49 protein-coding genes and 1 pseudogene (2 of these 50 only partly in view) are annotated in these 57671 nt (G+C 64.8%); 25 read left to right on the top strand and 25 right to left on the bottom strand.

The window, feature by feature from the left end; translation table 11 throughout:
* From ACFFU4_RS04580 to ACFFU4_RS04565, 4 genes are all read left to right on the top strand, one after another.
* A protein-coding gene (locus tag ACFFU4_RS04580) for a CsgG/HfaB family protein (RefSeq protein WP_377067507.1) crosses the window boundary here: on the top strand, nt 1–979 show its 3' portion. 23 nt of this gene lie to the left of the window's left edge; only the last 979 of its 1002 coding nucleotides appear in the window; the start codon falls outside the window, past its left edge; it ends in the stop codon at nt 977–979.
* 145 nt (nt 980–1124) lie between these two features.
* Nucleotides 1125–6467 carry a beta strand repeat-containing protein gene (locus ACFFU4_RS04575; RefSeq protein ID WP_377067505.1) on the top strand — a complete coding sequence of 1781 codons (5343 nt, stop codon included), beginning with the start codon at nt 1125–1127 and terminating at the stop codon, nt 6465–6467.
* An 88-nt stretch (nt 6468–6555) separates the two neighbouring features.
* On the top strand, nt 6556–7161 hold the full coding sequence (locus ACFFU4_RS04570; RefSeq protein ID WP_377067503.1) for a peptidoglycan-binding domain-containing protein: 606 nt from the start codon (nt 6556–6558) through the stop codon (nt 7159–7161).
* A 127-nt stretch (nt 7162–7288) separates the two neighbouring features.
* A complete protein-coding gene (locus tag ACFFU4_RS04565) occupies nt 7289–7996 on the top strand; it encodes a SapC family protein (RefSeq protein WP_377067501.1) in 708 nt (235 codons plus the stop codon).
* A 37-nt stretch (nt 7997–8033) separates the two neighbouring features.
* On the opposite strand, the gene ACFFU4_RS04560 is transcribed toward ACFFU4_RS04565, so the two are convergent.
* A complete protein-coding gene (locus ACFFU4_RS04560) occupies nt 8034–8981 on the bottom strand; it encodes a LysR substrate-binding domain-containing protein (RefSeq protein WP_377067499.1) in 948 nt (315 codons plus the stop codon).
* Between the two features lie 113 nt (nt 8982–9094).
* Here ACFFU4_RS04560 and ACFFU4_RS04555 point away from each other — a divergent pair, with 113 nt between their 5' ends.
* The 6 genes from ACFFU4_RS04555 to ACFFU4_RS04530 all read left to right on the top strand — a co-directional run bounded on the left by ACFFU4_RS04555 (nt 9095) and on the right by ACFFU4_RS04530 (nt 14762).
* Nucleotides 9095–9568 (top strand): TRAP transporter small permease, encoded by a 474-nt coding sequence (locus tag ACFFU4_RS04555; RefSeq protein WP_377067497.1) that lies wholly within the window; start codon nt 9095–9097, stop codon nt 9566–9568.
* Nucleotides 9565–10863: a TRAP transporter large permease gene (locus ACFFU4_RS04550; protein ID WP_377067494.1), complete on the top strand. Its 1299-nt coding sequence runs from the start codon at nt 9565–9567 to the stop codon at nt 10861–10863. The genes ACFFU4_RS04555 and ACFFU4_RS04550 overlap by 4 nt, the downstream gene beginning before the upstream one ends.
* A 57-nt stretch (nt 10864–10920) precedes the next feature.
* Complete coding sequence (gene dctP, locus ACFFU4_RS04545; RefSeq protein WP_377067492.1) at nt 10921–11898, top strand: TRAP transporter substrate-binding protein DctP; 978 nt, start codon at nt 10921–10923, stop codon at nt 11896–11898.
* A gap of 72 nt (nt 11899–11970) precedes the next feature.
* Entirely contained in the window at nt 11971–13071 is a 1101-nt protein-coding gene (locus ACFFU4_RS04540) for an NAD(P)/FAD-dependent oxidoreductase (RefSeq protein WP_377067491.1), read from the top strand.
* Entirely contained in the window at nt 13046–13363 is a 318-nt protein-coding gene (locus tag ACFFU4_RS04535) for a (2Fe-2S)-binding protein (RefSeq protein ID WP_377067489.1), read from the top strand. Before ACFFU4_RS04540 ends, ACFFU4_RS04535 begins: the two co-directional genes overlap by 26 nt.
* Nucleotides 13350–14762, top strand: coding sequence for an FAD/NAD(P)-dependent oxidoreductase (locus ACFFU4_RS04530; RefSeq protein ID WP_377067487.1), 1413 nt, complete (start codon nt 13350–13352; stop codon nt 14760–14762). Before ACFFU4_RS04535 ends, ACFFU4_RS04530 begins: the two co-directional genes overlap by 14 nt.
* A gap of 19 nt (nt 14763–14781) precedes the next feature.
* Here ACFFU4_RS04530 and polA read toward each other — a convergent pair whose 3' ends face one another.
* Both polA and ACFFU4_RS04520 read right to left on the bottom strand, forming a co-directional pair.
* Nucleotides 14782–17580, bottom strand: a complete 2799-nt coding sequence (gene polA, locus ACFFU4_RS04525) for a DNA polymerase I (protein WP_377067485.1) — start codon at nt 17578–17580, stop codon at nt 14782–14784.
* A 78-nt stretch (nt 17581–17658) separates the two neighbouring features.
* Entirely contained in the window at nt 17659–17838 is a 180-nt protein-coding gene (locus ACFFU4_RS04520) for a zinc-finger domain-containing protein (protein ID WP_377067483.1), read from the bottom strand.
* Nucleotides 17839–17912: 74 nt separating this feature from the next.
* Here ACFFU4_RS04520 and ACFFU4_RS04515 point away from each other — a divergent pair, with 74 nt between their 5' ends.
* The 3 genes from ACFFU4_RS04515 (at nt 17913) to fghA (ending at nt 20712) form a co-directional block, all read left to right on the top strand.
* Nucleotides 17913–18848, top strand: coding sequence for an ABC transporter ATP-binding protein (locus ACFFU4_RS04515; protein ID WP_377067819.1), 936 nt, complete (start codon nt 17913–17915; stop codon nt 18846–18848).
* 68 nt (nt 18849–18916) lie between these two features.
* Complete coding sequence (locus tag ACFFU4_RS04510) at nt 18917–19849, top strand: AEC family transporter (protein WP_377067481.1); 933 nt, start codon at nt 18917–18919, stop codon at nt 19847–19849.
* Nucleotides 19850–19878: 29 nt separating this feature from the next.
* The gene (gene fghA, locus ACFFU4_RS04505; RefSeq protein ID WP_377067479.1) at nt 19879–20712 is read left to right on the top strand and encodes an S-formylglutathione hydrolase; all 834 of its coding nucleotides are present in this window, start codon (nt 19879–19881) and stop codon (nt 20710–20712) included.
* Between the two features lie 73 nt (nt 20713–20785).
* Here fghA and ACFFU4_RS04500 read toward each other — a convergent pair whose 3' ends face one another.
* From ACFFU4_RS04500 to ACFFU4_RS04450, 11 genes are all read right to left on the bottom strand, one after another.
* The gene (locus ACFFU4_RS04500) at nt 20786–21166 is read right to left on the bottom strand and encodes a YncE family protein (protein WP_377067477.1); all 381 of its coding nucleotides are present in this window, start codon (nt 21164–21166) and stop codon (nt 20786–20788) included.
* 78 nt (nt 21167–21244) lie between these two features.
* Complete coding sequence (locus ACFFU4_RS04495; RefSeq protein WP_377067475.1) at nt 21245–22507, bottom strand: glycerate kinase type-2 family protein; 1263 nt, start codon at nt 22505–22507, stop codon at nt 21245–21247.
* Between the two features lie 37 nt (nt 22508–22544).
* Nucleotides 22545–23417, bottom strand: coding sequence for a glucose-1-phosphate thymidylyltransferase RfbA (gene rfbA, locus ACFFU4_RS04490; protein WP_377067473.1), 873 nt, complete (start codon nt 23415–23417; stop codon nt 22545–22547).
* Complete coding sequence (rfbD, locus tag ACFFU4_RS04485) at nt 23414–24280, bottom strand: dTDP-4-dehydrorhamnose reductase (RefSeq protein WP_377067471.1); 867 nt, start codon at nt 24278–24280, stop codon at nt 23414–23416. Before rfbD ends, rfbA begins: the two co-directional genes overlap by 4 nt.
* Nucleotides 24277–25320, bottom strand: coding sequence for a dTDP-glucose 4,6-dehydratase (gene rfbB, locus ACFFU4_RS04480; RefSeq protein ID WP_377067469.1), 1044 nt, complete (start codon nt 25318–25320; stop codon nt 24277–24279). The genes rfbD and rfbB overlap by 4 nt, the downstream gene beginning before the upstream one ends.
* Before the next feature lie 3 nt (nt 25321–25323).
* Nucleotides 25324–25887, bottom strand: coding sequence for a dTDP-4-dehydrorhamnose 3,5-epimerase (gene rfbC / locus ACFFU4_RS04475; RefSeq protein WP_377067467.1), 564 nt, complete (start codon nt 25885–25887; stop codon nt 25324–25326).
* 144 nt (nt 25888–26031) lie between these two features.
* On the bottom strand, nt 26032–26811 hold the full coding sequence (locus ACFFU4_RS04470) for a succinate dehydrogenase iron-sulfur subunit (RefSeq protein WP_377067465.1): 780 nt from the start codon (nt 26809–26811) through the stop codon (nt 26032–26034).
* Between the two features lie 11 nt (nt 26812–26822).
* Nucleotides 26823–28625, bottom strand: a complete 1803-nt coding sequence (gene sdhA / locus ACFFU4_RS04465) for a succinate dehydrogenase flavoprotein subunit (protein ID WP_377067463.1) — start codon at nt 28623–28625, stop codon at nt 26823–26825.
* A gap of 12 nt (nt 28626–28637) precedes the next feature.
* Nucleotides 28638–29009: a succinate dehydrogenase, hydrophobic membrane anchor protein gene (gene sdhD / locus ACFFU4_RS04460; RefSeq protein ID WP_377067461.1), complete on the bottom strand. Its 372-nt coding sequence runs from the start codon at nt 29007–29009 to the stop codon at nt 28638–28640.
* A gap of 10 nt (nt 29010–29019) precedes the next feature.
* Nucleotides 29020–29403 carry a succinate dehydrogenase, cytochrome b556 subunit gene (sdhC, locus tag ACFFU4_RS04455; RefSeq protein WP_377067459.1) on the bottom strand — a complete coding sequence of 128 codons (384 nt, stop codon included), beginning with the start codon at nt 29401–29403 and terminating at the stop codon, nt 29020–29022.
* 281 nt (nt 29404–29684) lie between these two features.
* Nucleotides 29685–29930, bottom strand: coding sequence for an accessory factor UbiK family protein (locus ACFFU4_RS04450; RefSeq protein WP_377067457.1), 246 nt, complete (start codon nt 29928–29930; stop codon nt 29685–29687).
* Nucleotides 29931–30028: 98 nt separating this feature from the next.
* Between ACFFU4_RS04450 and lgt the strand changes: the two genes are divergently transcribed.
* The 4 genes from lgt to ACFFU4_RS04430 all read left to right on the top strand — a co-directional run bounded on the left by lgt (nt 30029) and on the right by ACFFU4_RS04430 (nt 34265).
* Nucleotides 30029–30925, top strand: coding sequence for a prolipoprotein diacylglyceryl transferase (lgt, locus tag ACFFU4_RS04445; protein ID WP_377067455.1), 897 nt, complete (start codon nt 30029–30031; stop codon nt 30923–30925).
* On the top strand, nt 30922–31986 hold the full coding sequence (locus tag ACFFU4_RS04440) for a class I SAM-dependent methyltransferase (protein ID WP_377067453.1): 1065 nt from the start codon (nt 30922–30924) through the stop codon (nt 31984–31986). Before lgt ends, ACFFU4_RS04440 begins: the two co-directional genes overlap by 4 nt.
* Nucleotides 31983–32738, top strand: coding sequence for a peptidoglycan editing factor PgeF (gene pgeF, locus ACFFU4_RS04435; RefSeq protein WP_377067451.1), 756 nt, complete (start codon nt 31983–31985; stop codon nt 32736–32738). Before ACFFU4_RS04440 ends, pgeF begins: the two co-directional genes overlap by 4 nt.
* Before the next feature lie 1125 nt (nt 32739–33863).
* A complete protein-coding gene (locus ACFFU4_RS04430; RefSeq protein WP_377067449.1) occupies nt 33864–34265 on the top strand; it encodes a helix-turn-helix domain-containing protein in 402 nt (133 codons plus the stop codon).
* Nucleotides 34266–34648: 383 nt separating this feature from the next.
* Here ACFFU4_RS04430 and ACFFU4_RS04425 read toward each other — a convergent pair whose 3' ends face one another.
* From ACFFU4_RS04425 to ACFFU4_RS04405, 5 genes are all read right to left on the bottom strand, one after another.
* Nucleotides 34649–35611 carry a Hint domain-containing protein gene (locus tag ACFFU4_RS04425; RefSeq protein WP_377067447.1) on the bottom strand — a complete coding sequence of 321 codons (963 nt, stop codon included), beginning with the start codon at nt 35609–35611 and terminating at the stop codon, nt 34649–34651.
* A 590-nt stretch (nt 35612–36201) separates the two neighbouring features.
* Entirely contained in the window at nt 36202–37467 is a 1266-nt protein-coding gene (locus ACFFU4_RS04420) for a TrkH family potassium uptake protein (RefSeq protein WP_377067445.1), read from the bottom strand.
* A gap of 81 nt (nt 37468–37548) precedes the next feature.
* Nucleotides 37549–38214 (bottom strand): potassium channel family protein, encoded by a 666-nt coding sequence (locus ACFFU4_RS04415; RefSeq protein WP_377067443.1) that lies wholly within the window; start codon nt 38212–38214, stop codon nt 37549–37551.
* 1024 nt (nt 38215–39238) lie between these two features.
* Nucleotides 39239–40027, bottom strand: a complete 789-nt coding sequence (locus ACFFU4_RS04410) for a nucleoside phosphorylase (RefSeq protein ID WP_377067441.1) — start codon at nt 40025–40027, stop codon at nt 39239–39241.
* The gene (locus ACFFU4_RS04405) at nt 40024–40377 is read right to left on the bottom strand and encodes a MerC family mercury resistance protein (protein WP_377067439.1); all 354 of its coding nucleotides are present in this window, start codon (nt 40375–40377) and stop codon (nt 40024–40026) included. The genes ACFFU4_RS04410 and ACFFU4_RS04405 overlap by 4 nt, the downstream gene beginning before the upstream one ends.
* A gap of 178 nt (nt 40378–40555) precedes the next feature.
* On the opposite strand from ACFFU4_RS04405, the gene ACFFU4_RS04400 reads away from it, so the two are divergent.
* Nucleotides 40556–41458 (top strand): haloalkane dehalogenase, encoded by a 903-nt coding sequence (locus ACFFU4_RS04400; protein ID WP_377067437.1) that lies wholly within the window; start codon nt 40556–40558, stop codon nt 41456–41458.
* Between the two features lie 11 nt (nt 41459–41469).
* On the opposite strand, the gene ACFFU4_RS04395 is transcribed toward ACFFU4_RS04400, so the two are convergent.
* Both ACFFU4_RS04395 and ACFFU4_RS04390 read right to left on the bottom strand, forming a co-directional pair.
* The gene (locus ACFFU4_RS04395; protein ID WP_377067435.1) at nt 41470–41823 is read right to left on the bottom strand and encodes a DsrE/DsrF/TusD sulfur relay family protein; all 354 of its coding nucleotides are present in this window, start codon (nt 41821–41823) and stop codon (nt 41470–41472) included.
* Nucleotides 41820–42674 (bottom strand): sterol desaturase family protein, encoded by an 855-nt coding sequence (locus ACFFU4_RS04390; RefSeq protein WP_377067433.1) that lies wholly within the window; start codon nt 42672–42674, stop codon nt 41820–41822. The genes ACFFU4_RS04395 and ACFFU4_RS04390 overlap by 4 nt, the downstream gene beginning before the upstream one ends.
* An 86-nt stretch (nt 42675–42760) precedes the next feature.
* Here ACFFU4_RS04390 and ACFFU4_RS04385 point away from each other — a divergent pair, with 86 nt between their 5' ends.
* Entirely contained in the window at nt 42761–43426 is a 666-nt protein-coding gene (locus ACFFU4_RS04385; protein ID WP_377067431.1) for an ArsR/SmtB family transcription factor, read from the top strand.
* Between the two features lie 285 nt (nt 43427–43711).
* Here ACFFU4_RS04385 and ACFFU4_RS04380 read toward each other — a convergent pair whose 3' ends face one another.
* The 3 genes from ACFFU4_RS04380 to ACFFU4_RS04370 all read right to left on the bottom strand — a co-directional run bounded on the left by ACFFU4_RS04380 (nt 43712) and on the right by ACFFU4_RS04370 (nt 46037).
* Nucleotides 43712–43909, bottom strand: coding sequence for a hypothetical protein (locus ACFFU4_RS04380; RefSeq protein ID WP_377067429.1), 198 nt, complete (start codon nt 43907–43909; stop codon nt 43712–43714).
* A gap of 653 nt (nt 43910–44562) precedes the next feature.
* Nucleotides 44563–45279, bottom strand: a complete 717-nt coding sequence (locus tag ACFFU4_RS04375) for a response regulator transcription factor (protein WP_377067427.1) — start codon at nt 45277–45279, stop codon at nt 44563–44565.
* Between the two features lie 152 nt (nt 45280–45431).
* Complete coding sequence (locus ACFFU4_RS04370; protein WP_377067425.1) at nt 45432–46037, bottom strand: hypothetical protein; 606 nt, start codon at nt 46035–46037, stop codon at nt 45432–45434.
* A gap of 421 nt (nt 46038–46458) precedes the next feature.
* Between ACFFU4_RS04370 and ACFFU4_RS04365 the strand changes: the two genes are divergently transcribed.
* The 3 genes from ACFFU4_RS04365 (at nt 46459) to ACFFU4_RS04355 (ending at nt 49949) form a co-directional block, all read left to right on the top strand.
* The gene (locus tag ACFFU4_RS04365; RefSeq protein ID WP_377067423.1) at nt 46459–47547 is read left to right on the top strand and encodes a Fic family protein; all 1089 of its coding nucleotides are present in this window, start codon (nt 46459–46461) and stop codon (nt 47545–47547) included.
* 772 nt (nt 47548–48319) lie between these two features.
* Nucleotides 48320–48997 carry an SDR family oxidoreductase gene (locus ACFFU4_RS04360; RefSeq protein WP_377067421.1) on the top strand — a complete coding sequence of 226 codons (678 nt, stop codon included), beginning with the start codon at nt 48320–48322 and terminating at the stop codon, nt 48995–48997.
* Between the two features lie 448 nt (nt 48998–49445).
* On the top strand, nt 49446–49949 hold the full coding sequence (locus tag ACFFU4_RS04355) for a hypothetical protein (RefSeq protein ID WP_377067419.1): 504 nt from the start codon (nt 49446–49448) through the stop codon (nt 49947–49949).
* Nucleotides 49950–50444: 495 nt separating this feature from the next.
* Here the strand turns inward: ACFFU4_RS04355 and ACFFU4_RS04350 are convergent.
* Nucleotides 50445–50552, bottom strand: a pseudogene (locus ACFFU4_RS04350) (IS5/IS1182 family transposase); the annotation flags it as partial.
* Nucleotides 50553–51138: 586 nt separating this feature from the next.
* Here ACFFU4_RS04350 and ACFFU4_RS04345 point away from each other — a divergent pair.
* The 3 genes from ACFFU4_RS04345 to ACFFU4_RS04335 form a co-directional block, all read left to right on the top strand.
* Nucleotides 51139–56403, top strand: a complete 5265-nt coding sequence (locus ACFFU4_RS04345) for a PDDEXK-like endonuclease domain-containing protein (RefSeq protein WP_377067417.1) — start codon at nt 51139–51141, stop codon at nt 56401–56403.
* A 185-nt stretch (nt 56404–56588) separates the two neighbouring features.
* Nucleotides 56589–56792, top strand: a complete 204-nt coding sequence (locus ACFFU4_RS04340) for a hypothetical protein (protein WP_377067415.1) — start codon at nt 56589–56591, stop codon at nt 56790–56792.
* A gap of 211 nt (nt 56793–57003) precedes the next feature.
* Nucleotides 57004–57671: the start of a type I restriction-modification system subunit M gene (locus ACFFU4_RS04335; RefSeq protein WP_377067413.1), read on the top strand. Its footprint extends 1354 nt past the window's final position; the window shows 668 of its 2022 coding nt (coding positions 1–668); it begins with the start codon at nt 57004–57006; its stop codon lies beyond the right edge, outside the window.

Genomic DNA, 57671 nt, shown 5'->3' with positions numbered 1-57671 from the left:
TTTGCTTATGGTGCCGTTCCTCGCGACGGCCTGTGCCATTCCGCCTGAGATGCGGCGCGAAGTGATCAACGAAGGGGACGTTCCCGTCGTGTTGTCGAGCGAGCCGACGCGAAACCGGACGCCGCTGACAGCCAAGCTGGAATGCTACGGCGACCGGCTCTACGCGCACGGCGATGGCAACACGTCCATCGCGGTGGGCAACATTCGTGACTACACCGGCAAGGCCTCCGATCTCGAGGGGCTCCTGATCACGCAGGGCGGTGCGCTCATGGCCTATACGGCGCTCGGCAACATGACGCCGGGCCTGACCATCTACGAGCGCTTCGACACCTCGGTCGCGGATGCCGAGCTCAACTATCTCAGCAAGCGGCAGCTCGGCGACGGGCGGATGCACGAGGCACCGGACGCGCAGGGCGGCAACTCCGAGCGGGTGCCGTGGAAGCCGTATTACGGCGGCAGCGTGCTGCAATCCGACTACTACATCGTCGGCGGCATCACCGAGGTGAACTACAATATCCAGTCCGGCGGTGCCGAGCTGTTCGTCGATCAGGTCGGCGGCAAGGGTCGTATCTTCACCATGAACGTGGGCATCGATCTGCGGATCGTGGGCACCCAGACGCTGAAGGTCTACGACACCGTTTCGATCCAGAAGCAGGTCAGCGGCTACGAAGTAGAGGCGAGCGTGTTCCGCTTCTTCGACAGCGACCTGTGGGATGTGAACGCCGGTGCCAAGAATCAGGAGCCGCTGCAACTCGCCGTGCGCATGGCCATCGAGGAAGCGGTCCTCGATCTGGTGCAGACGGTGACGGGCGTCTCCGAAGGGGATTGCCAGCCGTCGGTCCCGCTGGTCGAGGCGGACGAATATGTCGGCGGCAAGGGCGACAAGGTGGGCAAATCACCTGTCGCACCGGCAGGCGCGGTGCCGACGGCGGCACCTGCAGAGGGGGAACTGGGGGCAAAGGGAGACTCGGACGTGTGATGGACAAAGGATTTCCGGACCAACCGGCGCACAGCGCATTCGCAGCAAGCGACGCAGCGCGACGACGGTTTGAACCACAGGTGCGGCTTTGGGGCCTCATCGGCATGACAGAACTTTTCGACAGTATTTCACAAGGAGAACGGGCATGACCCTCAAGAACAATCTTCTCGGTACAGCAGCAGCAGTCGCCGTCTCGACGGCATTCGGCGCGGCGGTTGTCCACGCACAGGCCACGGCCGTCACCAATGTCGGGCCCACGCAGAACATGACGCTCACCGGTGACGTGGTCGGCGACAACACCCAGCTTGTGACCGCCAACCCGACGGCCACCACCACGGGCAGCACCGTCACGATCAACATGATCAACCTCGGCGCCGCCCCCGACACGCTGACCGGCGCGCTCTCGGGCACCGACAACCTGTTCTCGGCCTCGGCCACCGGCAACTCGGGGTCGACCTCGGCGATCCTCGCCTTCGCGCCCTCGACGCTGGGCGACACGGCGGTCGTCGGCAACCTTCAGTCGGTCGAGACCGATACCATCTCGGCCACCGCGTCGGGTGACACGCACTCGATCCTGATCGAGAATCCCAATGCAAGCGTGCGCACCTTCACCGGCACCGCGCTGCTCGACAACAACGACACCACGGCCTCGGCCACCGGCAATTCCGGCACCTCGGCGATCAATATCGATCCCGGCGTGAACGTGGCCGAGGAGGCTGCGGGTCAGGCCAGCGCCGACATCGACGCGACGCTCGCCGGGTCGCCGGACAATGATGCCTCGGGCGATCTCGTGGTCAGCTCGTCGCAGGAGATCGAATCCACCCCTGCGGCAACGACGATCAACATCACCGGCACCGTGACCAGTGCGGATACCACCGCCACCATCGAGGATCTCGCCAGCGGCACCGTCACCGTGTCGGACAGCGATCAGGCATCGACGGCCACCGGCAACGCGGCGTCGAACAGCATCGCCTCGAACGGCACCACCGCCTCGATCACCGGCTCCGCCGTGGTCTCGAACCTGCAGAGCATCGACCCGATCGAAGCGGTGATCATCACCGCCGACACCATCGACTCGACCGTCTCGGCAAGCGCCGGGGACGACTCGAACGGCAACCTCAGCGGTGCCGTGCTCGACAGCACCATCACGGTCTCGGGCAACGCCCAGAGCTCGGATGCCACCGGCAACGACAGCACGCAGACGATCGCGCTCGACGCCAGCAACATCACCGGCGAACCGGGTGGTGCCGCAACCAGCAGCGACAGCGACACCGTCACCGGCGGCGTGCAACTGAACGCCGAAGGCGACGCGGTCATCGCCAACGTCCAGCGTGAGGCCGACGGAACGACGGTTCGCGGTCGGACGACGAACAACTCGATTACCGGCTTCTCCGAAACCACCACCGACACCTCGACCATCGCGGTGGACGGCAACAGCCAGACCGCCTCGGCCACCGGCGCGACCACCAGCAACAGCCTGTCGCTGACCTCGGGCGCCGATCAGAGCGCGGCGGGCGTGGTTGCTTCGGTGCAGAACGCGGGCGCAGGTGCAGGCGTGCAAGCGTCGGCCACTGGCAACAGCACCACCGTTACCACTCCGCTGGCCGTGACCGACAGTTCGCTGCTGAACACCGGCAACGACATCGGCAGCACCGCCACCGGGGGTGACGCGACCAATGATCTGTCGGTGACCAACGGCACCAACAACCTGTCGGCGGGCACCAATTCCGGCGGCACCAACATCAACACCGGAGGTACCGGCGATCAGCCCACCGTGACCGCTGCGCAGGTCGTGACCAACGACCAATCGCGTGCCGGCGGTGTCTCTGCCACGTCCACCGATAACCAGGTCGCGACAGTGTTCGGAAGTGACAACTCAGCGGGCAGTACCACCGGTTCGACCATCGTTACCGACGGTAACAGCCTGTCGGCCTCGGCCACCGGGCAGACTGCCGATAATGGCATCAGCCTCGCGTTCAACGCGCTGAACGGCACCCTCTCGGGCACCGGCACCGGCACCGTCGCCTCGGTCGCCAACGAGCAGGACATGACCGACACCAGCACCGTCACGGCGCGCAATGTCGGAACGGATGGGAACCCGATCCTGACAGAGCAGACCGGGTTCGCTCCCGACGTACTCGACTCCAGTCTCTCGACCTCGGACAACACCGTGTCGGTGATTGCACGCGGCAACGTGACCACCGGCAATGATGTGTCCGCCGATGGCACCAACATCACCTCCGGCAGCGCGGCATCGCCGTTTGTCACCACGGGTGGCAGCGTTAGTGCGGGCGGAAGCTTTGTCTCGGCCTCGTCGCAGGTCTCGGGGGCCACGATCCTCGCGACCCAGAACAGTGACGAAACGGGGAGTGCGTTTTCCAACACCATCGAAACGGGCGTGGCCAACAGCCTGAGTGACTCGACGCTGGTGTCAGATGACAACCTGCTCAGCTCTTCGGCAACGGCCAACACCGCCGCCAACAGCGTCTCGCTCGGCGGCGCCGCCAGCGCCACCATCGGCGCCTCCGGCACCGTGGCCAACTACCAGGGCACGACCGGTCAGGGCAGCGTCACGGCGACCTTGGGTGTCGTGGGTCAAGACCCGACGGCTGGGTTTAACTCGAACAATTCTGGTCAGAGCAACCAAGGGTTCTTGGAGCAATTCGGTGACGACATCGTCAATTCAGACGCCAATCCGGTTGTTGTCACCTTCGGCACTCCGCTCACAACTGAAGAGCAGGCTATTCTCGCCGCAGCAGGGTTCGACAATGCTACTGTCGGAGACACTACTGCGGAGATTCCGGGGAATGGCACCGTCGACACTTCGCAGTTGGCGATCATTTTCCAGTCCAACGCCAGTGGCAATCCGGGGCAGTTTGGCTCTGACAACGGCGATGAAGTGCTCCAAATCAATGGCTTCTTCACACCGCCGTCCCAAGGCTCCTTCAACGGCGCGGGCGTGATCGCCCGGATCGACGCCGATGGGGCCGGTTTCGGTCAGATCAGCGGTTCCACCGTGTCCGTCTCCGACAACACCGTGGTCGGCGAGGCCACCGGCAACACCGCCACCAACGCCGCCTCAGCCGAGGCGACCTCGGTGACCGGCCCGGCGGCGGATGCGTCCACCGACCCGAGCGATGCGGATGTCGCGCCCGCCGATGCCGAACTGGCCACCGCCAACGTGCAGGTCAACGGCTCGGCGCTGCAAACCGACGTCGCGGCGACCTTCGGCATCATCGACGACGGCGACGATATCGAACCGACCCTGAACTCGAGCCAGACGCTGGACAGCAACCTGCAGCAGTCCTTCGCGACCGCGAACCGGGCCACCAACAGCGTTGACGTGACGGCCACCAACTCCGACGCGGCCACGGCGCTGGAAAGCAGCCAGCTCTCGAACGCCACGGTGGATACGACCTCGGATGTGCAGGTTCTGGCGAATGTCGGCTCGACGAACTCGTCGCTCGACATGACCAACAACCGCAACGAATCGGTCGCCAACGGCAACGTCGTCACCAACTCGGTCGATGCCTCCGCCACCAACCTCGACGCCGGAACCGGCGCCGATGCCACGGTTGATGTGGGCAACGTCTCGGCGGGCAACGTGCTGGCCTCGCGTCAGAACGTCACGGCCAGCATCTCGGCCGATGCTGACACCGATGTGTTCAACCAGGACGAGACGGCTACCGGCGACCCGATCATCTCGGGCAGCGTCGAGCAGAGCGGCAACGTCACCATCGCCCAGGCCACCGGCAACCAGACCACTCCGGCCAGCAACAGCCTGACCCTCGACGGCTCTGCCAACAACGACCGGACCGGTGCCCTTGCCAACGTGCAGACGGCAACGGGAAGCGGCACGATCACGGCGACAGTCGATCAGTCGGTGCGGGTCGAACTTGACCAGACCGCGACCGTACCGGTGCAGCAGAGCAGCATCGTGCAGGACGGCAACGTCACCTCGGCGCTGGCGCGCAGCAACGTGGCCACCAACTCGGTCACCGTGGACGGCGCCAACATCAACGGTGGTGCGGGCGGCGATGCCACCTTCGACGTCACGACGGACACCCTGACCGGGGCTCACGTTCTTGCCTCCAGCCAGGACAACCAGTTCGGCGTGTCGGCCACGACCAACCAGTCGCAGGTGCGCCTGTCGTCCACCAACTCGGACGGCAACGCGATCGACGGCTCCAGCGTGTCGCAAAGCGGCAACTCCTCGCTGGCAACGGCGCTGGCCAACTCGGCGGTCAACACCCTGTCGTCGGGGTCCGGCGCGGCCAACGTCAACGCATCGACCCAACTGGGCAACACCCAGACCAACATCGGTGCGGTGGCTGCCACCGGCAGCTCGTCGGTCGGGGTGGTCGCCGCGGCGAACGCCGCAACTGTGACCGATGCAACCGGCATCAACCTCTCGTCGGTGGATGTCTCGGGCAACGTCAGCAGCGCAAGCGCAGTGGGCAACCAGGCGCAGAACACGCTGGGCGCGACCGGGGCCAACATCCTCTCGGGTGATCAGGGTGCCTCCGGACCCAGCGCTACCAACGCCACGGTCGATGCCTCCGGTTTTGCTGGTGACGTCAACGCCAACGCCGGCAACCTGCTCCTGAGCAATCAGGCGAACGCCGGCACCATCTCCTCGGCCAACAACAGCAACATCGTGACGATCGACGCCTCGGCGGCGACCGGTACCGGTGCGGCGGCCTCCGGCAGCACGCTGTCGGTGGGTGGCAACGCGGTCGAGGCGCGGGCAACCGCCAACCTGGCGCTCAACAACAGCGTCAACGTCGGCGACATGGCGACCGCGACGACCGGGGCCACCGGCATTGTCGGGAACTTCCAGTTCAACGACACGACCGGTGCGGTCACGGCCTCGGCCTCGACCACGACCTCGGTCACCCTCAACGGGGCCGGAACGGCTGGTGCACTGGCAAACGGCACGGCGGATGTTTCGGGCAACAGCGTCCTGGCGCTGGCACGCGGCAACGTCTCGCAGAACGTGCTCAACGCCGAGGGCTCGAATGTCGGGACCGGATCGACCAACGCCACGACCACGTCGGTTCTCCCGGACAGCGGCGTCCTGAATGCCTCCTTCGGGGTGTTCAACGAGCAGGTGCAGCAGGCGAGTGTCAATGCCAGTTCCACCGGCGCGTCCTTCCGGGTCAACGCTACCTCGACGACCGGTCAGGCGCTCAACGGCGCATCGGCCAGCCTGTCGGGGAACTCGGTCCAGGCGTCCGGCTTCGGCAACGTCGCGACCAACAGCGTGACGCTGACGGCGCTCAACGGCACCGGGAACGACGCCACCGCGGCGATCTTCAACGGCCAGACCAACTCGGGGAACATCACCTCGACGGCCACCGGAGCGTCCATCGGGGTCTTCTCGACCGGTCTCGTCACCGCGTCCTCGGCCGCTGTCGGCGGCAACAGCATCGGCAGCACCGCGGTCGGGAACTTCTCGTCCAGCACCGTCACGCGCGCCAACCGCTAAGCGCGTAACAACAGGGGGGCCCTTGCCGAAAGGCGGGGGCCCTTCTTCCGTCAAGACCAATCACACCGAACGAGGGAATTCACTGGACATGCGTATTTTCCGCACCACCGCCGCAGCCCTTCTTCTCGGGGCCGGCACGGTTCCCGCGAACGCCGCCACAGAGAGCGGCGATTTTGCCGTCTATGGCTGGGGAGCGCGCGACTGCAACGCCATCGTCACGGTCCTCGGCGGAGAGCAGGCCGCACAGGCCCAGGGCCAGATGGCCGAATGGATCTCGGGCTATATCTCGGCCCGCAACCGCGTCGGGGACGGTATCTACGACCTGACCCCGATCAAGAGCCAGTATCCGCTCGTCGCCCTGGCACGCAATATCTGCACCAACAATCCCGATCAGCTTTTCGAGGCCGTGGTCGACGCGATGATGACCAGCTTCGAAAAGCTCGCGCTGTCCGCGGACAGCCCGATTTCGCAACTGTCGCGCAACGGCCGGTCGGCCACCGTCAACGAGTCCACCCTTCTGAAGGTTCAGCAGTTCCTTATCGGCGAGGGCATGCTCGAAGGGGGGTCGGCCGACGGCAAATACGGCCCGAAGACCGCCAGCGCCATCGAGGCATGGCAGGAACAGGCCGGCCTGACGACAACCGGCCTGCCGGATGTCGCGACGCTGTTCGTGATCGCGCAGCAGATCGAGTGATCCACACGGGTCCGGTGGCCCGCGCTTCCGGACCCGATTTTCCGGTCGCGCCGTCATCTCCCCTCACCGCCCGACCGCGCACGGGGAGCCAGGCAGCGGCAATTCTCATCATGATAGGGAAAGTTCCTTGTTCGAAAACGCCGTTATCCTCGACTCAAAAAAACACGCCGGGCTCGGGTATCACCCGGTCACCGATTTCAGCTACGCGCGCAATGTCCTGAGCGCGCCGCTCGCAGGCACCGAGATTCTGCTGGCCAGCCGCGAATTTCCCATCGTGTTCCCGACCACGGGACGCGGGGTGCCGGTGGCGCTGATGGGCTATGCCCCCGGCAACAACCTCTGGGTGGCCGAAGACGGAAGCTGGGCCGGGCGCTATGTCCCCGCGCATCTTCGCCGCTATCCGTTCGTCCTCGGCGAACAGTCCGAATCCGACCGGTTCGTGCTCATGGTTGAGCCGACCGCGATGAGCGATGACGGCACCGGCGAGCCGCTGTTCGAAAAGGACGAAGTCCCGGAAGGCGGCATTGTCGACCGTGCCCGCACTTTCCTGACGACGTTCCAGCGCGAGTTGACCGAGACCGAGGCCCTCTTCGAACCGCTGCGAAAGGCTGACGTTCTGGTGTCGCGCGTGTTCACCGTGCGCAAGGGCGAGGAGCAGATCGGGCAGGTTCGCGACTTGCAGATCGTTGATACCGACAAGCTTGCGGCGCTCGACGACGCCACGCTCGCCGCATGGGTGCGCAGCGGCCTCATGGCTATGGTGATGTCGCACCTGCACAGCCTGCAGCCCGATCTGTTCGCCAATGCCCCCGCGGCGCCGCGCCAGCAACCCTGAGCCGGATCGCACCGGCAGGGGACCGTCCCTGCCGGTGTCACCCACCCGGTGACGGCATCTCGGTCGCCGCCTCCATCGTCTCGCGCATCCGGTGGATCGACTGTTCCAGATGCCCGTACAGGGCCCGTGTCGTGAGCGACATCGTCGCGTATCCCGGCGTCAGGATCGACACGCTGTTGCGAATGACCGGGCGAAAGCGGCGGACCACGAGATGCCCTGCGGCGCGGTCCTGCACGATATAGCTGTAGGCCGTGAGCATGTCGCAGATCATGTAGCACATCCCCGCCGCGACAAACTGAAGACCGGGAAGCGACGTCCGCAACTCCACCCGCCTTGTCAGCGTGCAACCGGCCTCGTGAAAGACGGCAGCGGTCCGCCGCGTCGTCGTGTGATTATCGAACAGCACGGCCATGGGCCGGCCATCGAGCTGCTCCGGGCCGATCTCCTCCCGGGCCGCAAGTGGATCGTCGGCGCGCAGCACACAGACGCATTCGAGTTCGAAATCCGCCTGCTCGATCGACGCCCTCGGGGCCGGTGTCTCGGAGAAGCCGAGATCGTATTGCTGCGAGGCGATCAGGTCCTCGATGAGGCTCGAAGAGCGCATGATGAGCTCGACATCCAGCTCGTCCTTGTCGGCCAGAAACCCGGTCAGCAGCCGCGGCATGAATAGCCCCGACGCCGCCGGCAGGCAGGCGATGCGCAGCTTGCCCGCCTGAAGCGACCGGATCTGGTTGACGGTTCGCTCGGTCCGTTCGAGCCGGTCAAGGATCGCCTCGCATTCCTCAAGGAAGAACTGCGCCTCGGGCGTGGGGGACAGCTTGCCGTGCTCGCGCACGAACAGGCGAAACCCCAACTCGTCCTCCAGCGTCGCGACCATCGCGCTGACCGCGGGCTGCGTCCGCATCATCGTCCGCGCGGCCTGTGAAATCGACCCGCTGCGCATCACCTCCCGAAACGTCGTGATCTGGCGAAGCGAAATATTCATCCAGTCCATACACCCGATTTATCAACCCACAAGTATTTCTAAATTGATCTTATGACGTCCGTCCAGTGAAATGACGACCAACCGGCCGCGCAGCCCGCCGGATGGGAGGATACATGGACAGCTTCGCCAAATACCTGCTGACCGGGCTGATCATCCTCGTCGCCCTCGGCCAGTTCCTTCAGGTCATCACCCGCTACGTCCTGCAGGTTCCGGTCATGGGGCTTGAGGAGACGATGCTCTACCCCACCCTGTGGCTCTACATCCTCGGCGCGGTCAACGCCTCCCGCGAGGATACCCACATCCGCGCCAACGTCCTCGAAATCGCCATAAAAACCCGGCGGGGCCACACCATCCTCGCCATCGTCGGCGAGGTCATCAGCCTGTCCGTCGGCCTGTGGCTGATGAGCTGGGCATGGGACTATACCGGGTATGCGTGGCGTGTCTGGAAGGAAAGCCCGACCCTCTACATCCCCACCTTCTATTCCGACGTGGCGCTCGTCACCGGGCTCGGCCTGATGATGCTCTACACCGCCACGCACCTTGTGCGCCACGTCAACGCCCTGCGCGGCCACGGAGCCACCCGATGATCGAGATCGCCCTGCTTGCCATCGCCGTCCTCGTGGTCACGCTGACCCTCGGGGTGCCGCTGCCCTACTGCTTCGGCGGGGCGCTGATGGTGATGTATTTCCTCGGCGACGTGACCATGAAGGGCATGATGCTCTGGGGGTTCCAGCAGCTTGGCAACCCGGTGCTTCTGGCCATCCCGCTCTTCGTCCTCGCCGGCACGATCATGAGTGCGAGCGGCATCGCCGCGAGCCTCCTGCAATTCGTCAACGCCTTCATCGGCCACGTCCGCGGCGGGCTCGGCGTGGTCGCCGCCGTGAGCTGCGCCATCATCGGTGCGATCTCCGGCTCGGGGCTGACCGGGATCGCCGCCATCGGCCCGCTACTGATCCCCGAGATGGAAAAGCGCGGCTACCCGCGCGAATACGCCACCGCGCTGATCGCCAATTCCTCGATCCTCGGCCTGCTGATCCCGCCATCGGTCACCATGATCGTCTATGGCTGGGTGACCGATACCTCGATCCTCGCCTGTTTCCTCGCCACGCTGGGGCCGGGCCTGCTCATCATGGTGAATTTCTCGGCGATGAACCTGTGGATGAGCCGCAAGTTCGACCTCGTGCTCGACGACAAGCCCGACTTCCCGGAACTCGCCGCCAAGGTCGCGCGCAACGGCGTCCACGCGACCCCGGCGCTGCTGATGCCGATCATCATCCTCGGCGGCATATACGGCGGCATCATGACACCGACCGAGGCGGCGGCGATCTCGGTGATCTACGCGCTGCCCGTGGGGTTCTTCATCTATCGCGGGCTCAAGTGGGGCACGTTCCTCGACGCCGGCAAGGAGGCCGCCACCGCCGTCGGTGCGATCATGCTGATGATCCTGTTCTCGATGATCCTGAGCCAGATGTTCGTCTACGAGGCGATCCCGCAAAAGATGGTCAGCGCCATCTTCGAGGTGACAGAGAACAAGGTCCTGCTGCTGATCTTCATCAACATCCTGCTGTTTCTTGTCGGCATGGTCGTCAACGACGTCACCGCCATCATCCTGATCGCGCCGCTGCTGCTGCCCCTGATGAACGCGATCGGCGTCAGCCCGGTGCAATTCGCCGCCATCATGGGGGTCAACACGGCGATGGGGGGCGTGACGCCGCCCTATGCCTCGATCCTCTACCTCGGCGCGCGCATCGGCAACGTCAAGGTCACCAAGGTCATCCCGCCCGCGATGATGCTGATCGTGACCGGCTATGTGCCGGTGGTCTTTCTCACCTCGCTTTGGCCGGACCTGTCGCTCTTCCTGCCGCGGCTGTTCGGCTACTGATCCCGTCCACCCCGAAGCCAACCAATCCAACAGAGGAGTTCCAGAATGAAACGCTTCATGACAACCACCGCCGCAGTAGCGCTTGTCGCGCTCGGCACGATGGCCGGCGCCGCCGACCTCAAGATGAGCCATGTGCGCCCGCAGGGGGCCACCATCGACAAGGAGCTGCGCGCCTTCTCCGAACAGGTGGCCGAGGCCACCGGCGGCGACGTGAGCATCAACGTGTTCCCCGCCTCCGCGCTCGGCGATTATACCACCGTGCAGGAACGCATCAGCATCGGCGCGATCGAGATGGCAACGCAGCCCGCCGCCACCGGGGCCGAACGGCGGATGCAGATCAGCTCGTTCCCCTACCTTGCCAATAGCTGGGCCGACGCGCGCGCCATCTACGGCCCCGACGGGCCGGTGCGCGACGTGATGGCCGATCTCTACGCCGGCCAGGATATCACCATGCTCGCCGCCTACCCGGTCTATTTCGGGGGCATCTCGCTCAACACCGATCCGGTCAGCCCCGGCACCACCGCGGACAAGGGCATCAAGGTCCGCGTGCCGGGCATCAAGTCGTTCCAGCTCACCGGCGAGGCGCTCGGCTATATCCCGTCGCCGATCCCGTTCTCCGAGGCGTTCACCGCGATCCAGACCGGCGTGGTGGATGGCGTGATCGGCTCCGGGGCCGAGGGCTATTACGCCTCGTTCCGCGATGTGACCAGGACCTATATCCCGGCTAACACCCATTTCGAGGTCTGGTACATGATCATCTCGACCGAGTCGTTCAACGCGCTCGACGCCGGGGATCAGGCCGCGCTCAGGCAGGCGGCGCAGGAGTTCGAGGCAACCCGCTGGACCGTGGCCGAAGAGGACCAGGGCAAGTGGGAGCAGCGCCTCGCCGACGAGCTCGGCGCCAATGTCGTGGATCTGACCGACGATCAGCTCGCCGCCATGGCCGACAAGGTCCGGGCAGAGGTCTGGCCGGTCGTGCTCGAGGATGTCGGCGCCGACTGGGGCCAGGCGATTCTCGACCGCGTCGGCAAGTAAGCCGGCCGAGGCGGCAAGCGGCGCGCGCCGCCGCTTGCCGTGCCGACCGTTCCACGCAGGGAGACCGCAGGCATGGACGCAGATTATGCCATTATCGGTGGTGGCGTCGTCGGGCTGTCCATCGCCTGGGGCCTCCTGACGCGCGGCAAGCGTGTGATCGTGCTCGACGGCGATGACGGCGCGTTCCGCGCCAGCCGGGGCAATTTCGGGCTGGTCTGGGTGCAGTCCAAGGGGATGACACAGCCGCGCTACGCCCGCTGGTCGCAGCACTCGGCCGCCATCTGGGCCGATTTCGCCGCCACCCTCGGCGACGAGACGGGCCAGGCCGTGCCGCTGGAGCAAAAGGGCGGTTACGACTTTCACTTCTCCGAGCAAAGCCTCCACGCCAAGGTCGAGAAATACGAAAAGCTCAAGGCCGCGCTCGGCGGCGATTACCCCTATGATGTGCTGGGCCACAACGCCCTGCGCAAGGAAGAGCCGGGCATCGGGCCGCGGGTCGTCGGCGCGATCCTGCACCACCAGGATGGCCACGCCAACCCGCTGCGCCTGCTGATGGCGCTCGCCGCCGGGGTGCGTCAGCGTGGCGGCACCGTGCTCAACGGCAAGACGGTGGCCGAGGTGTCAAAGCCCGACAGCTTCCGCCTCCGCTGCACCGACGGGACCGAGGTGCGGGCGGACAAGATCGTCCTCGCCGCCGGGCTCGGTTCCGCGACGCTCGGGCCGAAACTGGGGTTTCGCGCCCCCGTGCGGCCGCAGCGCGGACAGGTCCTGATCACCGAGAAGCTGCCGAAGATGATCAACCGCCCGTCGCTCATCGCCCGTCAGGTGGACGAGGGCGGCGTGCAGATCGGCGTCACCAACGAGGAGGTCGGGCACGATGACGGCGTCACGCAGCCGGGCCTGTCGGGTCTCGCCGCCGAGGCGATCGCCACCTATCCAGGCCTCGCCCGCGCGCAGCTCGTGCGGAGCTGGGGCGCGTTGCGCGTGCTCACCCCCGACGGCCTGCCGATCTATCAGGAAAGCCCTGCGATGCCCGGTGCCTTCCTCGTCACCTGCCACAGCGGCATCACGCTTGCCGCGGCCCACGCCCGCCTCCTGCCCGACTGGCTGGAGCGGACCGGGGCCGCCCCCGATCTGGAGGTATTCAGTGAAGACCGCTTCGCCGTTTCTTGAGCTTGACGACGCGCCGCGCGTGCCGGTCACCTTCGATGGTCGGCGGCTCGACCTGCCCGACGGCGGCAACCTCGCCGCCGCCCTCCTCGCCGCCGGGGTCCACAGCTTTCGGCATACGCCGGTATCGGGCGCGCCGCGCGGCCCGTTCTGCATGATGGGGGCCTGCTTCGATTGCCTTGTCGAGATCGACGGCGTGGCGCGGCAGGCCTGCATGATCGAGGTCTCCCCCGGCCTCGAAATCGCGCGCCCCGGCACCCCGGCGGGGCAGGGGGCATCCGATGCGGCGGACTGACCTTCTGGTGATCGGGGCCGGGCCTGCCGGCATGGCCGCCGCCGCCACGGCGGCACGGCACGGGGCCGACGTCACCCTGCTCGACGAACAGCCCCGCCCCGGTGGGCAGATCTACCGCGATGTCGACCGCAGCGGCAAGCGGCGCGCCGCCATCCTCGGGGCCGATTACCTGCACGGCGCGCGGCTGACGGACGAGATGCGCGCCGCCGCCGTCACCCATATCGACGGGGCCGTGGTCTGGGCCATCGAGGACGGCTTTCGCGTCTCCTTCACCCGGCAGGGACGCGGCGCGCAGATCGGGGCGCGGATGGTGCTCCTCGCCACCGGCGCGCTGGAGCGTCCGATGCCGGTGCCGGGCTGGACGCTGCCGGGGGTGATGACCGCCGGGGCGGCGCAGATCCTGCTCAAGCAGTCGGGCGTGCTGCCGCGCCGCGCGGTGCTGGCGGGCTGCGGTCCGCTGCTCTACCTTATCGCGGCGCAGATGGTGCGCGCGGGCACCCCGCCCCTCGCGCTGGTCGAGACGCAGACCCGCGCCGACCTCGCGGGTGCGGCCCGGCACCTTCGCGGCGCGCTGCGCGGCTGGCGCTACCTTGTAAAGGGGGCCGGGCTCCTCAACGAGATCCGCCGCGCCCGCGTGCCCCGCTACACCGGCGCGACCGGGATCGCCATCGAGGGCGACACCCGCGCCGAGGCCGTCACCTTCGAGAGCGGCGGGGCATCGCACCGCATCGCCTGCGACACCGGCCTCCTACATCACGGCGTCGTCCCCAACACGCAGGCCGCGCGCTCCCTCGGCGTCGCGCATCGCTGGGATGCCGCGCAGCACTGTTTCTCTCCGGTGGTCGATGCCTGGGGCGCGACGGATGTCGATGGCGTCCTGATCGCGGGCGACGGGGCCGGGATCGGCGGTGCCGGGGTGGCCGAATATTCCGGCCGCCTCGCCGCGCTCCGGGCGGTGGAACAGCTTGGCCGGAACACAGCCGACGAGCGCGACCGCCTCGCCGCCCCGCTCATCCGCGCCCGCGACCGCGAGGCCGCCGTGCGCCCCTTCCTCGATGCCGCCTATCCGCCCTTCGCCGGGGCGCTGTCACCGGCGGACGGCACCATCATCTGCCGCTGCGAGGAGGTCACCGCCGGCGACATTCGCGGTTATGCAAGGCTCGGCTGCCTCGGGCCCAATCAGGCCAAGGCGTTCGGGCGGTCCGGCATGGGGCCGTGCCAGGGGCGGTATTGCGGCCTCACCGTCACCGCGCTTCTGGCGCAGGCCAACGCGCAGACCCCGGACCAGACCGGCTACTTTCGCATCCGCCCGCCGCTCAAGCCGGTGACGCTGGGCGAGTTGGCGGATATGGCGGATATGGCGGACGATGCCGCCAATGCCGCCGATACGCCCGCATAGCGGCCCGCCGGCACCCGGCTCAATGCGCCTCGGCCCAGTTCGCCCCCTGTCCCGCGTCCACCACAAGCGGCACATCCAGATGCACCGCCGGGTGCGCGGCCCCCTGCATGACCTCGCGGACCGCCCCGATCACGCGGTCCACGGCATCCTCCTGCACCTCGAAGATCAGTTCATCGTGCACCTGTAGCAGCATCCGGCACGGCAGGTCGGCGATGGCACCGGGCATGCGGATCATGGCGCGGCGGATGATGTCCGCCGCCGTCCCCTGAATCGGCGCGTTGATCGCGGCGCGGCGGGCAAACCCGGCGCGCGGGCCCTTGGCGGAAATCTCGGGCGTGTGGATCTTGCGCCCGAACAGCGTCTGCACATGCCCGTGTTCCCTGGCAAAGGCCACGGTCTCGTCCATGTAGCCCTTGATTCCCGGAAAGCGCTCGAAATACCGGTCGATAAATCCCTGCGCCTCGGACCGCGGGATCCGCAGGTTGCGCGCCAGGCCAAAGCCGGAAATGCCGTAGATCACGCCGAAATTGATCGCCTTGGCCTGCCGCCGCACCTCGGGCGTCATCTCGTCCATCGGCACGTTGAACATCTCGCTCGCGGTCATGGCGTGGATGTCGTGGCCGTCGCGGAACGCCTGTTTCAGCGCGTCGATCTGCGCCACATGCGCGAGGATACGCAGCTCGATCTGGGAATAATCGAGACTGACCAGCAGGTTGCCCTCCTCTGCGACGAACGCTTCGCGGATGCGGCGGCCCTCCTCGGTGCGCACGGGGATGTTTTGCAGGTTCGGATCGGTCGAGGCGAGCCGCCCCGTGTTGGCCCCGGTCTGCACATAGGAGGTGTGCACGCGTCCGGTCTCGGGGTCGATGTGATCCTGCAACGCGTCGGTATAGGTGGATTTGAGCTTCGATAGCTGCCGCCAGTCGAGCACGCGCGCCGGCAGCTCATGCTCGGTCGCCAGATCCTCCAGCACATCCGCGCCGGTGGCCCAGGCCCCGGTCTTGCCCTTCTTGCCGCCGTCCAGGCCCATCTCGTCGAACAGGATCTCACCCAGTTGCTTGGGGCTTCCGACGTTGAACGACCGCCCCGCCAGCGCGTGGATCTCCGCCTCCAACGCGCCCATCTTCTGCGCGAACTTGCCCGACATGGCGCGCAGCGTGGCGCGGTCCACCTTGACGCCGTGCCGCTCCATCCGCGCCAGCACCGGCACCAATGGCCGTTCCAGCGTCTCGTAGACGGTGGTGACGCGCGCGCGGTGCAGTTGCGGCTTGAAGACATGCCACAGCCGCAGCGTGATATCGGCATCCTCGGCGGCGTATTTCACCGCCTCCTCCACCGGCACCCGGTCGAAGGTGATCGCGGACTTGCCACTGCCCAGCAGCGTCTTGATCGGGATCGGCTCGTGGCTCAGGTAGCGCTCCGAGAGCGTGTCCATCCCGTGCCCGTGCTCGCCCGCATGGAGCGCGTAGGACATCAGCATCGTGTCGTCGATGGGCGCGATGGCGATATCATGGGCCGCGAGGATCTTGGCATCGTATTTCATGTTCTGCCCGATCTTGAGGATCGCATCGTCCTCCAGCACCGGCTTCAGCGCCGCCAGCGCGTTGGCCATCGGCACCTGCCCCTCTGCCAGGTCCTCCGAGCCAAAGAGATCGTCCGCCGCCCCTCCCTTGTGCGCCAGCGGGATGTAGCAGGCGGTGCCCGGCGCGGTCGCCAGCGAGATGCCCACCAGATCGGCCTGCATCTCGTTGAGCGAGGTGGTCTCGGTGTCGATAGCGACAAAGCCCTGCGCGCGAATCGCCGCGATCCACCGCTCCAGCGCCGCCATCTCGCCCACCCGCTCATAGCTCGCGGGGTCGATCGCGGGCCAGTCCGGCACCGCCGCCTCTGCCACCTCCTGCGCGGCGGGCTCGGGGATCACCGGCGCCTCGCGCCCCAGCGCCTCGGCGATCCGCTTCGACAGGGTGCGAAACTCCATCTCCGTCAGAAACCCAAGCAGTACCTCGGGATCGGGGTCGCGCACCTCCAGATCGTCGAGCGTGAACTCCAGCGGCGTGTCGCAGTCAAGCTGCACCAGCCGCTTCGACATCTCGATCTGCGCGCGCTTGCCGATCAGCGTCTCGCGGCGCTTGGGCTGCTTGATCTCTTCGGCGCGGTCCAGCAATTCGTCCAGCGAGCCGAACTCGTTGATCAGCAGCGCGGCGGTCTTGATCCCGATGCCGGGCGCGCCGGGGATGTTGTCCACGCTGTCCCCGGCCAGCGCCTGCACATCCACCACGCGGTCCGGGTCCACGCCGAATTTCTCGCGCACCCCGTCCACGTCGATGCGCCGGTTCTTCATCGCGTCTAGCATCTCGACACCGCCGCCGACAAGCTGCATCAGGTCCTTGTCGGAACTGATGATCGTCACCCGCCCGCCCAGATCGCGCGCCTGACAGGCCAGCGTCGCGATGATGTCGTCGGCCTCATAGCCCTCGATCTCCTCGCAGGCGATGTTGAACGCGCGGGTGGCATCGCGGGTGAGCGGGATCTGCGGGCGCATATCCTCGGGCATCGCCTCGCGGTTGGCCTTGTAGGCGTCATAGAGATCGTTGCGGAACGTGTGGCTGCCCTTGTCGAAGATCACCGCCACATGGGTGGGGGCGTCGGGGCCGTGATTGCCCTCGACATAGCGTTGCAGCATGTTGCAAAACCCCGCCACCGCCCCGATCGGCAGCCCGTCGGATTTCCGCGTCAGCGGCGGCAGCGCGTGATAGGCGCGGAATATGAACGACGACCCGTCGATCAGGTGCAGGTGACAGCCTTTTCCGAATGACATCGCGCGCCCTCCCGGTGAGGCTTCTTCTTGGCGGAAATACTCAAATCGCACCCGCCCCACGGGCGCAAGGCCGGTCGCTCAGACCTTGCCCTCGTAATCGCGATGGATCAGCTTGGCGTCGCAATAGGGGCATTCGACATAGCCCGTCTCGCGCGGGATCTGGAGCCACACGCGGGGGTGGCCAAGCGCCCCTTCGCCGCCGTCGCAGGCCACGCGATAGCTGTCGACGATACGGGTTTCCGGGGCCTGCGTTACCATCGGGGCGTTTCCTTTTGCGCTGCGTTGGACTAGGTCGGACTATGCTGGAACAAGAGCCGGGGGGCAAGAGCGGCATGGCGGCAGGTGCCATCGAAATCCGGGGTCTGGTCAAGACCTATGCGGGCGGGCGTCACGGCCCGGAGAAACATGCGCTCAAGGGCATCGACCTCGACATCCCGCAGGGCTCGGTCTTCGGCCTGCTCGGCCCCAACGGCGCGGGCAAGTCCACGCTCATCAACATCCTCGCCGGGCTGGTGGTCAAGACCGCCGGCCGGGTCACGATCTGGGGCTTCGACCAGGACCGCAACCCGAGGCAAAGCCGCGCCTCCATCGGCGTCATGCCGCAGGAATTGAACCTCGACCCGTTCTTCACCCCGCGCGAGGCGCTCGAAGTGCAGGCCGGGCTTTACGGCGTGCCGCGCGGCCAGCGCCGAAGCGACGAGATCCTCGCCCTCGTCGGGCTCGAGGACAAGGCCGGGGCCTACGCGCGCACCCTGTCGGGCGGCATGCGGCGCCGGCTCCTGCTGGCCAAGGCGCTGGTCCATCACCCCCATATCCTGGTGCTCGACGAGCCGACGGCGGGCGTCGATATCGAGCTGCGCGCGATGCTCTGGGAAAATGTCCGCCGCCTCAACCGGGCGGGGATGACCATCATCCTCACCACCCACTACCTCGAAGAGGCCGAGGAGATGTGCGACGAGATCGCCATCATCAACGAGGGCGCCGTGGTGGCGCGTGACAGCACCGCGCGGCTGCTCGACCGGCTCGACGGGCGGCGCATGATCCTCACCCCCGAGGCCCCGGGCACGACCCTGCCGCAGGGCAGCGGGATCGAGGCCGGGCAATGGGCCGACGGCACCATCGAGATCAGCTACCGCGCCCGCGAAACCCCCGCCGAGACGGTGCTCGAAGCGGTCCGCGCGGCAGGCATCCGCATCCGCGACCTGCGCATCGAACAGGCCGACCTCCAGGACGTGTTCCTCGACCTCACGCGCAGCAAGGCGGGCTGAGCCGCGCCCGCGCGCCGTGGCGCACCGCCGGTGATTGACGCCCCCCGCCAGCCTGCTACCAGTGCGCCATGCTCGGCGTATTCCTCCAGACCCTGCCCTTCTTTCTCGTCATCGGCCTCGGCTACGGGGCCGGGCGCAGCGGCTTTTTCTCCGCCGAGGGCACGCGCTGGCTCACCCGCTTCGTGTTCTACTTCGCGCTCTCGGCGATGCTGTTCCGGTTCTCCGCCAACCTGTCGCTCGCCGAGGTGCTCGACTGGCGTCTGGTGGCGGCCTACCTGTCGGCCACCTTCGTCGTCTACCTGCTGGCGACGCTGGTGGCGATGCTGCGCGGTCTCGGGGTCGAGACGGCGGCGATCGAGGCGCAATGCGCGGTGATCGGCAATGTCGGCTTTCTCGGCGTGCCGATGCTGGCGATGCTGATGGGCGAGGCGGCGATCGGCCCGGTGATGCTGGTGCTGGCGGTCGATCTCATGGTGTTCGGCTCGCTGGTGGTGATCCTCATCACCGGGGCGCGCGACGGGCGTATGTCGCCCGCGATCCTGCGCAGCATCGGCGGCGGCCTGATCCGCAACCCGATGATCGTTTCCATCGCCGCCGGGTTCGCGTGGTCGGCTTTGGGCCTGCCGATCCCCGACCCGATGAACGCCTTTCTCGCGCTGCTGGGCGGGGCGGCCACGCCCGGCGCGCTCTTCGCCATCGGCGCGTCGCTGGCGGAGAAATCCGCCGAGCGGCCGCATGTGGCGGGCTGGCTCAGCTTTTGCAAGCTGGTGCTGCACCCGGCGGCGGTGGCGGTCTCGGTGCTCTGGGTGTTCGGCCTGCCGGGCTTTCCGGCGGCGGTGGCGATCGCGGCGGCGGCCTTGCCGGTGGCGGGAAACGTGTTCATCATCGCGCAAAGCTACGGGGTGGCACCGCGCCGCGTCTCCTCGGCGATCTTCATCTCCACCGCCGCGGCGGTGGTCAGCGTCTCGGCGGTGATCGGCTGGACCGGCACGCTCTACTGACACGACATCGACGAAAGGACAGGATCAGAATGCAAACGGTTTCGGAAAACGCCTGCTTCGGCGGCACGCAAGGCGTCCATACCCACGCCTCCGATGTCTGCGGCTGCGACATGACCTTCGGGCTCTTCCTCCCCGAGGAGGCCCGGATCGGCCCGGTGCCGGTGCTGTGGTATCTCTCGGGGCTGACCTGCACCCACGAGAACGCGATGGTCAAGGCCGGCGCGCAGGGCTGGGCCGCCGAGCAGGGCATCGCGCTGGTGTTCCCCGACACCTCGCCGCGCGGCGACGGCGTGGCCAATGACGGGGCGTTCGACCTCGGTCAGGGGGCGGGCTTCTACGTCAACGCCACGCAGGCCCCATGGGCGCCACATTTCCGCATGTGGGATTACGTGGCCACCGAATTGCCCGCGCTCCTCGGGGCCGAATTCCCGCTCGACATGGACCGGCAGGCGATCACCGGACACTCGATGGGCGGGCACGGGGCGCTCACCCTCGCGATGTCGCTGCCGGGGCGGTTCCGCTCGGTCTCGGCCTTCTCGCCGATCTGCAACCCGACGGGCGGCGATTGGGGCCGCAAGCAGTTCGCCGCCTATCTCGGTCCCGACGAGAGCGCCTGGGAAGCCCATGATGCAAGCCTGCTGATGGCCGACCGCGGCTTCGACGGGCCGATGCTCGTCGATACCGGCACCTCCGATCAGTTCCTCGACCTGCTGCGCCCCGAGACGCTCGCCGCCGCCGCATTCGCCCGCCGTCAGCAGGGCAGCGTCCGGATGCAGCCGGGCTATGACCACAGCTACTTCTTCATCTCGACCTTCATGGAGGACCACGTCGCCTTCCACGCCGAGGCGCTCTGGCGGGATTGAAAGGGGGTAACCGGGCCGCGCGCCGCGCGGGGCCGAACCGTGCGGTTCGCGCCCTGAACCTACAGGTTCGGGGTCACTCGATCTGCCGTCCGGGCACCACGCGGAACGGCTCCAGCCGGTCGCCGTTGATCCACGCGTGATTGCCATCCGCGGTGCGCGCCAGCGCGTAGGGCGTCCAGCCGGTGCTGCGCCACCAGCTCTCGTATTCGTCCGTCTCGGCATTGACGCGCCACTGCCCCTCGTCCGCGCGCCCGTCCTGGGGCACATAGAGCGTGGTGCCGTCCGGCCCGTAATACTGGCGGTAGGGCGTGCCCGACCAGGTGCCGACGATGGTGTTGCCGCTGAGCAGCGCCTCGATCTCCGGGGCGGTCAGCGTTTCCTGTACGGTCTGCGCCGCGGCTGTCCCGAGCGCGGGCAGCGACAGCAGCAAGCCCATGAAAAGACGGCGTTTCATTGCGAAACCTCCTTTTGCGGGCCATCAGTATGCCAGAAAAATCCCGCCCGCGCGACCCGTGTGCGCGCCGACGCCGCGTCACGCAGGGGCAATCAGGATGGCGCGGAAATCGTTGACATTGGTCAGCGTCGGGCCGGTGATCACCTGATCGCCGATGGCGGCAAAGAAACCATGCGCATCGTTGCGCGCCAGCGCTTCCGCCGGGTCGACGCCCGCCGCCCGTGCCCGCGCCAGCGTGTCGGGCGCAACGGTCGCCCCGGCCACCTCAGCAGCTCCGTCCACCCCGTCGGTATCGCAAGCGACGGCATGAATCCCCGCCGCCCCCTCCAGATGTAGTGCCAGCGCCAACGCATATTCCGCGTTCGGCCCGCCCACCCCGTCGCCCCGCCGGGTGACGGTCAATTCCCCGCCCGACATCAGCAGCACCGGCGCAGCTCCGGGCGCCAGCCGTGCCTGCGTCTCGCGCGCCAATGCCGCATGCGCGCGCGCCACTTCGCGCGCCTCGCCTTCGAGGTCGTCGCCAAGTGTCTCCACCCGGATGCCCGCGTCCCGAGCCACCCCGGCAGCGGCGTCAAGTGATTGAGAAGGCGCGGCAAATACCACGTTCTCGACCCTCGAAAGGCGCGGATCGCCGGGCGGGATGACGCCGCTTTCCCCGTCCAGAACCGCCCGCGCCGAGGCGGGCAAGGCGATGCCGTAGCGTGCCACCAGCTCGCGCGCCTGTGCCGCCGTGCCCGGCTCGCCCACGGTCGGGCCCGAGCCGATCATCGCCGGATCGTCCCCCGGCACGTCCGAAATCATGAGCGCCCGCATCCGCGCCGGATACGCGGCGGCGGCAAGCTGCCCGCCCTTGACCGATGACAGGTGCTTGCGGATCAGGTTCATGTGTCCGATCGGCGCGCCCGAGGCCAGCAAGCCTTCGTTGACCGCCCGCTTGTCCGCCAGCGTCATCGCACCCGCCGGCTGCACCAGAAGCGACGACGCCCCGCCCGAGATGAGCGCCAGCACCGTGTCGTCCTCTCCCAGCCCTTCTAGCAGCCGCAGCATCCGCCCGGTGGCCGCGCGCCCCGCCTCGTCCGGCACCGGGTGCGCCGCCTCGACGATCTCGACACCGTCGCAGGGCCGTCCATAGCCGTAGCGCGTGATCACCAGCCCCTCGCAGGGGCCCCATTCCGCCTCGACCGCCTCGGCCATGCGCGCGCTCGCCTTGCCCGCGCCCACGACCACACAGCGCCCCCGGGGTCTTGGCGGCAGGTGCGCGGCAAGGCTGCGCATCGGGTCGGCGGCGGCGACGGCCTCATCAAAGAGGCGGCGCAGCAGTGGAAGGGGGAGGAGGGTCATCAGGCGGGCTCCTGCATGAGTGGGTGTGCGGACCGGATCATCCGGCGACGCCTGCGAGATAGCTGCCATAGGCATTCCTGGCAAATGCCTCGGCGCGCGCGCGCAGCGCCGCCGCATCAATCCAGCCCGCGCGAAAGGCGATCTCGTCGGGAGAGCCCACCTGAAGCCCCTGCCGCTCGGTCAGGGTGCGCACGAAATTGCCCGCGTCCAGCAGGCTGCCATGCGTCCCGGTATCGAGCCAGGCAAAGCCGCGTCCCATCTTTTGAACGTCGAGCGCCCCGTCCCGGAGGTAGCCCTGCAGGAGGGTGGTGATCTCGAGTTCACCACGATCCGACGGGGTGACGGCACGGGCGCGTTCCGGGGCGGTGCCGTCGAGGAAATAGAGCCCGGTTACCGCGTAATGCGACGGCGGCGTCTCGGGTTTTTCGATGATCGCGCGAACGACGCCCTCCGCGTCGAAATCCACCACGCCATAACGTTCGGGGTCGGCCACGCGATAGCCGAAGACGGTGCCGCCGGTATCTTGTGCCGTAGCGCGTGCCAACATCTCGGGCAGGCCATGACCGAAAAAGATGTTGTCGCCCAGCACCATGGCCGAAGGGTCGCCGTCCAGGAAATCTTCGGCCAGCAGGTAGGCCTGCGCCAGCCCATCGGGTGAGGGTTGTTCGATATACGTGAACGCGACACCCCATTGGCTGCCATCGCCCAGGAGCCGCGTGAACTGCTCGCGGTCCTGCGGCGTCGTGATGATCGCGATGTCGCGTATGCCCGCCAGCATCAGCACCGACAGCGGGTAATAGATCATTGGCTTGTCATAGAGCGGCAGGAGCTGCTTCGACACCGCGATGGTGATGGGAAAAAGCCGCGTGCCGGAACCGCCCGCGAGGATGATGCCCTTGCGTGTCGTCATCGTGAAATGTCTCCAAGCTCTGTCAGGATGTCGCGCAGCCCGTCTCGCCAGTCGGGCTGTTCGAGGCCAAAGGCGTCGCGCGTCGCGCGGCAATCGAGCCGCGAATTGAGTGGACGTCGCGCCGGGGTGGGGTAGTCGGCGGTCGGGATGTCCTCGACCGGGCAGGCGATGCACGCCATGTCGAAAATCGCGCGGGCGAACCCGGCGCGGGAGGTCTCGGGTGCGCCCGAGAAATGGTAGGTGCCGGTCTTGCCCGGCTCGGCGCGCAATGACGCGGCGATGCGCAGGCAGGCATCGGCCAGGGCGTTCGCGGGCGTCGGCCCGCCGACCTGATCGGCGACGACGCGCAGGCTGTCCCGCTCGCGCGCCAGCCGCAGCATGGTGCGCACGAAATTGCTGCCATGCGCCGAGACCACCCAGGACGTGCGCAGGATCGCGTGCGCCGCGCCGCTCTCGCGCACCGCCATCTCGCCCGTCAGTTTGCTGCGCCCGTAGGCCCCGAGCGGGGCGGGGATGTCGCCCGGCTGCCACGGTTCGCTGCCTGCCCCGTCAAAAACGTAATCGGTCGAGATGTGAACGAGCGGGATGCCGAGCACCGCACATTCGGCGGCCATCGCGCCGGGGGCGGCAGCATTGACGCGAGTGGCGCGGTCCTCTTCTTCCTCGGCGCGGTCGACGGCGGTGTAGGCGGCGGCGTTGATGACGGCGTCGGGGACGGTTTCACGGATGAGTGCGGCACAGGTCTCCGGCGCTTCGAGATCGGCCCGGTCGCGCCCGGACATGTCGAGCCTCACGCCGCGCGGCACCCGGCGCGCGATCCCGGTGCCAAGCTGCCCGGTGCGGCCAAGGACCAGGATCCTCATGCCGTCACGCCCAGCCGTGTGCCCACGCCCTCGCGATCCAGAAGCGCGCGCCACCACGGCTCGTTGTCGAGATACCACTGCACTGTGCGTTTCAGCCCCTCTTCAAGGGTTACCGAGGGCCGCCAGCCAAGCTCGTCGCGGATGCGGCTGGGGTCGATGGCATAGCGCGCGTCATGGCCCGGGCGGTCGGTGACGAAGGTGATCCGATCGGCGTGAGAGCCGCGCACCTTCGGCCGCAACGCATCGAGAATGCCGCAAAGCGTCCGCACCAGTTCGAGATTGCTGCGCTCGCTCTCGCCGCCGATATTGTAGCTGCGCCCGACGGTGCCCTTTTCCACCACCAGCAAAAGCGCGTCGGCGTGGTCCTCGACATAGAGCCAGTCGCGCACGTTGGCACCGTCCCCGTAGATCGGCAGCGGCGTGCCCGCCAGCGCGTTGAGGATCACCACCGGGATGAGCTTTTCGGGGAATTGGCAGGGGCCGTAATTGTTGGAACAGTTGCTGAGTACCACCGGCAGGCCATAGGTCTCGTGCCACGCGCGCACGAGGTGATCGGAGGCCGCCTTGGACGCCGCATAGGGGCTGTGCGGGTCATAGGGGGTGTCTTCGGTGAATTGCCCCTCGGCCCCGAGCGAGCCGTAGACCTCGTCGGTGGAGATATGGTGAAAGCGGAACGCCCCGGGTGTGCCCGCGTTCGTCCAATGCGCGCGCGCGGCCTCGAGCATGTTGTAGGTGCCGGTGATATTGGTCTCGACAAAGGTGCCGGGCCCGTCGATCGAGCGGTCGACATGGCTCTCGGCGGCGAGGTGCATCACCGCGTCCGGCGCGTGGGCGGCAAAGATGCGGTCGAGCGCCGCGCGGTCGCGGATATCGGCGTGCTCGAAGGTATAGAGCGGGCTCGCGGCGACTTCGGCAACGTTCTCGGGGCAGGCGGCATAGGTGAGCGCGTCCAGGTTGATCACCTCGTGCCCGCGCGCCACGGCCAGCCGCACCACCGCCGAGCCGATGAACCCGCAGCCGCCGGTGACCAGGATACGCATGGCCTACCCTTTCCACTCGAACGGCGAGTTGAGTTCGGCGAAGGCCGGGGCTGCGGCGTCCTTGTCCGACAGGATCGGGGTCACGTCATCCAAGCCCCAGTCGATCCCGATATCGGGATCGTCGAAGCGCACCGTGCCGTCGCACTCGGGCGCGTAGTGATCGCTGCACTTGTAGATGATCTCGGTCTCCGGCTCGCGCGTGACAAAGCCGTGCAGGAACCCCTCGGGGATCAGTATCTGCCGTCCGTTCCCGAAGCTAAGCTCCACCCCGAACCAGCGCCCGCAGGTCGGGCTGCCCCGACGGATATCCACCGCCACGTCGAATAGCCGCCCGCGCCCGCAGCGCACCAGCTTGGCCTGTGCGCGGGGCGGGGATTGGTAGTGCAGGCCCCGCATCGTGCCCATCCGTGGCGAGAACGAGTGGTTATCCTGCACGAAATCAATGTCGAACCCCGCCTCTGCCATGCGTCTGCGATTCCACGTCTCGGAAAAGAAGCCGCGGCTGTCGCCGAACCGCGCGGGGGTGAGCACCACCACACCGGAAAGCGGGGTCTGTTCGATTTTCATGCGGGGTCCATCACGCTCCTCACCGACGCGTGCAGCATTTCAGAAATGCCGCCAGACGACAATCGCGACGATGCGGGGGATACAACAAGACCCCGGCCTGGGAGCCGGGGTCTTTCCGTTGGTCAGCCTCGCGCGCGACGCCGGTTACACCACCCGCTCGACCATCATCTTCTTGATCTCTGCGATCGCCTTGGCGGGGTTGAGGCCCTTGGGGCAGGTTTTGGTGCAGTTCATGATCGTGTGGCAGCGATAGAGTTTGAACGGATCCTCAAGATCATCCAGGCGCTCGCCCGTCGCCTCGTCGCGTGAATCGATGATCCAGCGATAGGCGTGCAGCAGGGCGGCGGGCCCCAGATACTTGTCGCCATTCCACCAGTAGGACGGGCAGGAGGTCGAGCAGCAGGCGCACATCACGCATTCGTAAAGCCCGTCAAGCTTTTCGCGATCCTCGATGGACTGCTTCCACTCCTTCGCGGGCCGGTTGGTCTTGGTTTCAAGCCACGGCATGATGCTCTCGTGCTGCGCGTAGAAATGCGTGAGATCCGGGATCAGGTCCTTGACCACCGGCATATGCGGCAGCGGGTAGATCTTCACGTCACCCTTGATTTCGTCCATGCCGTAGATGCACGCGAGCGTGTTGATCCCGTCGATATTCATCGCGCACGACCCGCAAATCCCCTCGCGGCAGGACCGGCGGAAGGTCAGTGTCGGGTCGATCTTGTTCTTGATGTAAATCAGCGCATCCAGAACCATCGGACCACAATCGTCGAGATCGACGAAATAGGTATCCACCCGCGGGTTCTGCGCGTCATCCGGGTTCCAGCGGTAGATCGTGAATTTGCGCGGGTCGGAGGCCCCTTCGGGCTTGGGCCACGTCTTGCCGGTGGTGATCTTGGAATTCTTGGGCAGGGTGAATTGAACCATGATCCGTCTCCTTAGAACGTGCGCTCTTTGGGCGCGATCTTCTTGAGGCTGATGCCGCCGGCGTCCTCGGGGGTGATCGGGTCCTCTATGATCGGGCGATAGCTCAGATCGACATTCGTCTCGCCGATCCGTGCGATGGTGTGCACGCGCCATTTCTTGTCGTCGCGCTTGGGGTGATCCTCATGCGCGTGGGCACCGCGGCTTTCGTGCCGCGCCTCGGCGCCAAAGATCGTGGCGAGCGCGCAGGGCATAAGGTTGGTCAGCTCCAGCGTTTCCATAAGGTCCGAGTTCCAGACGAGGCTGCGGTCGGTGACCTTGAGATCGGCCACCTTGGCGGCCACGCCCTTCATCTTGTCGACGCCGTTGGCCAGCGTTTCGGAGGTGCGGAAGACGGCGGCGTCTTCCTGCATGGTCTTTTGCATCTCCAGCCGCAGGTCGGCGGTGGGCACCGCGCCATCCGCATGGCGCAGCTTGTCGAACCGGTCGAGCGCCTTGTCGACTTCGGCCTTGTTGGTTGCCGGAACGGCGCTTTCGGCATCCACCACCTTGCCCGCGCGAATCGCGGCGGCACGACCGAACACCACGAGGTCGATCAGAGAATTCGACCCAAGCCGGTTCGCGCCATGCACCGATGCACAGGCGGCCTCGCCCACGGCCATCAGGCCGGGGACCACGGCGTGCGGGTCGTCCTTGGCGGGGTTGATCACCTCGCCCCAGTAATTCGCCGGTATGCCACCCATGTTGTAGTGCACCGTGGGCAGCACCGGGATCGGCTCCTTGGTGACGTCGACGCCGGCAAAGATCTTGGCGGTTTCCGAAATTCCCGGCAGGCGCAGGTTCAGCGCTTCGGGCGGCAAGTGGCTCAGATTCAGGTGGATATGATCCCCGTCGCGACCAACGCCACGCCCTTCGCGGATTTCCATGGTCATGCAGCGACTGACATAGTCTCGTGGGGCCAGATCCTTGTAGTTGGGCGCATAACGCTCCATGAACCGTTCGCCCTCGGAATTTGTCAGATACCCGCCCTCGCCGCGCGCGCCCTCGGTGATCAGCATTCCGGGGCCAAACACACCCGTGGGATGGAACTGCACGAACTCCATGTCTTGTAGCGGCAGCCCGGCGCGGGCCACCATACCATTGCCGTCACCGGTACATGTATGCGCTGACGTGCAATTGAAAAACGCCCGGCCATAGCCGCCCGTCGCCAGAACCACCATCTTGGCGTTGAAAACATGCATCGTGCCATCATCCAGCTTCCAGCACACCACGCCGGTGCAGGCGCCATCGGTCATGATCAGGTCGATGGCGAAATACTCGATGTAGAACTCGGCTTTTTCCTTCAGGCTCTGCCCATAAAGCGTGTGCAGGATCGCGTGGCCGGTCCGGTCGGCGGCGGCGCAGGTGCGCTGCACCGGCGGCCCCTCACCGAATTCGGTGGTGTGGCCGCCAAAGGGACGCTGATAGATCTTGCCCTCCTCGGTCCGCGAGAACGGCACACCGTAATGCTCCAACTCGTAGACGGCCTTGGGGGCCTCGCGCGCGAGGTATTCCATCGCGTCGGTATCGCCCAGCCAATCCGACCCCTTGATGGTGTCATACATATGCCACTGCCAGCTATCGGGGCCCATGTTGCCCAGGCTCGCGGCAATGCCGCCTTGTGCGGCCACGGTGTGTGAGCGGGTCGGGAACACCTTGGTCACGCAGGCGGTGCGCAGCCCCTGTTCGGCCATGCCGAGTGTTGCGCGCAGCCCGGCTCCCCCGGCCCCCACAACCACGACATCGTAATCATGCGTCTCGTATTCGTATGCGGCCATAGTGTCAGTCCCTCACAGCGCGATCTTGGCAAGGGCAAAGAGCCCGGTGGCGATCAGCCCGTAACTTAGAATGGTGGTGAAGATAACAAGCGCGCGGCGGGTGCTGCCGTGGGCGTAATCCTCGATCATGGTCTGTGCCCCTGATGCGAAATGGCGCAGCCCGAAGAAGATCACGAGGCCGGTCAGGAGGGCCATTGCGGGATGCGCGAAGGTGGCGAGCACCTCCTCCCGGGTGCCGCCGACGGCACGCCCGAAGGCCACGAGGAAGACGGGGATGATCAGCGCTAGGCCCACGCCGCTCATCTTCATGTACCAGAAATGCTCGGTCCCGGTGCCGGCCGCGCCCTTGCCTTCGGCGCGTTTGCGTGCGGTGAGATAGCGCATGTTTCCCTCCTCAGACCAGAAGCAGAGTGATGACGGTGAGAACGACCGAGCCGATGATGCAGGCCCAGCCGAGCCGCTCCGCCGTCTCGATGTCGAGCCCCTTGCCCGCGTCGAAATAGAGATGCCGCAGCCCGGCAAGGTAGTGGTACCACACCGCCCAGAGCGACAGCGTCATCACCAGGTCGCCGAACCAGGAGGTCATAACCGCGTCGGCAGTGGTGAAATAGCTCTCGGATGTCGCCGCGGCGAGCAGCCACCAGACGATCAGCGCGGCGGCCACGATCAACGCGTTGCCGGTGATCCGCGTCAGGATCGAACTGATCGAGGTCATCTGAGGGCGGTAGATCTGCAAATGGGGGGAAAGCGGGCGTTCAACCTCTGTGGTCTCGGCCATGGAGAACCTCCTTGATGTTCGGCGGCGGCACAGGGCCTGCTCTGGCTGTCCCCGTTCTGACGGGTTTTGTCGCCCCTGTCACCTGTTACGAGGAGGAAATAGGCCGATACGGGCGATTCGCCGCAATAAACGCTCATTTGTGATCACGTAAAATTCCGTGTGATCACAATATATGATGCCAGCGGCCGCGACTCACGATGTGGGCAAGCCCTTGGAATCGCCTTGCCCTCCGCAGGTAATGCCTGCCAGGGCGCGCTTTTGTGATCACAAAAGGCCCGCCCTCAAACGTCGCGCTTTTCCAGCGCTTCGATGCGTGCCCTGAGCGCCTCGTTCTCCTCGCGCGCCTTCTGCGCCATCGCGCGCACCGCGTCAAATTCCTCGCGGGTTACAAAGTCCTGCTCGGCCAGCCACCGGTCGATCAGCGATTTCATCGCTGTCTCGGCCTCGGTACGCGCGCCCTGCGCCACGCCCATCGCGTTGGTCATCAATTGGCTCAGATCGTCGAGCACCTTGTTTCGCGTCTGCATCGCTTGTCTCCGGCATTTTCACTCTCCCGTGTATATGGCTCGCATACCCCTGATCACAAGGTTGACTTTCCCCGCGCGCGAGAGGCACAGACACGCTTATGCAGGCGTCAATCACCTTTCCCGAGATCAGCCCCGAGATCGTGTCGGTCACGCTTTTCGGCATGGAATTCGCCCTGCGCTGGTACGCGCTGGCGTATATCGCGGGGATTGTCATAGGCTGGCGCATCGTGGTGGCCGCCATGCGCCGCCCGGCGCTCTGGCCCGGTGATCGCGCGCCGATGGAACCCAAGGACGTGGAGGATCTGCTCTCATGGGTGATCCTCGGTGTGATCTTCGGCGGGCGGCTGGGCTATGTGCTGTTCTACCAGCCGGGCTATTATCTCGCCAATCCGGGCCAGGTCCTGCAGGTCTGGCAGGGGGGCATGGCGTTTCACGGCGGGCTTCTGGGTGTCGTGCTTGCGGTGATCCTGTTTTCGCGGGCGCGCGGGATCAACTGGATCTCGGTCGCCGACGCGCTCTGCATGGTGACGCCCGTGGGCCTCCTGCTGGGCCGGATCGCGAATTTCATCAATGCCGAGCTTTGGGGGCGGCCCACGGACCTGCCCTGGGGCGTGATCTTTCCGGGCGCGGCGGCGCAGGATTGCGCAGGCGTTGCGGGGCTCTGTGCGCGGCACCCCTCGCAGCTCTACGAGGCGGCGCTCGAGGGGTTGATCCTCGGGGCGGTGCTGCTGTGGCTGGGTTGGCGGCGCGGGGCGCTGCGCTTTCCCGGCACGCTCACGGGCGTGTTCTTCGCGGGCTACGGCGCCGCGCGCTTCGTCGTCGAGTTCGTGCGCCAGCCGGACGCACAGTTCGTCTCTCCGGGTAACCCGTTGGGGCTCGCCTTTCACGTGGAAGGTTATGGCCTGACCATGGGGCAGACGCTGTCGCTGCCGATGATCGCTTTCGGTCTCGGCATGGTGTTCTGGGCGCGGCACAGTGGTCGGACACTCGCATGACGCCGCTTGCCGAGAAGCTTGCCACCCGGATCGCCGCCACCGGCCCGATGAACCTCGGCGATTACATGTCCGCGTGCCTCATGCACCCCGAGCACGGCTATTACACCCGCCGCGATCCGCTCGGTGTCTCGGGCGATTTCACCACCGCGCCGGAAATGAGCCAGATGTTCGGCGAGCTTGTGGGCCTCAGCCTCGCGCAATGCTGGCTGGACCAGGGCGCGCCCACGCCCTTCGTGCTGGCCGAGCTTGGCCCTGGCCGCGGCACGCTGATGACCGACCTGCTGCGCGCCACCCGCGGCGTGCCGGGCTTTCACGGTGCGCTCCGCCTCCATCTAGTCGAGACGTCACCCGCCTTGCGTGAGGTGCAGGCGGTCACGCTGGCGCGCGATGACGTGACGTGGTGCGACCAGGTGACGGATCTGCCGGACTCTCCCCTCTACCTCGTCGCCAACGAGTTCTTCGACGCGCTGCCGATCCGGCAGTTCCAGCGTGCGGGCAATGGCTGGCGCGAGCGGGTGGTGGGGCTTGACGGTGACGCCCTGACGCTCGGCCTCGGCCCCGAGGGCAAGCGCCCGGAGCTCGCGCATCGGCTGGAGGATACACGCGAGGACGACGTCGTCGAGACCTGCGCGCCCGGCACCGTCATCGCCGCCGAAATCGGCGCGCGGATCGCCGCGCGCGGCGGCGCGGCGCTGATCGTGGATTACGGCGATTGGCGCTCGCTGGGCGACACGTTTCAGGCGGTGGCGTGCCATGCGCCCGCCGATCCGCTCGCCGCCCCAGGCGAGGCCGATCTCACGGCTCATGTGGATTTCGAGGCGCTTGCCCTTGCCGCCGCCCCCGCCGCACACGCCCGCCTCTGCCGGCAGGGCGCGTTCCTCGCCCGGCTAGGGATTGGCGCGCGGGCCGAGGCGCTGGCGAGTGGGCTGTCGGGGGCGGCGCTCGAGAGCCACATGTCCGCATTTCGCCGCTTGACCGGGGCAGGGGAAATGGGGACGCTCTTCAAGGTGCTGGGCCTCATGCCACCCGGCGCGGCACCGCCACCCGGACTGGAGCCATGACGCTGGAAATCATCACCGCTGACGCGCTCGCGCCGCTGAAGCACGGGTTCTTTACCCGGCGGGGCGGGGCGTCGTCGGGGATTTTCTCGGGGCTCAATTGTGGGCCGGGCTCGTCGGACCAGAGCGAGATCGTCAGCATCAACCGCAGCCGCGTTGCCTGCGCCATGCAGGTCGTGCCGGACCATCTCGTGACCGTCCACCAGGTGCATTCCGCAGACGTGGTGAGCGTTACCGCCCCGCTCGACACGCGCCCGCGCGCCGATGCCATCGTCACCGCCACCCCGGGCCTCGCGCTCGCGGTCCTGACCGCCGATTGCCAGCCGGTGCTGATTGCCGATGGAGAGGCGGGCGTGATCGGGGTCGCCCACGCGGGCTGGCGCGGGGCGCGCGATGGCGTTCTGGAGGCGACGCTCGACGCGATGGAGGCGTTGGGCGCGGAGCGCGCCCGCATCGTCGCGGTCATCGGGCCGTCGATCAGCCAGCGCAACTACGAGGTCGGCCCCGAACTTCTAGAGGATTTCCTCGCCGACGATCCCGATAGCGCGCGATTCTTCGCCAACGGCGAGGCAGATCGTTATCTGTTCGACCTGCCGGGATACGGGCTCTCGCGATTGCGGCGGGCGGGTGTGGGGCACGCGGAATGGACACGCCACTGCACATATGCCGACCCGGAACGGTTCTATTCCTTCCGCCGCGCCACCCATGCCGGCGAGGCGGATTACGGACGGCTCATCTCCGCGATCCGCCTGTAACGGTACCGGTAGCCCTGCATAGATCTGAAATCTGAAAATAATTATCTAGGTCAGTGCTTTAGAGAGCGCCTTGCAGCCATGAAACTTTCATCTGGATGGACAGGATCAACCGCCTGAATTCAGAGCAGACCACAGTTCCCGACGCATGGATCTGCAAACCAAGCTGGTCCAGCAATGACCTGATCTGCGAAACGCTCAGCGTGTGCTGCCGCGCGGACTACGCCTCAGGGGTGCGTAGGTCCCCTGACAGCTGCTTCGGCAAAGCGGCTTCCCTATTTCGCAACCCTACTACACGCCACGGCGAGTTTGATTCTACCTTGCGCCCGAGCGTCCCCAGACAAGCCGTTGCCGTGAACAAACCAAGCATCTGACGCGTTGTGAGGCAACCGACTGAAAAGGGGAAAACAAGCCGAGGCATTGCCCCACCGGGTGGTGTAGGAGGCCGCGCGGGTTTCGTCCGCCTCGTTCACGGGTTTTCGCAAAGGTAGGTAGAAGCGCGGGCACCACAGGTCGGGGTTGGAAATTACATGTTCAAAACATGCATTCAGGATGGAAATGGCGGAGACGAAGTCCGACAACCTGATAATCTTATGAACGTAAATATCTGATTTACAGTAACTTTCAATTTTATTGTCAAGCAAATTGTATAGCACAATGTATAGCAAAATTCAGCTAGGGTCGGCCTTGCTCGACTGACCTATGAGGCAACCTGGGTGCTTTCGGGGATGATCTGGCAATCAATCCCCGAACGCGCTGGACCAGGTGGACCACCTGGACCGCTCTTGACGCGCGGCGCATATGCGCGTCCCGTTGGTCCGGGTGGTCCGGGTGGTCCGGGTGGTCCGGGTGGTCCGGGTGGTCCGGGACCTTACGTTGACCCGGACTGTCCAACTGGTCCGACCGGTCCCCAATTGTTCGAGAAACATGCTCCAACAGGGAATAGGCGCCAGGCGCTCGTGCTGCCAGCAGCGCTTTCGTCCACGAACAGCATTTCCGTCATGTGCCCCAGAGAACTGTGGCGCTGTGGGATTAAATTTGTTTCCCGCCCGTTCCCCGTCAGACCGTTGCTATGAATAAAGCAAGCAGCTGATGCGCTGTGAGACAATTGACTGAAAAGGGGAGAAAATGCCGAAGAAACCTTACTCAAACACCAGGCTCGCGAAATACATCGAGAAGCGCGTATTGGAGCTCAAGCCCCGGAAGTCGCAGATCGAGATCGCCGTCGAGGCCGGGTTCGTCAGCGTCAACATGCTCTCGATGCTGAAGAACGGCTCCAGCAAGCTGCCGCTCGATCGCGTGCCCAGCCTGGCGCGCGCACTCGAATGCGATCCGGCCTATTTGTTGCGCCTGACGCTCGAGCAGATCGAAGGCGATACCGCCGCGCACGCGCTCGTGGAGATCATGGGCACGCCGGTCACCGGCAACGAGCTCGGCTGGCTGCAGGAGATCCGCGACGCCTCGGATCATAGCGATCCGCGCATGACCAGCCGCGGCCGCGCGGCGATCCGGGCGATCTTTGGACGGTAGACGCATGAAGGCATCCGTCAGCACGTCCACGAAGGAAGGACCGTCCTGCGCGCGTCGGCTTTCGGTCGGCCCCGAAGGCCTGACCGACAACGAGGTCGCTTGGGTGGAGTTCCCGCGGATGATCGGCAACAGGCGCGATCCGATAGTGCCCCAGGAAATGGTGTAGGAACTGGCGTCCACCCGGTGGGGCACTACCCGCGATCCGCGCCCGACGCTTCGTCGCGTGCAACTGCTCCGGCGCGTCTGCAGGAAGGTCTGACGGCATCGCGCGTGGCCCGTGATACATGATACAGATGGGCCGCGCGTGATGTCTTGCGGATGCCTGTTCCTGAACTCTTCTTCCTGCGAAGCTGCGAGACAATACGGGAATATGATGCCGTCGCTCACGCTGTGAGAAGCGATGCCTCATAGCTCCGGGCGACCCGCCGTGCGACAAGCTCGAGGTCGGTCCCATCGGCGAGTTCGGGAAACAGCGCCAGCAACTCCTGCATACTCTCGCGCGGAAGTGTGCTCAGACCCTCGCGTCCGAAATAGAGGCTTTCGGACAGCACACCATTGCCATCGATGATTTCATGCCGGTCAAACCTGAGATGGAAATAGCGCACACGCCCCCCGGGGACGCGTCGCGCCATACCGGCGTCGGCGAGGTGACAAGCCGCCACGAGGACCTGATCGGTTCCGAGAAGCAGTTCTGCCCGCCATCCTTGTATCAGGATGCGGTGCTGTGGCGACACGCACAGGCGTTCCGTGTTTCCAAGACTTCCAGGGGAGAACTCGATCGGCGCGAGCGTTCCAAGGGCGGCCACTTCAGCTCCTCCCACCCAGCGAACCGGCTGAAACCCATGATCGAGGGTCCAGACCTCGTCGCCCACCTCGATCTCTTCGACGGCCTTTGTGCCTTGACGCATCCGGATGCGCGTCCCCGCGACGAAACAGGGCACGCCCGGGAACTGTGTCGGTGACGTTCCGTCGAGGTCTGCCACCTGCAGCTTCGTGTTCCCGTTTTGCAGATTTGGATAGTCTGGATCGCCCGGCTGACCGGTGAGGTCGATGGCGAAGGTTTCGCCCACTGCGATCGGCGCACCGGCTTCCGTAGTCGTGACACGGATGAACGCCGCCGGCTGGCCCGGGTCTCCCCTGACATCACCCGACCCGAGATAGTCGTAGGAATAGGTGAACCCGCCAATGGTCACCGAGTCATTGAGAAGCACTGTATCCAGCGAAACCGACCCGGAGGTTTCGTTGAATACCGCACCGAGAGTGATCCCGGTGGTTATGTTGATATTGCCTCCGTCCGCGAACGGATCGCCGTTCACGTTCTGAAGCGTCAGAGAAATTGTCGCCATATGCCTGTTCCGGCCGCCTCAACCGACTTTTTAGTTTAGCCGCATTTGTGAAAGCGGCTTTCAGAAACGCTGAACTGGCACGTCTGCCAACTCTACCGGACGTGCTTCGGCAATCTATCAGCCCGGCACCGATCCATGTTCATCCTCAGAGAAAAAGCTTCGAGGTATGGTTGACCAAGGGTCCGCGATCTGGGCAAAGACCTGACTGGCTTTAAACCATTACGTATTTTCTACGAAATGACATTTACACTCAATGGTGTCAACTTCGACTTGATGCCGGCCCCTCTTGGTGGCTTTGTTGATGGTGTGCACAAATCATTTGAGGGATTCGCCTCGTGAATCCAGCGTGATAGCTGGACTGCATGACTAGACCGACGCTGTCGCGCAGGCGCAAGAGCGATCACGCGTTCGGAGCACCACCTCTTGGGCGAAAATAATCCGGCCCGGGGATAGGAATGGCTCACTCCTTACGGAGACGCATCGCGCCGGATCCCGATACGCACTCGAAGTCCTAGATTCTTTGCCAATTTTAATTGGGGATGCGTTTTGGTTCCAGTATTCATCCAATGCCTATCCTCCGATACACGACCCTATCCCAGATAGACCTTGCTTGACGGATAGCTAAGCCGCGGTTTCGACCGTGTGGCGAGGAAAAACCCCAGCGTCAGTGGGCCGACGCGACCGACGAACATCACTGCGATGATCACCGCGCGACCGAACCCGTCCAACTCGCTCGTCGCCCCGCGCGACAGGCCGACGGTGCCGAAGGCCGAGGTCACCTCAAAGGCCAAGTCCAGGAAATCCCCGTCATGCGAGATCGTGATCAGGAAAATCGCCATGAAGACAGTCAGCATACTGACCATGGTCAGGGCGAGCACCTTCATCACCTCGTCCGGCCCGAGGCTGCGGCCGAAGACGTGAAACTGCGTGCGCCGCCGGAAGAACGCGATCGTGGCCAGAAGCAGGACGATGAAGGTCGTCACCTTGATGCCCCCCGCCGTCGAGGTGCTGCCACCGCCGATCACCATCAGCGACATGAACATCATCGCCGTGCTGTCGTGAATCCCGCCGACATCCACCGTGTTGAACCCGGCGGTGCGCGTCGTCACCCCCTGGAACCAGCTCGCCCAGAGCCGCGCCCCGGTGCCATCGAGCCCGCCAAGCGTGGCCGGATTTGTCCATTCCAGGGCCGCGAATGCCATCACCGACCAGACGATCAGCGCGAGGGTGCCCACCACCATCAGCTTGGTGTGTAGCGAGAATCCGTGCCAGCTGCGCCTGCTGTAAAGTTCCGTGACGACGATGAAGCCAAGCCCGCCGAAGATGAAAAGCGCCGGCACGGTTAGGTTAATGATCGGGTCACCGACCCATTGCGACAGGCTGTCCGGAAAAAGCGCGAAGCCTGCGTTGTTGAAGGCCGAGACAGTATGAAACAGCGCCTGCCACAGACCCATCTGCCAGCCGAATTCCGGCACGAACACAAACGATAACAGGATGACTCCCACAAGCTCGCAGGCCAGCACCACTTTCAGGATGCCGCGCACCAGTTTCATCAGGTCGGTGATCGAGGTCTGGTTCAGATCCTCCCGCAAGAAAATACGGTGTGACATGCTCAGCGGCAGCCCCAGCATCGACAGCACAAGCACCGCAAACGTCATCAACCCGAGCCCGCCCAGCTGGATCAGCGCCATCACGACCGCCTGCCCAAAGATCGTCAGCTGGCTGCCGGTGTCGATCACCACCAGCCCGGTCACGGTCACAGCCGAGGTGGCGGTGAAGATCGCATCCGACCATGTGATCGGCTCAGGCGTCGCGACGGGCAGTTTCAGCAACACCGCGCCGGTGGTGATCAACACCGCGTAAAGCGCCGCGAGGATTGCGGGAGGCGGGATCCGAAGGCGGCCGCCCCGCCGGCTCCAGGTAACACGTGCCACGTCTCAGAGCCCGTCCGCGAAGCGACGCAGGTTCTCTCTCCGGCCAAGCAGCAGCAATTTGTCGTCGGTCTGAAGTTCGGCCGCGCCCGACTCGCAGGATATGAATTCGCTGCCCCGCATCAGGCCAAGCGACCGCAGCTCGAACCCATCCGCAAGCCCGACCGCATCGACACGTTTGCCGTCGAGGCCCTCCGGCACGCGGAAATCAACGACGTGAAAGCCGTTGCCGAGGCTGACGTAGTCTCGCACCAGCGGGTTGTGCAACATCTGCGCGATGTGCCGTCCGATCTCTTGCTCCGGCTGGATGACGCGGTCGGCCCCCAGCTTCGTGAGGATGCGATGATGCGTGCGGCTCATCGCCTTGACCCAGATCGTCGGCACGCCGAGCAGCTTGACGTTCATCGTGCACAGGATATTGGCCTCGAGCTCTTCGCCGATTGCCACGACGGCCACGTCGTAAGTGCCCACACCGGCCTCGCGCAACGCCTGCTCGTCACGCCCGTCGGCGATCACGGCTTCTGCCAGCGTGTCGGCGACACGTGACACATTGCGCTCGACGGTGTCGATGCCAAGCACGTGATTGCCGAAACGCGCCAGTTCCGAGGCCACGGTCGTGCCGAAGGTGCCAAGCCCGATCACGGCGACACTGCGATTTTTCTGTCTGGGCATGCAGGCCTCTTCTGCTGCTACTGGCCTAGTGCCTGGCGCTATGCAGTTCAACAAGACAGCTTTCACGCACCCTGTCACGCTGTTTATGGCGTATTCTTTCTGCTGCACAAATTTGGCTCACACGGTGCGAGCATAATGACAGACGAGTTCTCTAGTCTTCTCGCGCCAACTTCGCTATCTGAATAATAACGAACCGTGCCCTTCATTTCAGTGGCTGCAGATTGGTCTCAGCTGACGTCCCGCCACACACTCGCCTTAGTGCGATACAGGCGTGTAGATTCGCCCACTGTAGAAATGTTCAAAGTTGCCACCAAGTGGTGAGACCGGCGATCCATCATCCAGTGTGAATTGTCTCGCGCAGCATTGGCTGTGGATACTGGATGAGCCGATCTTCCACTCGACGACCGTTGCCGCTCGACCTGCGTCGTCTCTACAGGAAATTTCGTCAACTTTCGAACGCATCAGTTGATCTCCGCACAGATGAGTCTGATCCGGACCGTCTACTGACTTTCAACTGAGCAGTAAAGTCAATCTGGGTAGTGTCCCAACGCTTGGTGTAACAGGCCGTGCGCGGAGCCTCCGGCGTAGCGCAGCGCGCGGCCGGGCTGGCGGCCACCGCGCTTCTTCGTAGTCTTCCGTAATGGGGCGTTGTAGGTCAAGTGCCCGGCATTCACGCTTAGTCAGCGCGATCGAGTTATCTGATCGCGAAGGGCGCCCCACGTGCTCCAGCCGATCCGACCGGTCCACGCAGCCAAGACTGCATTGTGACTTTACACACGACGTTGGCCGCACCTCGCCAGAGTAGCCTTTCGCGCGCGCCTCTGGAGGTTCGGATACGAGCCCATTTGCAACGCCCGGCGAAATACTGGACGCAATGCCGGCGTAGCGCCTGAGCGTCTGAATCGTCGGCGCAGGCTGATGCTGGACGGAGCGAGTGTTGCAATGGCAGGTGTCGGCCTCGCAGCGCTCCGGCGAAGCGGCATCGGCCTATCGGACGCAAACGCGCTCGTGCGCTGAGCCCGTATCAGCAGAGCCGATCCGCGACCAGCACAACGACGGCCAGTGCATCCGCTGTTCCATTAGCTTCGCCCTTCTCAAAGTCGCCCTCGATGGTCCCCATCTGGTTGGTGACATGGGCGAGGCAGAGCACGTCGCGCCCGCGCGCCGCCGCGAAGGCGTAAAGCCCCGCCGCCTCCATCTCGACGGCGAGGATGCCGCGCGTGCGGGCCGCGGCAATCGCCGCCTCAGTCTCGCGGAACGGCGCGTCGGTGGTCCATGTCGGACCGGTAAACACGCGGGGGCCGCCGTCTTCCATACCCTCCAGCCTTGACAGGAGATGGTCGGGCGCGGCGCTCCAATCGCCGGGCGGCAGGTAGTGATAGCTGGTGCCCTCGTCGCGCCACGCCCGGTCGATCACGATGAAATAGGGCGGCGCGCCCTGCGGCGTGATCTGTCCGGACGAGGTGACGCTGATCAGCAACCGGCAGCCCGAGGCGAACATCTCTTCCGCCACCAGCACCGCGAAGGGCGCGCCCACGGCGCAGCCCACGACGCCGATCTCGTGGCCCTCCAGGTCGAACACCCACATCTCGGTGTGGTAGCAGACCCACCCCTCGTGCCTCCGGATGCGCCCCTGCGCACGGAGCGCACGAACGATATCGCCATCGGGATCGAGCAGGCATATTTCGGGCACCGCGACGGACTCCGCCCCTTTCTGCCGCCGCGCCTCGCGCAAGAGGCTCTCGGGTGTGAAGGCCGAGGGTGCGGCGCGATCCTTGTCGCGCAGGAGGGGCGGACGGTTATCTCCGCTCATGCCCGCCCGCCGCGCCAATCGGCCCAGGTTCCGAGGCACAGGAGCGCGAAGCCGCCCAACTCAGTGGGCAGAGAATAGCTGACATACATCGCAAAGGCGATCAGCGCCAATCCGGCAAAGGCCAGCACAACCGGCAGCACGCGCCCGTGCCGCCGCCACCGCAGCGCCAGTGCCGCCACCGCTAGCGCCGCAAAGAGCACGATGGCCCCGGCCCAGACCGCCTCATTGAGCGCGATACCCACCCCGAGCGCACCGAGGAGCGCCACCGCTGCCAGCGTGCCGTAGCAGGCGGCAAGGGACAGGGCGGTCGCCAGCGGAGCCAGGCCGCGTCTCGATGTCTTGTCGGTCATGGCCTTGTCCTTTCAAGCAGATGCGCCTTCCCTGTGGCAGGCGCGAGGCTGTGGCCAATCGACCGCCCTGACAAGCCCTGTTGCGATCAACCCGGCGTGAGCCACGCGCGCGACCGTTGACAGGGGCCACCGGCCGCGCACAGGCAGAGGCACGCCATCGCCAGAGGAGCCTTGCCCGATGACCGCCACCGACACGCCCGATCTGCCCTATCCGTCGCATTACGCCGAGGTCTTGGGGGCAAAGATGCACTACATGGCCCACGGCAAGGGCGACACGGTGCTGTTCCTGCATGGCCAGCCGACATGGTCCTACCTGTGGCGCAATATCATGCCCCGGCTGGAGGGCTGCGGGCGGCTGATCGCCGTCGATCTGATCGGCTACGGCCTGTCGGACAAGCCCGTTCTGGACTACGGGATCGAGGATCACATCCGCTACCTCGACGCCTTCATCGACACGCTGGGGCCAGACCCGATCACGCTTGTGACCCATGACTGGGGCTCGTTCCTGGGCTTTCACTATGCGCATCGTTTCCCTGACCGCATCAAGGGCCTCGCCTTCATGGAGGCGCTGCTCGATCCGGTGCCGGGCTATGAGGCGTTCGACCCGGCGACGCGCGACTTTTTCCAGACGCTGCGCGCCTCGCAGGAGAATGCCGAGCGGATGATGATCGAGGACAACCAGTTCGTCGAGGGTATCCTGCCCGCCATGATCCGGCGCGAGCTGAGCGCGGCGGAGATGGACGCCTACCGGATGCCATGGGCCGACAAGGCCACGCGCCACATCCTCTGCCGGTTCCCGCAGCTTCTGTGCATCGGCGGCGCGCCTGCGCATGTCCATGCGATGCAGACCGCCTATATGCGCTGGCTCGAGCAGAGCGACCTGCCCAAGCTCTTGTTGCAGGCCGAGCCGGGGCTGATGTTGCCGCGCGCGGTGGCCGAGGGCTATCGAGCACGGCTGCCCAATCTGGAAACGGCCGAGATTGGCGCGGGGCTGCATTACGTGCAGGAGGATCAGCCGCAGGCCATCGGCGACGCCATCGCGGCCTGGATACATCGGCACGGACTGGTGCCGGGCGGCTGAACCGGGGGCGCTCAGAACACCAGCACCTTGTCGGCGGCGAGCGTCGCCTCGGCCAATTCGTCCATGGTCGAGCGCGCGGCGCCCTCCGTCATCTCGGCCTCGGTCAGCCCCCGCGCATCCATGCAGGTGCCGCAGATCAGCACCCGGCCGCCCGCCGACAGCACCCGGCGCAGCATCCGCTCGATATTGTAGAAGCCTTCGGGCGTCGTCTGCCCCGCCTTGGCGCAGAGCGCGGCATCGGCCATCAGGAACACGGTGATCTCGGCCTCCGCGTCATGTTTGGCCAGCGCGTGCGCCATGCGCAGCCCGTTGAAGCTGCGCTCGGTGCCGTAGGGCGGATCATTGAGCAGGATCAGGTGTTTCATTTCGTTGCCTCCTTCGTCGTGATCCGGGGGTCGAGGGCACCGCCGCTCGCCGGGCCGCGCAGCGGCTGCACCAGCATCCGGTCAAGCCACAGATCGCGCCGCGTGCGGAACTGCTCGATCCCGATGTCCATGCCGCGATGCCCCTTGGCGGGCTGCGCCACATAGGTGCCGAGCAGCCGGTCCCACCACGACAGGTTGAAGCCATAGTTGGAATTGGTCTCGCGTGGATCGGTGGAATGATGCACCCGGTGCATGTCGGGCGTCACCACGATGAGGCGCAACCAGCGATCCACCCGACGCGGCAGGTCGATATTGGCGTGGTTGAACAGCGCCGTGCCGTTGAGCAGCACCTCGAAGATCAGCACCGCCACCGCAGGCGGCCCAAGCGCCGCCACCACTGCCAGCTTGATGCCCATCGACATCACGATCTCGACCGGGTGAAAGCGCAGACCGGTGGTGGCGTCGAATTCCAGATCGGCATGATGCATCCGGTGCAGCCGCCACAGCCCCGGCACCGCGTGGAACAAGACATGCTGCAGGTAGATTGCCAGGTCGAGCACCAGCACCGAGACGGCGATCGCCACCCAGCCGGGCGCGTCGATCGTGTTGAACAGACCCCAGCCCCGTTCCGCCCCGATCACCGCCAGCCCGACCGCGAGGACCGGAAAGGTCAGCCGCAGGATCACGGTATCCAGCACCACGAGCCCGAGATTGTTGGTCCAGCGGATCACGCGCGGGATGTCCTGCCGCCGGCGCGGCGCGGAGAGTTCCCAGAGCATCATGGCCATGAGAATGCCGAGAAAGGCCGCGAGGCGGATCGCAGCCTCTGCATTCAGGAGCATGTCGGACATGGGCGGGTCCTTCGGGGGGTTGCGCGGCGGCGCGGAAAGGGTATGATTCAAGAGATCACTTGAATGATTAGAGTCAGCCCACCCCCATGTCAACCAGCCCGAAACAGGCCCTGCTGAAGGAATACGCCCTCGTCGCGCAGGCGCTTGCCGCCCCCGCGCGCCTCATGCTGCTGGAGCAATTGGCGCAGGCGGAGGCGGCGGTCGAGGGGCTGGCGGGCAAGACCGGGCTCACGGTCGCCAACGCCTCGCAACATCTGCAACAGCTGCGCCGCGCCGGGCTCGTCACCAGCCGCCGCGCGGGCAAGGCGGTGATCTACCGCTTGCAGGACGCGCGCAGCATCGCGCTCATGGGGCTTCTGAGCGAGGTCGCCGAGGCCAATTTGGCGCAGGTCACGGATATTCTCGACGGGCTCTCCGGGGATGCCCCCGCGCCCGAGCCGATCACCCGCGCCGATCTTGCCGAACGTCTGGCGCAGGGCGCCGTCACGCTGCTCGACATCCGCCCCGGGGACGAGTTCGCCGCCGGCCACATCCCCGGCGCGCAGAACGCCACGCTGGCCGATCTCGACCGGCTCCTGCCCGCGCTCGACCCCGAGGCCGAGATCGTCGCCTATTGCCGGGGACCCTATTGCCTTTTCGCCCACCAGGCCGTCGCCCGCCTCCGCCACCACGGCTTCAACGCGCGACGAATGGCAGGCGGTTTGCCCGAATGGCGCGAGGACGGGCGTGAAGTCCGGAACTGCACCATGTGAACCTGATGTTGACTTCCATTCAACACCCCGCCGCATGTCAGGTTATGGGCAAATGGATCCGGCCATCGCGGAGCGCCGCTGCCTGATCCCGCCACCGCGTTCTGCGAGCCCAAGGGACACCAACTCGCCACCTACTACTGGTTCGCGCTCAAGGGCGACGAGGCACGACCACCCTTCGCCTTTGCCGATATCTGGCGGTCATAGTCCGGCGAATGCAAGGGGCACAGATCGAGCTCGAGACCTTCTCGATAGTCACGACCACGCCGAATGCCCTTATCAGGCTGATCACACCACGCGCATGTCGGTGATCTGCCTCTGGCGCACCACGAGACCGGGCTGACCGGGAACGTGCCCGAGGATCAGAATTGCCTGAAGGACTACCCAGCCGAGGATATGCGCATCGTGCGGCAGGCCACGGATGAAAAGCAGGATCCGCCACCGGAGACGTGAGACATCCTGGGCCGCCAAGGTGCCGATACCCAACCTCGGGCTCAGGAATGGCTCGATGTCCCGGCACAGGCACACCGACGGTTCCCAACGTGAGAGCGAAGTCCTAGGAAAATCCGGTTCGAGAGACGGGGATGCCATTTGTCGCCACCAACACCCCCGGCGCCGGAATCTCCCATATCGCACCATGCTCCCGATGATCTCATCAGAATCGCGACCACGCCAAGCGCGGTCGTCGTGGTTTACTTGAGGGTGAAATTTGTTTCCCTTTTGGTTTCCATAGCAGTGAAATGTGCCTCGAGAATCCCGGTTTCTGGTTTACATCAGCCGAAAATCCGGACGCGTCTGTTTCCCTATGTAAACTCGCCAAGTCAGTAAAATAAGGGATCTGCGCTCGATTCGGTTTACATGGAACGCCGAAATCGACGTTTTTTACCTGTAACGATGGCGATTCTGGCCCCGGTGCAGACAGGTGAGACGCTCACATCTTAAAAGAGGAAGGACGATTGGAATGGACCGGATCCCTGAACTGTCCGGAGAACCGGGACCACTTCAGTCTTGTCCTTGCCGCACACCGGTAACGAAGCTCCCCAAGATCGCGCTTTCGGTCTAGTCCGATGATATCTCGATCGTCCTGTTTGGAAGCGGTGCAAAGACGCATCCAGATACTTCAAGGATGCGTTGCCAGGTCACTCTGCACAAACTTCTACCGCAAGACTGTAGCCTGCGCCATGCACGGTGCGGATCGGTGTATTCCCGTTTGCAGGGCATAGGATCTTCTTGCGTAACCGGGCGATATGGGCGTCTATCGCGCGGTCAGTCACGGTGATGGCGTGGCCGTAGATCGTCTGCATGATCTTGTCGCGGCTGACCACGTCGCCAGCATTCTCCGCCAAGAGCTTCAGCAAACTGAATTCCATCCCCGTTAACGCCACCTCGCGTGCGTCAGGCCCAGAAAGTTGCCGTTTCGGCAAATCGAGCACGAACCCCATGAACCGCAACACGCGAATCTCCGGCAGCGCCTCATGCGCGGTGCCCATGGCCTTGGAGCGGCGCAGCACCGAACGCACCCTTGCCAGAAGCTCGCGTGGCTCGAATGGCTTGGAGACATAGTCGTCCGCACCAAGCTCCAGATCGATGATCTTGTCGAACACGTCCTCGCGCGCGGTGAGCAGGATGATCGGCAGGCGTGAGGAGCGGCGCAACTCGCGCGTCACCTCGAAACCGTCGATATCGGGCAGGCCGACGTCGAGCTGGACGAGGTCAAACTCGGCGTGCTCCATGGCAAGACCCATGCGTGTGGCCGACCCGACGCAATGCACGTCAAAGCCCTGCTTGGTCAGGAAACGATCCAGGAAACCCGTCATCTGACGGTCGTCATCCACGACAAGTATCCGCTCGGTCATCTCAGGTGCATCCCCGCACAAAATCTTGCCACGGCATGGCAATGGCGTGATTGTAGCGGGAGTCTGAAAGGGCCGACATGACCTCGATCAAACACACCTACAAGCTCGCCGTAGCCGCCGCGCTCCTGGTGTTGGTGACCGTCGCGACCGGCCTATACCTCGGCGCGCAGACCCGCGCACAATTCGACGATATCGCGGAGAGCTGGAAGGATTACGCCGAGGACCCCGAGAAGAAGGGCGTCTGGATAAGCTCCCTGCGCGGCTATCTCGGCTATGGCAGAATCATCCACAATTTCAAGAACTACGTCATCCGCAAGGACGAGAGCTATCGCATGCGGATGATGGATCAGCTCACGCAGTTCGACGCGGTTATGGCCAGTTACCTGTCCGAGCCGCTGCCCGAGGCCGAGCGCCGCGCGCTGGAAACCATAAAGGAAACCATCGAAGAATATCGCGGGAAAATCGAAATCGCGGATCGCGCGGTGGCGGGCAATTGGCCGGCCGAACGCACCGACCGTCTGGTCAAGGTGGATGACACCGAGGCGATCCTGGCGCTGCGCAACCTGGAAATACTGTGGATGGACAGCCGCGCACGCAGCACCGAGCGAATAATCGCGGCCGTGATGCGGGGCGAGACGCTGATCGGTTTCGGCTTTCTGGCGATGGTCCTGCTGGTGGCGGCGGCGCTGAGCATCGCATTCCTGATCGGGCTCTTGATCCGTGACATGCGCGGCACGAATACCCGGCTGGTGTGCCACGATCACGCCGCCCGCAGCGGGCCTATCCCACCGCTACCGTGGCCGAGTTTCGCACCGCCGTTCTCAGCCGGGGTTAGGAATGGCTCGCTTCCTGTCAATACACAGCCCGCCAGCTCCCGATACGCACGCGAAGTCCTAGGGAAATCGAGATCGTGCCATGGGGATGCGTTCTGGTGCCACCGACATCCCATGACCCAAAGCTCCCATAGCCGGAGACGACGAGGTCGTTCGCGCCAGCGCTGCCGTGAGGGTCCAGAGCGCGCGCTTCGGTCTCGTGTCGCCATCGAGCTAACAGGTGCTCATCGCGCCGAGAGCGGTTCAGTTGGCCTGAGATGTCGTTCGTCAAAGGTCTTCGATTTCCTTCACATATTCACCACAACATGTTATCGAAATCATAATTCTTTAACATATGATGCGTGTCATGTTAACGCCGACCTACCAGATCCCCGTGCTTCCACCGCCTGTGGAGCTGGAGACCATCGCGGTCCTGAAGGCGCTGGCGCGCGCGAACCGTTCCCTTGCCGAGCTCAAGGGACGTGCGGCGACGATACCGAACCAGGGCATCCTCATCGACACCCTGGCGCTGCAGGAGGCCAAGGCCTCCTCGGAAATCGAGAATATCGTCACGACGCAGGACGAACTCTTTCAGGCTGACCTGTTCCCGGAGGGTCCGCGATCCGGGGCCGCCAAGGAGGTTGCGCTCTACCGGGATGCCGTGAAGCTCGGGTTCCAGCACCTTGTTGAAAGCGACGGTCTCATCACCAACCGCACGCTCATCGAGATGTTCCGGTTGCTGAAAGGCCGCTCGGATGGATTTCGATCCACGCCCGGCACCGCCCTGCGAAATGAGGCGACGCAGGACATGGTCTATGTGCCGCCGCAGGACTTACGTGAAATCGAATCCCGGATGTCGGCGCTGGAGCGGTTCGTGAACGACGACGCGCTTTGCGATCTCGATCCGCTCATCAAGATGGCGCTGATCCATCACCAGTTCGAAAGCATCCACCCCTTTCCGGATGGAAACGGGCGCGTCGGGCGCATCTTGAATGTGCTCTACCTGACGCGCACCGGCTTGCTGGATATCCCGATCCTCTATCTCAGCCGATACATCACCCGGCGCAAGGCAGATTACTATCGCCATCTGCAGGCGGTTCGTGATCATGGAGACTGGGAAGGTTGGCTGCTCTACATGCTTGAGGGGGTCTCGGAAACCTCGCAGACGACGCTCTTGCTGGTCGAGGCCATCCGTCGTCAGATGGCCGAGGCCAAGCACCGGCTGAGGAGCGAGCTGCCGAAGATCTACAGCCAGGATTTGCTGAATAACCTTTTCCGGCACCCCTATACCCGGATCGAGTTTGTCGTGAACGATCTCAAGGTCACACGGCAGACCGCCTCGAAATACCTCGACGCACTCGCCGAGCACGGCTTCGTCGAGAAGCATCAGTCGGGCCGCAGCAATTACTACATCAATGTGCCGCTCGTCGCGCTGTTCATGGAGAACGGGCCATAGGGAAAAGTCATGTCGCACTCTGGCCGTGCCGAGCCCGATGAGAATGTTTACATAGCCGCGCACGGACGTTTACATATGTAAACATGAGCCTCGAAAAAGGTTTACATTTCGCCGGAAAAACACGCTCGAAAATGTTTACATTTGCCAGTCTTGCGGCGCGCATGTTTACATATGTAAACGCTCAATCCTATAAAAATCAATAACTTAGCTTTCCAAGCATAGCGAAAATCACTTTTTTACCTGTAACGGACCAGTTTCAACCGGCCTCGCAAACCGTGAAGGAGCCGCGTCCGAGCCGCGGCACAGCCCGTCCGGAACGTGAGGATCAGCGCTGTGAACGGGGCGGTAAACTCGCAGACGATGGTGGTTCATGACGAACATGATCAGGATGGCTGGGCGTGGCTGACTATGGCGAATACCGTCTTGAGCTTGCGCCGCTCTCCATTGCCGTCTGATGGCACGGCGCAGTCCTCCCCTTGATCGCACTGACCGAGTGTCCAAAAGAGGTGCGGTGCCGCCACAGCCGCTGAGAGCAGCCAGGGCGAGCGCTATGCCTGGCGCGCTGCCCAACGTCGCGACATCTCTCCATCGAATCCTGTGACGCGCTCAGCCAGCCTCAGGCGCATCCTGCCGGACGGGTGACGCCAGACAGTGAGTGCCGGGAGTGCTCGCAGCGCGCGGCTGGTGGGTCACGTCCCTGCGATCGGTTGATCGGGGTGGATGACTGCTTGACCGAGCTTACGTGTGCCCAAGACCAGAAAAGGAGCTCCGCATGACCGATCGAAAAACACTCTTCATCACCGGCGCGTCCAGTGGCATCGGCGCAGCCACGGCGCGCGCTGCGGTGGACGCAGGTTGGAACGTCGGGCTCATGGCCCGGTCGGAGGACAAGCTCGCCGCTCTTCACACCGAACTGGGCACAGCCAGTCATGTCATACCCGGCGACGCGACCGACCTTGCAGCGCAGCAGGAGGCGATCAGGACCACGTCGGAGCGTTTCGGCGGTGTGCACGCGGCCTTTGCCAATGCAGGCACGGGGCTGGATACGCCGGGCACGGAGAACGGCGACCCGGACGAATGGCGCAAGCTGATCGACCTGAACATCATGGCCCTGCTCTATACGGCTCGGGCGAGTCTTCCGGAGTTGCGCAAGACGCGCGGCCACCTCGTGCTGACCGGGTCGGTCGCGGGAAAGGTGCATATCCCCGGCTCGATCTACGGCGCATCGAAATGGTTCGTGCACGGCTATGGCGGGAACATGGCGCAGGAGATGCGCGAATGGGGCGGGCGCTGCACCGTCATCGCACCCGGCATGGTGGACACGCCCTTCTTCTCGGAACCCAAGCCGGACAAGCTGCAGGCGGAGGACGTGGCGGAAGCGGTGATGTTCGCGCTGCAGCAGCCGGAGCGTGCGAACGTGCCGGAGTTGACGGTTATGCCGACCGGCTGAGACGCATCGCGAAGGCTGCTCGGTTAGTCAAGAGCGCGAGCTCGTCTCGATGAAATCCCGCACACGGCTTCGGAAGCCATCTTCGAGCGGACCCGTCCAATCACCCCGATGAATGGCGCAGCGCGGTCGGTCTTGGCAGTCTCGGTCATGGCGTAATCTCCTTCGGCGGTGCCAGCCGCAGTTCATGGTTGCTTCAACACCTGGAGATTACGCCGCCCTCCCAATTTCCACCAACCCAGCGACAGGACCCTTCTGGCTCAGTTCGGGGCGCGCCCGCCACACCACGAATGTCTCAAAAGGTATCGCGATTGACTTCTCTCTCGTAGTATCGGTCTGCACCTGCAGGAGGTGCCCAAGGTTCCGGCGAGAAAAATCGGAAAAGTCGTCAAGCCGGCGCGCTCTTTGCTATATGTAAACTCGGCACGCACAAAAGGTAGGAGGCAGGCCTATGGTAAGCTCGACGGTCGAAGCTCGCATGCCGCGCGCGCAGCGCCTTCAGATGCAAGATGAGCTACGACAAAGGCTGCGGGATTACCGTTTCTCGCACTTCATCACGCTGGCCTCTAACTTCCAGCCGCTTAGCTATCAGCGCATGCGCGATGTGCTGAAAGCTTGGGACGCCCAGGTGAACCGTGAGATCAATGGGCCGAAATGGGCGAAGCGACCGGATGAGCGTCTGTTGTGGTTTGCATTCCCCGAGAAGCTCGACGTCAATCCTCATTGGCACCTGATCGCACAAGTTGACTCGCCCATTGAGGAACAGGCTCGGGCTGAGCGGACGAAGCGACTTCCTCAGATCGGTGAGAAGCATTGGCTCCGCCTCGTGCCGCGAGGTTCTTATGATTGCCAGGATGTTGAAAGTCCAAGGGTGATCGATTATGTAACAAAGGTGGCGATGCGTGAAGATCTCCTCGCACGTTTCATCGTATGTCGCGAGTTCATGAATATCTAGGTGACAGCCAGAGACCTGTCTGCGACGCTACGGGCACTCGGCAACTTCCTATTCATCAGCCTTTCATGTGGCCAAGGACAGGCCGCAATTGGTTTCTATTGCCTGATCCAAGAGAACCGAAAAGATCTTCCTCAAGACAATATCACATAATGATCGCCGAGCGCCGACCGAAGGGAGGTGCTCGCCGGACTGAGTGAGGCCGAAAGCCGAACGAAGGAGGGGATCAACATGGATTTCTCTTACGCTCGGCTTCCTCGTTTAACGCTCTGATGAGGCACACAGCCACACCCGCTGTCCTACAAGCTTCACGTTCAGCCCGCCGCCCCTCTGGATTTCGTCACGAACAATTAAAAGTTCTACTTGAATCAAATTGACAACCTACAGATTTTTCAAGGCCTCAAGTTCAGGAAAGTCATTCCAAGCTGGACACGGTGCGATGTGGGCTTTGTTGCGCAAAGAGGGTGAAGCCTGGACCTCCCCTTTCCCCGGACGGACTTATCCCACGGGCTCTGTGACGGGTATGCCGAGCGCGGTGTAGCGGTTGAGCACGGCGGCGCGGACCTGGAGTTCGGCGACCTGGTGATCGAAGTCGCGTGCCATGAGACTCCCCATTGCCAGCCGGTTGACAAACAAGCTCATCTCTGGAGGATTAGACTTCATCCGGCGGGCGACGACATTTATCAGACTTGGCTGTCTCTGCTGGGTTCTCCCGGCCCTTCTCGGGGGGGGGCAATCCCGTTCGGATTCTTCAGGTCGAGCGCGAGAGCCGCACCCTCGAAGACCTTGCTGCCAATGGCGCCAACGGATCCAGTCGAAACGACGGCGATAAGCCCAAGCAGGAGTCTGTAATCGATGGAGACTGATTTGCGCTTGCTCGACTTCAGTGCGGCTTTCAAGTGCTAGGTCTTGAGTTTTGTGCTCATAGTGCTTGTTTTCCGAGGTTTAGGAACCCGGGGAAATGGTTCCTAGGTCCACCGTCTGGAAGCCGCGACAGGGCGCAACACGCATCCGAAGGAGGGCATGATAACCACGATGCGACATACAAGCCCCAAACAAGGCTGACGTTTCCTTTCACCGATGGCATCCTGTCCAACATCTCCGTCGTGTAGCCGAGTCGGGAACCGAAACGTTTCTCGGGCAAATCCTCTTCTTCGGCAGGATAGGCAGAGGCAAAGAGAGCGGACTTTACATGGAAGATAATGCCGAGACCCCCAAGATGACCCCCGAGGATCGTCAGAAACTCGCCGGACTTCTCGGCTTCGCCGAAGGCGTTCTGCGCGCCCGCGAGAAAGTCCAGATGGAAATGCAGGCGGGCCTCGGGGTCTTTCACGAAAGCGATTTTCACGAAGCGCCGGGCGTTCATCTCGACTGCGACGACGGTGCCTGGATGCGGATCGACCGGCAGCGCGAAACCGCGCCGCCGGACCCCTCGGCGTATGTCGTCGCGTTCCTGGTCTCTAAACCCAGAGACCCGACAAAGGCGCCGCAGATGCGCTCTGCGATCTCCGTCGAGGTCACCATCGAGGAGGCGTCCGATCTCTGCGAGGGCGGCCTCCTCGACCCGGATGATGTGCGCCCGATCATCGAGAATGGCATCACGACCGAAAGCCGCGTGAAGGCGATACTGCACGCCGAAAATCTCCCCGAGATGAGGCGGGACTTCGAAAAATATGTCGGTGGCCCCTGGGCGGAATGGGCCGAGCACGAAAAGCCGGTTCGCCACACCATCGAACTCTATAACAATCTCTTCTCCATCCACTCCGCGATCCACACCTCCGAGGGCGCGCCCCCGGAGCTCGTTTGGGGCATCGGCGTAGGCCGCTGGAAACATCGCGGCACGAAGATAGACATGCCGGTCATCGAGCAGCTCGTGGACATAGATCTCGAACCGGGCGGCGTGATCGTCATGCGGCCACGAGATCTTGCGCCGAGCCTGTCCCTGAAGCCGTATATCGAAATCGAGGTCGACAACTCCCACAAGCTGCAACACAGCCTCCAGGCGCAGCTCTCGGTCTTTCTCGATGGCAATCTCGAGTTCACGCCCTTCTCGGGCGCACTTTGGGAGCCCCTTCTCGACACGGTGGCCAGCGAGATCGCCAGCGACGGCGAGCACGTGACCCGCGAGACGATGGAAGATGGCAAGGCGCTGCCTCCCGCGGAAGAACAGTTCCGCGTCACCTCAAGCTGGGCCATTTTCGGCCGCCCGCGCTCCAACGAGGCACGGCTCAACGATCTCGGGGCGCTGCGCAAGCAGATCGACGACGACACGGCAGAGACGCCTGCCTCGCTGCGGGGATACGCGGTCACGCCACCGGACGCACCCAAGCGCGCAACCAGCTCCTTTGGCCTCGACATGGCAGTGCTGCGCGGAGAGACCGATGGCGCCGGATCGACCTACGCCACCGCGGAGCCACGACCGACACCCGAAGCCGCAGGCGCGGCCCGCGCCGGCTCGGGCCAAGCCACCGCGACCGATGACGGAAACGCTCAACCAGTGCATTTCTTCCCGCTCCCCTTCAATCACGAGCAGGGCCGAATTTCCGACCTGCTCGACGATTCGAAGGTGGCCGTCGCCTGCGTCTCCGGTCCTCCAGGCACCGGCAAATCGCATTCCATCGCCAACATCATCAGCCACCAGATGGCGCTCGGAAAACGCGTGCTGGTCACCGCACGAACACCTGAGGCGATCGCGGCCGTCCGTGAAAAGCTCCCGGACTCCCTGCGGCCCCTCGCCATCGCCTCCGTGGGCACCGACCGCGACAGCGCCCAGCAACTCCAGGACGCGGTAAAGGAGTTGTCGCACGAGGTCGTCACCCTCGACACCGCCGCCGCTGTGGCCCGAAAGGGAAAACTCGAGCAGCAGATCATCGACTGCGACGAGACGGCCAGAAAGGCGGACGAGACGCTTGCGCGCATCGCCCAGGCCAATCTCGACCGGCTCGAGTGGAAAGGCGACACGCCCACACCGATGGATCTCGTCGATCTGCTTGAGGAGGAAGCCCCCGCGCATGGCTGGTTTTCCGACGCACCGGATCGCCAGCCACCGGCGCAACTCGACGCAGTGCTCGCGCGCCTCAAGAGCAATCTTCCGGAGCTCGCGACCGACATCGTCTATGCCGGCGCCACGCTCCCCGATCCATCCGAACTGCCCGGCACCGCTGACCTCATCGCAGCCCACAAGGCCGAGCTCGCTTGGAACAACCGCGAGATCGTCGACTACTCTACCGCTCCGCGCATGGCGCGCGACAATGCCGGTGCCGATGAGCAGGCCGCTCGGGTCCTCGCCGAAGCCGAGGCGCTCTCCCGCGGCATCGATCAGCAGTCCGAAGCAGTGCGCGCCCTTACCCGGCGCGCGCTGAGCAAGAAAGACGGGATCGACCGGACAGACTTGAAATCGTTGCTGGGGGTTCTCTCTCAGTTCAAGGATCTCGATGCCATCATCGACGTGCGATACGACCTTGGAAACTGCAAGGAAGATGAGTTCGTTGCTGCCGTCAATCGCGGCGCGGCCGGCCAGAAGCCGGTGGGATTTGGCCTCTTCAACGGAGCTCTCAAATCGGCCATTGGCTCGGTCCGCGTAAAGGATGCGGCCCCTGCCTCCGTCGCCCACTGGAAATCCGTGCTCGACGCCTACCACCTACGGCGCCACCGGGAGGATATTTTTCTGGCGGTGCGTCCCATTATCGGTGAAAAACTTGTTCCCGTTTTACCAGATCAGCCGCACGAAATCGCCCACTACCTGAAAGACAGACAGGCGGAACTCGGCACGGCCCTCGCGACCGCGGAACGTCTGTCTCATGTCTGCACTGCCCTGGAGGCGCTCTTTCCCTTTGGCCTCGATCTCGACGGCCTGCGCAACTCGCTCGACTGCACGGACATCCTCTTCGCGCTCCGCGGCAATCTTCCGGACGGATATGCCGCGCATCCCGCCCTCGAACAGCTTCAGACGCTTTCCGAGGGTGCGACGCTTCCGGTCATGGTCGAACTCGGCAATCTCGCCGGCGCGCTGGGCCGGGAAGAGACCAGTCCCAACGACATCATCGATGCCCGCGCCGCGATCACCACCGAGCTCGGCCGCCTCGCGGAGGTCTCCATGCGGCTTCAAGACCTGGGCGCCGATCTCGACGCACTCTCGGAGGCCGGCGCTCCGGAGTGGCGCGCGCGGCTCGAGGACCGCCCAGATGCCGCGGCAGATCTAATACCCGATACCTGGAAGGAGGCCTGGGCCTGGGCCGAGATGCGTGCCCGCGTCAATCGCATCATCGATCTCGGCAACGGGGACGATCACCGCAGGGCCAAGGCCGATGCCATGAAGCGCCGGCGCAGTCTCTTCGAGGAACTCATCCGGACACGCACGCTTCTGGGCCTTAAGGAGCGGATGACGCCCTCCATCCGGCAGGCCATGGAGACCTTCACTCAGGCCGTGGCCAAGATCGGCACCGGCAAGGGCAAGAAAGCCCCGCGGTTCATTCGTGCCGCACGGGACGCTGCCAAGCGCGCCTCCGCGGCCGCCCCTGTCTGGATTATGCCGGAATATAAGATCCCCGAACAGCTCCCTGCCGATTTCGGCGACTTCGACCTGGTGATCCTCGACGAGGCGTCGCAGAGCGATATCACCGCGCTGGCCGCCCTTGCGCGTGGCAAGAAGATCCTTGTCGTGGGTGACGAGGAACAGGTGAGCCCGTCCGTGGTCGGCATCTCAATGCAGAAGATCAACGGGTTGCGCGCCGAGTTCCTCGAGGGCCTGCCGGGCAAAGACCTCATCGACGAGAACTCGTCGATTTTCGAGATCACCAAGCGCATGCACCCGGACAGCCACGTGATGCTGCGCGAGCACTTCCGCTGTGTGGCACCGATCATCCAGTTCTCGACACGTTATTACAACAACGAGCTGGTGCCGCTGCGTGTGCCCAAGGCCTCCGAGCGCTTCGACCCGCCGCTCGCGGATGTCTACATTCCGGGCGCCGCGCGCCAAGGCAAGACCAACGCTTCCGAGGCCCGCTGGATCGTCGACGAGATAGCCCGCCTGATCCAGGATCCGGCACATGACGGGCGTGATATCGGGGTCATCTCCCTGATCGGAAGCGAACAGGCCGAAAAGATCGGCCGGATGCTCGTCGAAGACGACCGGATCGGCCCCGAGAAGATCGAAGAGAGGCACATCATCTACGGCGATGCCCGCACCATGCAGGGGCAGGAGCGCTCCATCGTGTTCCTGTCGATGGTCGCCACGCCGGGCCACGCACGCTCCCAGACGAAAAGAGAAGACCAGCAGCGCATCAACGTGGCGATGAGCCGGGCGCGCGACCGGCTCTATCTCGTGCGCTCGGTCCAGCTCGAGGACCTTAGGCCAACCGACATCAAGGCACAGATCCTCCAGCACTTTGCCAATCCGATGCCCAACGGGCGGGCCGCGACCGGCTGCGAGATCGACAGGTTGCTCGATCGCTGCGACAGCGGGTTCGAACGCGAAGTGCTCCTGATGCTGCTCGACGCCAACTACCGAGTCCGCCCGCAAGTGGCGGCCGGCGGCTTCAGCATCGACCTTGTGGTCGAGGGAGCCGATGACCGTCGCCTCGCCATCGAGCTCGACGGCGACCAGTTCCACGGACCCGAAGTCTGGGAGCACGACATGATTCGGCAGGCGGCACTCGAGCGCGCAGGCTGGGTGTTCTGGCGAGTCTTCGGCAGCCAGTGGAAGGCCAATCGCGACTACTGGTGGGCGAACCTGCGCGAGACGCTAAACCGGCTGAAGATCGAGCCGATCGGCGCCACCTCTATCGACGACCGGTTCACCGAGGTTATCCTCGTCGATGCATTCGCGGAGGCTGGCGGAGTCACCAGCGAGGCACCCGCGGCAGGCGAGCTTGTCAACGAGTCGCAAGCGCCCGCCTCAGAGGGGGCCTCGGCGACGACCCTGGGAAAAGGTCTAGCCGATACGAGTCCGAAGCCGACCCCGTCCTCCACCGAGTCCGAGCCGCAAGACGCAGATCCCGGCAGCTCCGATCCCCCGGCAGCTACTGACACCTCTGGGACGCCCCACCGCGAAGACCCGGCGAGGCCGAACTCGCCCCGCGACCTCTTCGGCGTCCCGGAGACGGCCCGGCCCGCCCGCAAGCCGGCACGCCACGCGCCCCCTCAGCCTGAACTCGCGCTCGGCGGCACAGCGACGACTAATGGCGCCACGCCGCCCGAAGAGCGGGCGATGCCGTCCAGGGCCGATGACAGGCGCGCTGTGGTTGCCATCGGTTCAACCGTGCGGCTGGAGAAACGCGGCAATCGCGGGGGTAAGATGGAGATCACGCTGGTCGAGGACGGGCACGACGCCGACCTCGGCATGATCGGTGTGCACACGCCGCTGGGGCAGGCGCTTCTCGATGCCGAAGTCGGCGACGACATAGAATACCGCGCCGGCACCTATCTGCACGAGGTCCGGGTGCTTCAGGTGAGTTGAGGCGCCGGACGTTCAGCGGCAAGAAGGTCAGGCACGCCCGCCCGGCGGCCCGACTACATGCCTCGGCGGCGACGCGGCTGGGCTGATCTGGGAGTTCCTGGGGGGAAGACGCGCTGGACGAGGTCGCCCTGAATGACAGCACCAACCAGCGCGTCGTCTTCATCGCGGCGAATTTCCGGCGCGAGGTGACGGCCACGGTGCTCTGGCTGCGCGAGCACCAGATCGAAGCCCGCTGCGTCAAGGTGGTGCACTACCGGTTCGGCGAGGAGATCTTCGTCGATCTCCAGCAGGTGATCCCCACGCCGGAGGCGGCCGATTACATGATCAGGATGGCCGAGAAGGACAGTGAGGAGAAGTCGGCCAACCCCGAGCATTCGAGTTTCACCTGACCTGCCACTGGCGGCGCATGTCGCTCTCATCGCTGAGAGCTACCGGGCGAGCTTCCATTGACCGAGCTTGCGAGCACCAATCGTTTTGACCGCACCGCCGGCATCGCCCACCCCAGAAAGCGCGCCGCCTGAAGGCCGGCATCTCGTTATGCGGCCCTTGCACTATCGAGGCGCACCGCACATCCTGAACGAGAAAAGGTCAGGGACGGTGATGAGCAATAACGATATCAAAAGCCTCGGGAGTTTCGTCTGGTCGATCGCCGAGCTTCTCCGGGGTGATTTCAAGCAGTCGGAATATGGCAAGGTGGTGCTGCCCTTCGTGGTCCTGCGGCGACTCGACTGCATCCTGGAAACGACCAAGCAGGACGTTCTCGAAATGGCGGCCTCGCTGCCCAGGGACATGGACGACGAGGCGCGCGATGCGCTGCTGTCAGGTGTCGTCGGCTCGAACATCCGTCTCTACAACGAGTCGCGCTTCACATTCGCCACGCTCAAGGGGCAGGACCCCAAGGACATCCACCGCAACCTGATTGACTACATCACGAATTTCTCCGGCAATGTCCGCGACGTGTTCCTCGACAAGTTCCTGTTCACCGATCAGCTCAAGCGGCTCAACGACGCCGGGCTGCTCTATCAGGTCTTCGACCGGTTCACCCAGATCGATCTGCATCCCGATACCATCTCCAACCTGGAGATGGGCTATCTCTTCGAGGACCTGATCCGCCGCTTCTCGGAAATCTCGAACGAAACGGCCGGCGAACATTACACCCCGCGCGAGGTGATCCGGCTGATCGTCTCGCTCTTGCTGATCAACGACCGTGATGCCCTGACCGGCACCGGCGTCATCCGCCAGATCTATGACCCGGCGGCGGGCACGGG

It is taken from the genome of Roseovarius ramblicola (assembly GCF_042430665.1).
Classification (GTDB): Bacteria; Pseudomonadota; Alphaproteobacteria; order Rhodobacterales; family Rhodobacteraceae; genus Roseovarius; species Roseovarius ramblicola.
Note: the sequence above shows the minus strand (reverse complement) of the source record. Positions and strands in the feature narration are given on the sequence as shown.

Bases quoted from the DNA above. Each gene is read 5' to 3' on its own strand.
- ACFFU4_RS04500 (WP_377067477.1), bottom strand. From the start codon at position 21,166: ATGAAACGCCGTCTTTTCATGGGCTTGCTGCTGTCGCTGCCCGCGCTC.
- ACFFU4_RS04530 (WP_377067487.1), top strand. From the start codon at position 13,350: ATGCGGCGGACTGACCTTCTGGTGATCGGGGCCGGGCCTGCCGGCATG.
- rfbB (WP_377067469.1), bottom strand. From the start codon at position 25,320: ATGCGTATCCTGGTCACCGGCGGCTGCGGGTTCATCGGCTCGGCGGTG.
- ACFFU4_RS04520 (WP_377067483.1), bottom strand. From the start codon at position 17,838: ATGGTAACGCAGGCCCCGGAAACCCGTATCGTCGACAGCTATCGCGTG.
- sdhC (WP_377067459.1), bottom strand. From the start codon at position 29,403: ATGGCCGAGACCACAGAGGTTGAACGCCCGCTTTCCCCCCATTTGCAG.
- ACFFU4_RS04385 (WP_377067431.1), top strand. From the start codon at position 42,761: ATGTCAACCAGCCCGAAACAGGCCCTGCTGAAGGAATACGCCCTCGTC.
- polA (WP_377067485.1), bottom strand. From the start codon at position 17,580: ATGTCATTCGGAAAAGGCTGTCACCTGCACCTGATCGACGGGTCGTCG.
- ACFFU4_RS04510 (WP_377067481.1), top strand. From the start codon at position 18,917: ATGCTCGGCGTATTCCTCCAGACCCTGCCCTTCTTTCTCGTCATCGGC.
- ACFFU4_RS04405 (WP_377067439.1), bottom strand. From the start codon at position 40,377: ATGACCGACAAGACATCGAGACGCGGCCTGGCTCCGCTGGCGACCGCC.
- ACFFU4_RS04495 (WP_377067475.1), bottom strand. From the start codon at position 22,507: ATGACCCTCCTCCCCCTTCCACTGCTGCGCCGCCTCTTTGATGAGGCC.
- lgt (WP_377067455.1), top strand. From the start codon at position 30,029: ATGCAGGCGTCAATCACCTTTCCCGAGATCAGCCCCGAGATCGTGTCG.
- ACFFU4_RS04400 (WP_377067437.1), top strand. From the start codon at position 40,556: ATGACCGCCACCGACACGCCCGATCTGCCCTATCCGTCGCATTACGCC.
- sdhD (WP_377067461.1), bottom strand. From the start codon at position 29,009: ATGCGCTATCTCACCGCACGCAAACGCGCCGAAGGCAAGGGCGCGGCC.
- ACFFU4_RS04425 (WP_377067447.1), bottom strand. From the start codon at position 35,611: ATGGCGACAATTTCTCTGACGCTTCAGAACGTGAACGGCGATCCGTTC.
- ACFFU4_RS04570 (WP_377067503.1), top strand. From the start codon at position 6,556: ATGCGTATTTTCCGCACCACCGCCGCAGCCCTTCTTCTCGGGGCCGGC.
- sdhA (WP_377067463.1), bottom strand. From the start codon at position 28,625: ATGGCCGCATACGAATACGAGACGCATGATTACGATGTCGTGGTTGTG.
- ACFFU4_RS04560 (WP_377067499.1), bottom strand. From the start codon at position 8,981: ATGAATATTTCGCTTCGCCAGATCACGACGTTTCGGGAGGTGATGCGC.
- ACFFU4_RS04415 (WP_377067443.1), bottom strand. From the start codon at position 38,214: ATGCCCAGACAGAAAAATCGCAGTGTCGCCGTGATCGGGCTTGGCACC.
- ACFFU4_RS04375 (WP_377067427.1), bottom strand. From the start codon at position 45,279: ATGACCGAGCGGATACTTGTCGTGGATGACGACCGTCAGATGACGGGT.
- ACFFU4_RS04440 (WP_377067453.1), top strand. From the start codon at position 30,922: ATGACGCCGCTTGCCGAGAAGCTTGCCACCCGGATCGCCGCCACCGGC.
- fghA (WP_377067479.1), top strand. From the start codon at position 19,879: ATGCAAACGGTTTCGGAAAACGCCTGCTTCGGCGGCACGCAAGGCGTC.
- ACFFU4_RS04470 (WP_377067465.1), bottom strand. From the start codon at position 26,811: ATGGTTCAATTCACCCTGCCCAAGAATTCCAAGATCACCACCGGCAAG.
- ACFFU4_RS04355 (WP_377067419.1), top strand. From the start codon at position 49,446: ATGGTAAGCTCGACGGTCGAAGCTCGCATGCCGCGCGCGCAGCGCCTT.
- pgeF (WP_377067451.1), top strand. From the start codon at position 31,983: ATGACGCTGGAAATCATCACCGCTGACGCGCTCGCGCCGCTGAAGCAC.
- rfbD (WP_377067471.1), bottom strand. From the start codon at position 24,280: ATGAGGATCCTGGTCCTTGGCCGCACCGGGCAGCTTGGCACCGGGATC.
- ACFFU4_RS04575 (WP_377067505.1), top strand. From the start codon at position 1,125: ATGACCCTCAAGAACAATCTTCTCGGTACAGCAGCAGCAGTCGCCGTC.
- dctP (WP_377067492.1), top strand. From the start codon at position 10,921: ATGACAACCACCGCCGCAGTAGCGCTTGTCGCGCTCGGCACGATGGCC.
- ACFFU4_RS04540 (WP_377067491.1), top strand. From the start codon at position 11,971: ATGGACGCAGATTATGCCATTATCGGTGGTGGCGTCGTCGGGCTGTCC.
- rfbC (WP_377067467.1), bottom strand. From the start codon at position 25,887: ATGAAAATCGAACAGACCCCGCTTTCCGGTGTGGTGGTGCTCACCCCC.
- ACFFU4_RS04365 (WP_377067423.1), top strand. From the start codon at position 46,459: ATGTTAACGCCGACCTACCAGATCCCCGTGCTTCCACCGCCTGTGGAG.
- ACFFU4_RS04515 (WP_377067819.1), top strand. From the start codon at position 17,913: ATGGCGGCAGGTGCCATCGAAATCCGGGGTCTGGTCAAGACCTATGCG.
- ACFFU4_RS04345 (WP_377067417.1), top strand. From the start codon at position 51,139: ATGGAAGATAATGCCGAGACCCCCAAGATGACCCCCGAGGATCGTCAG.
- ACFFU4_RS04410 (WP_377067441.1), bottom strand. From the start codon at position 40,027: ATGAGCGGAGATAACCGTCCGCCCCTCCTGCGCGACAAGGATCGCGCC.
- ACFFU4_RS04550 (WP_377067494.1), top strand. From the start codon at position 9,565: ATGATCGAGATCGCCCTGCTTGCCATCGCCGTCCTCGTGGTCACGCTG.
- ACFFU4_RS04395 (WP_377067435.1), bottom strand. From the start codon at position 41,823: ATGAAACACCTGATCCTGCTCAATGATCCGCCCTACGGCACCGAGCGC.
- rfbA (WP_377067473.1), bottom strand. From the start codon at position 23,417: ATGACGACACGCAAGGGCATCATCCTCGCGGGCGGTTCCGGCACGCGG.
- ACFFU4_RS04450 (WP_377067457.1), bottom strand. From the start codon at position 29,930: ATGCAGACGCGAAACAAGGTGCTCGACGATCTGAGCCAATTGATGACC.
- ACFFU4_RS04360 (WP_377067421.1), top strand. From the start codon at position 48,320: ATGACCGATCGAAAAACACTCTTCATCACCGGCGCGTCCAGTGGCATC.
- ACFFU4_RS04555 (WP_377067497.1), top strand. From the start codon at position 9,095: ATGGACAGCTTCGCCAAATACCTGCTGACCGGGCTGATCATCCTCGTC.
- ACFFU4_RS04390 (WP_377067433.1), bottom strand. From the start codon at position 42,674: ATGTCCGACATGCTCCTGAATGCAGAGGCTGCGATCCGCCTCGCGGCC.
- ACFFU4_RS04430 (WP_377067449.1), top strand. From the start codon at position 33,864: ATGCCGAAGAAACCTTACTCAAACACCAGGCTCGCGAAATACATCGAG.